Source organism: Variovorax sp. YR752 (assembly GCF_943372545.1).
The window spans coordinates 1-56,270 of sequence record NZ_CALRZC010000025.1 but is presented as its reverse complement, the minus strand read 5'-3'; the positions used below and the strand labels follow the sequence as shown (position 1 = coordinate 56,270).

The window sequence follows — 56,270 nt, the reverse complement described above, 5'->3', positions numbered from 1 at the left end:
TGTCGATGATGTGCAACGAGCATGCGTACTGCCTGGCGATCGAGAAGCTGATGGGCATCGCGGTGCCCGAGCGCGCGCAGTACATCCGCGTGATGTACAGCGAGATCACGCGGCTGCTGAACCACCTGATGTGGCTGGGCGCGCACGGCCTCGACTGCGGTGCGATGAACATCTTCATCTACTGCTTCCGCGAGCGCGAAGACCTGTTCGACATGTACGAGGCGGCCTCCGGCGCGCGCATGCACGCGGCCTACTTCCGCCCTGGCGGCGTCTACCGCGACCTGCCCGACACGATGCCGCAGTACAAGGCATCGAAGATCCGCAACGCCAAGGCGATCACGCGGCTGAACGACAACCGGCAAGGTTCGCTGCTCGACTTCATCGACGACTTCACGCAACGCTTCCCGACCTACGTCGACGAGTACGAGACGCTGCTGACCGACAACCGGATCTGGAAGCAGCGCACCGTGGGCATCGGCGTGGTCTCGCCGCAGCGGGCGCTGAACCTCGGCTTCACCGGCCCGATGCTGCGCGGCTCGGGCGTGGAGTGGGACCTGCGCAAGAACCAGCCCTACGACGTCTACGGCAAGCTCGACTTCGACATCCCGGTCGGCGTCAACGGCGACACCTACGACCGCTACCTCGTGCGCGTCGAGGAGATGCGCCAGAGCAATCGCATCATCAAGCAGTGCGTCGACTGGCTGAAGGCGAACCCGGGCCCGGTGATCACCGACAACCACAAGGTGGCGCCGCCGTCGCGGGTCGAGATGAAGTCGAGCATGGAGGAGCTGATCCACCACTTCAAGCTCTTCACCGAAGGCTTCCACGTGCCCGAGGGCGAGGCCTACGCGGCGGTGGAACACCCGAAGGGCGAGTTCGGCATCTACCTGGTCAGCGACGGCGCCAACAAGCCCTACCGGCTGAAGATCCGCCCGCCCGGCTTCGCGCACCTGGCTGCGCTCGACGAGCTGTCGCGCGGCCACATGATCGCCGACGCCGTCGCGATCATCGGCACCATGGACATCGTGTTTGGCGAGATCGATCGATGAGCTTCTCCGATACCACGCTGGCGCGCTTCGCGAAGGAAGTGGCCAAGTACCCCGCGGACCAGAAGCAGTCCGCCGTGATGGCCTGCCTGGCGATCGTGCAGCAGGAGCAGGGCTTCGTGTCGGCCGAGAGCGAGAAGGCGATCGCCGCCTACCTCGGCATGCCGCCGATTGCGGTGCACGAGGTCACGACCTTCTACAACATGTACAACCAGCAGCCGGTCGGCAAGTTCAAGCTGAACGTCTGCACCAACCTGCCGTGCCAGCTGCGCGACGGCCAGACGGCGCTGGACCACGTCTGCGGCAAGCTCGGCGTGGAGAAGGGCGGCACGACGGCCGACGGCCTGTTCACTGTGCAGGAGAGCGAGTGCCTCGGCGCCTGCGCCGATGCGCCGGTGCTGCTGGTCAACGACCGGCAGATGTGCAGCTTCATGAGCACCGCCCGGCTCGACGAGTTGATCGACACGCTGAAGAAGGCATGACGACCATGCTCGATCTGTCCAAGTTCCAAGCCAACGGCACCGAGACCTGCTTCCACGGCCGCCACCTCGGCGCGCAGATCTATGCTGACCTGAACGGCAGCAACTGGTCGCTGAAGGACTACGAGGCGCGCGGTGGCTACCAGGCGCTGCGCAAGATCCTCGGCCAGGACGGCGGCCCCGGCATGACGCCCGAGCAGGTCATCGCCGAGGTCAAGCTCTCCGGCCTGCGCGGCCGCGGCGGCGCGGGCTTCCCGACCGGTCTGAAGTGGAGCTTCATGCCGCGCGCCTTCCCGGGCCCGAAGTACCTCGTCTGCAATTCCGACGAAGGCGAGCCGGGCACCTGCAAGGACCGCGACATCCTGATGTTCAACCCGCACATCGTCATCGAAGGCATGGCGATCGCGGCGTATGCGATGGGCATCTCGACCGGCTACAACTACATCCACGGCGAGATCTTCGAGGTCTACGAGCGCTTCGAGGCGGCGCTGGAGCAAGCCCGTTCGGCCGGCTACCTCGGCGACGCCATCATGGGTTCGGGCTTCAACTTCCAGCTGCATGCCTCGCACGGCTTCGGCGCCTACATCTGCGGCGAAGAGACTGCGCTGCTCGAGTCGCTCGAAGGCAAGAAGGGCCAGCCGCGCTTCAAGCCGCCGTTCCCGGCCAGCTTCGGCCTGTACGGCAAGCCGACGACGATCAACAACACCGAGACCTTCGGCGCCGTGCCCTGGATCATCCGCAACGGCGGCCAGGCCTACCTCGAGGTCGGCAAGCCGAACAACGGCGGCACCAAGATCTACTCGGTGTCGGGCGACGTCGAGCGCCCCGGCAACTACGAGATCCCGATGGGGACGCCGTTCGCCAAGCTGCTCGAACTCGCCGGCGGCGTGCGCAAGGGACGCACGCTGAAGGCGGTGATTCCCGGCGGTTCGTCGGCGCCGGTGCTGCCGGCCTCCATCATGATGGAGTGCACGATGGATTACGACAGCATCGCCAAGGCCGGCTCGATGCTGGGCTCGGGCGCTGTCATCGTGATGGACGACTCGCGCTGCATGGTCAACTCGCTGCTGCGCTTGTCGTACTTCTACATGCACGAGAGCTGCGGCCAGTGCACGCCGTGCCGCGAGGGAACTGGCTGGATGTACCGCGTGATCGAGCGCATCGCGCACGGCCAGGGCCGCAAGGAAGACATCGAACTGCTGAACTCGGTGGCCGACAACATCCAGGGCCGCACCATCTGCGCACTCGGCGATGCCGCCGCGATGCCGGTGCGCGCGATGATCAAGCACTTCCGCGATGAGTTCGTCCACCTCATCGAGCACAAGACCCGCAAGGTCGCCGAGATCGCCTGAGCGACCGAGCCATCAACATGATCGAAATCGAACTCGACGGCAAGAAGGTGGAGGTGCTCGAAGGCAGCGTGATCATGCACGCCGCCGAGAAGGCCGGCACCTACATCCCGCACTTCTGCTACCACAAGAAGCTCTCGATCGCGGCCAACTGCCGCATGTGCCTGGTCGACGTGGAGAAGGCGCCCAAGCCGATGCCGGCCTGCGCCACGCCCGTCACGCAGGGCATGATCGTCCGCACCAAGAGCGACAAGGCGATCAAGGCCCAGCAGTCGGTGATGGAGTTCCTGCTCATCAACCACCCGCTGGACTGCCCGATCTGCGACCAGGGCGGCGAATGCCAGTTGCAGGACCTGGCCGTCGGCTACGGTGGCTCCTCGTCGCGCTACCAGGAAGAAAAGCGCGTCGTCTTCCACAAGAACGTCGGCCCGCTGATCTCGATGGAAGAGATGAGCCGCTGCATCCACTGCACGCGCTGCGTGCGCTTCGGCCAGGAAGTGGCCGGGGTGATGGAGCTCGGCATGATCCACCGCGGCGAGCATTCCGAGATCACCACCGTGCTCGGCGGGACGGTCGACTCCGAACTGTCGGGCAACATGATCGACCTGTGCCCGGTCGGTGCGCTGACCAGCAAGCCGTTCCGCTACAGCGCCCGCACCTGGGAGCTGTCGCGCCGCAAGAGCGTCAGCCCGCACGACAGCACCGGCGCGAACCTGATCGTGCAGGTGAAGAACGGCAAGGTGATGCGTGTCGTCCCGCTTGAGAACGAGGACGTCAACGAGTGCTGGATCGCCGACCGCGACCGCTTCTCCTACGAGGCCGTCAACAGCGACGAGCGCCTGACCACGCCGATGCTCAAGCAGGGCGGGCAGTGGAAGGCGGTCGACTGGACCACCGCGCTGGAGTACGTGGCGCGTGGCCTCACGCAGATCAAGGTTGACCACGGCCCGGCCGCGATCGGTGCGCTGGGTTCGGCCCATGCCACCATCGAGGAACTGCACCTGCTCGCGAAGCTGGTGCGTGGCCTGGGCAGCGAGAACATCGACCACCGCAGCCGCCACGCCGACTTCGCCAACGTGGCGCCTACGGCCAAGGCACGCTGGCTGGGCCTGCCCATCGCGGCGCTGTCGAACCTGCAGCGTGTGCTGGTGGTGGGCTCGTTCCTGCGCAAGGATCATCCGCTGTTCGCGGCGCGCCTGCGCCACGCCGCCCGCAAGGGCGCGCAGGTGCACAGCCTGCACGCGCTGGCCGATGACTGGCTGATGCCCATGGGCACGCAGCTGGTCGCTGCGCCCTCGGCGTGGCTGCAGTCGCTGGCAGACATCGCCGCGGCCGTGGCATCCACCAAGGGCATCAACGCGCCGATGGCTGGCAACGCCTCGACCGAGGCGAAGGCCATCGCCGACTCGCTGCTCTCCGGCGAGCGCAAGGCCGTGCTGCTCGGCAACGCTGCGGCCCAGCACCCGCAGGCCGGTGCGCTGCTCGCACTGGCGAACTGGATCGCAGCGCAGACCGGCGCCTCGGTCGGCTACCTCACCGAAGCCGCCAACAGCGTCGGTGCGCAGCTCGTCGGTGCCCAGCCGGGCGCGGGCGGCCTCGACGCTGGCCAGATGCTCGGCAGTGCCCAGCTCAAGGCGGCTCTGCTGCTCGATGTCGAGCCGACGTTCGACGCCGCCGACCCGAGCGCCGCCAAGGCCGCGCTGCAGGGTGCCGAAATGGTCGTCGCCCTCAGCGCCTTCAAGTCGGCCGCGCTCGACGTGGCCGACGTGCTGCTGCCGATCGCCCCGTTTACCGAGACCTCCGGCACCTTCGTCAACGCCGAAGGTCGCGTGCAGAGCTTCCACGGTGTCGTCAAGCCTGCTGGCGAGGCGCGGCCGGCGTGGAAGGTGCTGCGTGTGCTCGGCAACATGATGGGTGTCGCCGGCTTCGACTTCGAGACCTCCGAAGAGGTACGTGCGCAAGCGCTGGGTGATGTCGCCGCGATCGCTGCGCGCCTGGACAACGGCTCGAATGCTGCGCTGACGTCTGCTTCAGCGCCCGCCGGCCTGCAGCGCATCGCTGACGTGCCGATCTACTGTGCCGACTCGCTGGTCCGCCGCGCGCCCGCTCTGCAGGCCACCGCCGACGCGCGCACGCCGCAGGCCAGCCTGCCGGCGGCGCTGTGGTCGCAGCTCGGCCTGGCTGCCGGCGATCGGATTCGGATCACGCAGGGCGCTGCCAGCGCCGTGCTGAGCGCGCGCCTTGATGCGACGCTCGCCGCCGACACGGTTCGTGTGCCGGCCGGCCACTCTGATACCGCCACGCTTGGTGCGCAGTTCGGCGCCATCACGGTCGAGAAAGCCTGAGGCGAACGATGCTCGACACCGTCACCACCTACGGCAGTTCCTTCCTCGGCCCCGTCTGGCCGGTGGTCTGGACCCTCGTCAAGATCGTCGCGCTGGTGCTGCCGCTGATGATCTGCGTCGCCTACCTGACGCTCTGGGAGCGCAAGGCCATCGGCTGGAGCCAGATCCGCCCCGGCCCGAACCGCGTCGGCCCGAAGGGCCTGCTGCAGCCGATCGCCGATGCAGTCAAGCTGATCTTCAAGGAGATCATCCTGCCGACGGCGGCCAACAAGCCGCTGTTCCTGCTCGGCCCGGTGATGACCATCATGCCGGCGCTGGCCGCCTGGGCGGTCGTGCCCTTCGGCCCAGAGGTCGCGCTGGCCAACGTCAACGCCGGCCTGCTGTTCCTGATGGCGATCACCTCGATGGAGGTCTACGGCGTGATCATCGCCGGCTGGGCCTCCAACTCGAAGTACGCCTTCCTCGGCGCGCTGCGCGCCTCGGCGCAGATGGTTTCGTACGAGATCGCGATGGGCTTCGCGCTGGTGGTCGTGCTGATGGTCTCGGGCTCGCTGAACATGACCGAGATCGTGATGGGGCAGAACAAGGGCTACTTCGCCGACAAGACGCTGAACTTCCTGTCCTGGAACTGGTTGCCGCTGCTGCCGATCTTCGTCGTCTACGTGATCGCCGGCATCGCCGAGACCAACCGCCACCCGTTCGACGTGGTGGAAGGCGAGTCGGAGATCGTCGCCGGCCACATGGTCGAGTACTCGGGCATGTCCTTCGCGATGTTCTTCCTCGCCGAGTACGCCAACATCATCCTGATCTCGACGCTGGCCTCGCTGCTGTTCCTCGGCGGCTGGCTGCCGCCGATCGACAGCGCGCTGTTCAACTGGATCCCCGGCTGGATCTGGCTCGGCCTCAAGGTCTTCTGCATCTGCACGCTGTTCCTCTGGGTGCGCGCGAGCTTCCCGCGCTACCGCTACGACCAGATCATGCGCCTGGGCTGGAAGATCTTCATCCCGGTGACGCTGGTCTGGCTGGTCGTGGTCGGCCTGTGGATCCAGTCGCCCTGGAACATCTGGAAGTAAGGACCGCGCCATGGCATCGGCCTCCACCCTCAAGGACTTCGTCTCCAGCTTTTTCCTGCTGGAGCTGCTCAAGGGCTTCAAGCTCACCGGGCGGCATTTCTTCCAGCGCAAGATCACCATCCAGTTCCCGGAAGAGAAGACGCCGCTGAGCCCTCGCTTCCGCGGCCTGCACGCGCTGCGCCGCTACGAGAACGGCGAGGAGCGCTGCATCGCCTGCAAGCTGTGCGAGGCGGTGTGCCCGGCGATGGCGATCACCATCGAGTCCGACGTCCGTGACGACGGCTCGCGCCGCACCACGCGCTACGACATCGACCTGACCAAGTGCATCTTCTGCGGTTTCTGCGAGGAGAGCTGCCCGGTCGACTCGATCGTCGAGACGCACATCTTCGAGTACCACGGCGAGAAGCGCGGCGACCTGTACTTCACCAAGGACATGCTGCTCGCGGTGGGTGACCGCTACGAGCGCGAGATCGCGGCCACCAAGGAGGCGGACGCCAAGTACCGCTGACCGCCCCGGCGGCCGGCCTACGCGCCTGCAAGAACAACATGGACATGCAAACCGCGCTCTTCTACGTCTTCTCGGCCGTGCTTCTGTTCGCGGCCTTCCGCGTGATCACGGCGCGCACCCCGGTCTACGCGGCGCTCTACCTCGTGCTCGCCTTCTTCAACGCGGCCTGCGTGTGGATGCTGCTGCGCGCCGAGTTCCTCGCCATCTCGCTGGTGCTCGTCTACGTCGGCGCGGTGATGGTGCTGTTCCTCTTCGTCGTGATGATGCTCGACATGAACGTCGACTCGCTGCGCGAAGGCTTCTGGAAGCACTTCCCGCTGGCCGGCCTGATTGGCGTGGTCATCGCGCTGGAGATGGCGCTGGTGCTGATCCCCGGCTTCGATGTGCGCAGTGCGCCAGTGGCCGATGCGGCGGCGCTGAAGATGGGCAACACCAAGCTGCTCGGCATCGAGATGTATACGCGCTACCTGTACCCGCTGCAGATCGCCGCGGTCATCCTGCTGGTGGCGATCATTGCGGCCATCGCACTGACCCTGCGTCGCCGCAAGGACTCGAAGTACATCGACCCGGCCGAGCAGGTGCGGGCGAAGAAGGCGGACCGCGTCCGCCTGGTCAGCATGAAGGCGGAGGTGGAAGTCCCGGCACCGGCCGCGCCTGCAGCAGGAGAGAGCAAATGATCGGCCCGGTGATCGGCTCGGTGACTCTGGGCCACTACCTCACGCTTGGCGCGATCCTGTTCGCGCTGTCGGTGATCGGCATCTTCCTGAACCGCAAGAACCTGATCGTGCTGCTGATGGCCATCGAGCTGATGCTGCTGGCGGTCAACCTGAACTTCGTCGCCTTCTCGTACTACCTGGGCGACATGGCGGGGCAGGTGTTCGTGTTCTTCATCCTGACCGTCGCGGCGGCCGAGTCGGCCATCGGCCTGGCGATCCTGGTGGTGCTGTTCCGCAACCGCTCCACGATCAACGTCGACGAGCTCGACTCGCTGAAGGGTTGAGGCCGCCATGTCCGCATCTCTGAACCCCAACCTCCTGCTGGCCATCCCGCTGGCGCCGCTGGTCGGCGCGGTGGTCGCCGGCCTGTTCGGCAAGACCGTCGGCCGCCGCGGCGCGCACAGCATCACCATCCTCGGCGTGCTGGTGTCGTTCATCCTGTCGGCGATGGTGCTGAAGTCGGTCGCCGTCGACAGCGCCCGCTTCAACGCCACCGTCTACGAGTGGATGGTGCTCGGCGGCCTGAAGATGGAAGTCGGCTTCCTGATCGACGGCCTGTCGGCGATGATGATGTGCGTGGTGACCTTCGTGTCGCTGATGGTGCACATCTACACCATCGGCTACATGGAAGAGGATCCGGGCTACCAGCGCTTCTTCTCCTACATCTCGCTGTTCACCTTCTCGATGTTGATGCTCGTGATGAGCAACAACTTCCTGCAGCTGTTCTTCGGCTGGGAGGCGGTGGGTCTGGTGTCCTATCTGCTGATCGGCTTCTGGTACACCAAGCCGACGGCGATCTTCGCCAACATGAAGGCTTTCCTGGTCAACCGGGTCGGCGACTTCGGCTTCATCCTCGGCATCGGCCTGATCGTCACCTACGCCGGCACGCTGAACTACGGCGAAGCCTTCGCGCGCGGGCCCGAGATGGCCAAGCTGATGCTGCCCGGCACCGGCTGGATGCTGATCACCGTGACCTGCATCTGCCTGTTCATCGGCGCGATGGGCAAGAGCGCGCAGTTCCCGCTGCACGTTTGGCTGCCCGACTCGATGGAAGGCCCGACGCCGATCTCCGCGCTGATCCACGCCGCGACGATGGTGACGGCGGGCATCTTCATGGTGGCGCGCATGTCGCCGCTGTTCGAGCTGTCCGACACCGCGCTGAGCTTCATCCTGGTGATCGGCGCGATCACGGCGCTGTTCATGGGCTTCCTGGGCATCATCCAGAACGACATCAAGCGTGTCGTCGCCTACTCGACGCTGTCGCAGCTCGGCTACATGACGGTGGCGCTGGGTGCTTCGGCCTACTCGGTGGCGGTGTTCCACCTGATGACGCACGCCTTCTTCAAGGCGCTGCTCTTCCTCGCCGCCGGCTCGGTGATCATCGGCATGCACCACGACCAGGACATCCGCAACATGGGTGGCCTGCGCAAGTACATGCCCATCACCTGGATCACCTCGCTGCTGGGCTCGCTGGCGCTGATCGGCACGCCGCTGTTCGCCGGCTTCTACAGCAAGGACAGCATCATCGAGGCGGTGCATGCCTCGCACCTGTGGGGCGCGGGCTTCGCCTACTTCGCGGTGATCGCCGGCGTGTTCGTCACGGCGTTCTATTCGTTCCGCATGTACTTCCTTGTCTTCCACGGCAAGGAGCGCTTCCGCCACAAGCCGTTTCCGGGCGAGCACGATCACCACGACGACCATGGTGATGACCATGGCGAAGGCCACGGCCATGCCCACGAGCCGCACGAGTCGCCCTGGGTGGTCACGGCGCCGCTGCTGCTGCTGGCCGTGCCGTCGGTGGTGATCGGCTACCTGACCATCCAGCCGATGCTCTACGGCGAGCTGTTCTCCGATTCGATCTTCGTCAACCTCGACAAGCACCCCGCCATGGCGGAGCTGGCCCAGGGCTTCCACGGCGCGCTGGCGATGGCCGTCCACGGCCTGAGCACCTTGCCGTTCTGGCTGGCGCTGGCCGGCGTGGTGACGGCCTACGTGTTCTACATGCTCAAGCCGGAGATCCCGGCGGCGTTTGCGCGCATCTTCAGCCCGGTCGTGCGCGTGCTCGAGAACAAGTACTACATGGACTGGATCAACGAGAAGCTCATCGCGCCGGCGGCGCGTGGCATCGGCCGCGGGCTGTGGAAGGGCGGTGACGTGGGCCTGATCGACAACATCGTGATCGACGGTTCGGCGCGTGCGGTCGGCGGCCTCGCGGCGGTCACGCGGTACTTCCAGACCGGCTACCTGTACTGGTACGCGCTGGTCATGATCGTGGGTGTCATCGGCCTGATGACCTGGCAGTTGTGGCCCTACCTGGGCAGCCTGGGCGCGAAGTAGCGCACGGGACGGAGAACAAGAACATGGGTTTGCTCAGCTTGGCCATCTGGCTGCCGATCGCCTGCGGCGCATTGCTGCTCGCACTCGGCCGCGACTCTCATCCGAACGCCGCACGCTGGATGGCGCTGATCGGCTCGTTGATCAGCTTCATCGTCACGCTGCCGCTGATCGGCGGCTTCGACACCAGCACCGCGGCGATGCAGTTCACCGAGTCGCTGCCCTGGATCGAGCGCTTCAACGTGAACTACGCGCTCGGTGTCGACGGCCTGTCGATGTGGTTCGTGCCGCTGACCGCTTTCATCACCGTGATCGTGGTGATCTCGGCCTGGGAGGTGATTACTGACCGCGTCCACCAGTACATGGGCGCGTTCATGATCCTCTCCGGCCTGATGGTCGGCGTGTTCAGCGCGCTCGATGGCCTGCTGTTCTACGTGTTCTTCGAGGCCACGCTGATCCCGATGTACATCATCATCGGCATCTGGGGCGGCCCGCGGCGCGTCTACGCGGCCTTCAAGTTCTTCCTCTACACGCTGGCCGGCTCGCTGCTGATGCTGGTGGCGCTGGTCTACCTGTACTACAAGTCCGGCGGCAGCTTCGACATCCTGGCCTGGCACAAGCTGCCGCTGTCGGCGACGGCGCAGACCTTGCTCTTCTTCGCCTTCCTCGCCGCCTTCGCGGTGAAGGTGCCGATGTGGCCGGTGCACACCTGGCTGCCCGACGCCCACGTCGAGGCGCCGACCGGTGGCTCCGTCGTGCTGGCGGCGATCATGCTCAAGCTCGGCGCCTACGGCTTCCTGCGCTTCTCGCTGCCGATCGCGCCCGACGCCAGCCGCGAATGGGCGTGGTTCATCATTGCGCTGTCGCTCATCGCGGTGATCTACATCGGCCTGGTCGCGCTGGTGCAGCAGGACATGAAGAAGCTGGTGGCGTACTCCTCCATCGCGCACATGGGCTTCTGCACGCTGGGCTTCTTCATCTTCAGCGAACTGGGCGTGTCCGGCGGCATCGTGCAGATGGTCTCGCACGGCTTCATCTCCGGCGCGATGTTCCTGTGCATCGGCGTGCTCTACGACCGGGTGCATTCGCGCGAGATCGCGGCCTACGGCGGCGTGGTCAACACCATGCCCAAGTTTGCTGCCTTCGCAGTCTTCTTCGCGATGGCGAACAGCGGCCTGCCCGGCACCAGCGGCTTCATCGGCGAGTGGATGGTCATCCTCGGCACCGTCAAGGCCGGTTTCTGGCTCGCCTTCCTGGCCGCCACCGCGCTGGTGTTCGGCGCCGCCTACAACCTCTGGATGGTCAAGCGCGTCTACTTCGGCCCCGTCGCCAACGAACACGTCAAGGCGCTGACCGACCTGAACAGCCGCGAGTTCCTGATGATGGCGATCCTGGCGATCGCGGTGCTGTGGATGGGCGTGTACCCCAAGCCTTTCACCGACGTGATGCACGTCTCGGTGACCGAGCTGCTCAAGCACGTGGCGCAATCCAAGCTGGTGCCCTGACATGAACGAGATGAACTGGCTGGCGATCGCGCCCGAAGTCCTGCTGCTGGCCGCGGCCCTCGTGGTCGCGATGGTCGACCTGTGGGTCACGCACCCGCGCCGCACACCGACCTACCTGCTCGCGCAGGCCGCGCTCGCCGCGGTGGCGATCCTTCACCTGCTGCGCTTCGACGCCGGCGAAACCATCTACGCCGTGCAACGCATGGTGGTGGCCGATCCGATGGGCCACCTGCTGGCCTTCTTCGCGACCATCGCCACCATGGTCTCGCTGGCCTACGCGCGGCCCTACGCGGCCGAGCGCGAGATGCTCAAGGGCGAGCTGATCACGCTGGCGATGTTCTCGCTGCTGGGCATCAACGTGATGCTGTCGGCGAACAACTTCCTGGTCGTCTATCTCGGCCTGGAGCTGATGTCGCTGAGCCTGTACGCCCTGGTGGCGCTGCGCCGCGACCACGCCCCCGCCACCGAGGCGGCGATGAAGTACTTCGTGCTCGGCGCGCTGGCCAGCGGCTTCCTGCTCTACGGCCTGTCGATGATGTACGGCGCCACCGGCTCGCTGGACATCGGCGAGGTCTTCAAGGCCATCGCCACCGGCCAGATCAACAAGGCCGTGCTGGTGCTGGGCATCGTGTTCGTCGTCTCCGGCCTCGCATTCAAGCTCGGTGCCGTGCCGTTCCACATGTGGATTCCGGACGTGTACCAGGGCGCGCCGACGGCGATCACGCTGCTGGTGGCCGGCGCGCCGAAGCTGGCCGCGTTCGCGATCACCATCCGCTTGCTGGTCGAGGGCATGTCCGGCATCGCGCAGGACTGGCAGCAGATGCTGATCCTGTTGTCGGTCGCCTCAATGGCGCTGGGCAACCTCGCCGCGATCGCGCAGAGCAACCTCAAGCGCATGCTGGCCTATTCGACCATCGGCCAGATGGGCTTCATGCTGCTCGGCCTGACGCCGACGGTGGTGTCGGTCAACACGCTGTCGGCTGCCAACGGCTACAGCTCGTCGATGTTCTACGTGCTGACCTACGTGTTCACCACGCTGGGCACCTTCGGCATCGTGATGCTGCTCTCGCGCGCCGGCCACGAAGCCGAGCAGATCGACGACCTCAAGGGCCTGGCGCGGCGAAGCCCCTGGTACGCCGCGGTGATGGCGATCTTCATGTTCTCGCTGGCCGGCATTCCGCCGACAGTGGGCTTCTACGCCAAGCTGGCGGTGCTGCAGGCGCTGGTATCGACCAACGTCGCGCTGTACATCTGGCTGGCGGTGATCGCCGTGCTGCTGTCGCTGGTCGCAGCCTTCTACTACCTGCGCCTGGTCAAGGTGATGTACTTCGACGAGCCGGTGGATACGCACCCGATCGCCAGCACCGGTGAAGTGCGCACGCTGCTGTCGCTCAACGGCGCCGCGGTGCTGGTCTTCGGCATCCTGCCCGGCGGCCTGATGGCGCTGTGCGCGCAGGCCATCGTCAAGGCGCTCGGCTCCTGATCGGCCAGGCGTGAACGAAGCGCCGGCCAGAGCCGACGACGTGCACCTGCGCGAGGAGACCCTCGCCAGCGAGACGGTCTTCCAGGGCCGACTGCTCGAAGTGCGGCGCGACCGCATCCGCCTGCCGGACGGCGCCGAGGCGACGCGGGAGTTCATCGTGCATTCCGGTGCGGTGATGATCGTGCCCCTCCTCGACGACGGCCGCCTCGTGATGGAGCGCCAATGGCGCTATCCGCTCGCGCAGGTGATGCTGGAGTTCCCCGCCGGCAAGCTCGATGCCGGCGAGGCGACGCGCGACTGCGCTCAGCGCGAGCTGTTCGAGGAGACCGGCTACCGCGCCCGCGAATGGGCCCTCGCCGGCGTGCTGCACAACGCGATCGCCTACTCGAGCGAGCGCATCGAGATCTGGTTCGCGCGCGGCCTCACGGCCGGCGAGCGCCGTCTCGACGATGGCGAGTTCCTCGACCTGCAACTGTGCACGGTCGACGAACTCGACCGCCGCTGCGCGGCCGGCGAAGTGACCGACGCGAAGACGCTGATCGGCTTGCAGTGGTTGCAGAATTGGCGCGTCGGCCGCTGGGCCATCCCCGGCTTTTCACCGTGACGGACTGCCGCGGACCATAATCCGCGGCATGAAGGTCCTGAACCTGCGCTGTGCTCATGACCATCGTTTCGAAGGCTGGTTCGGCTCCGACGACGACTTCGAATCCCAGACCCGCCGCGGCCTGGTGAACTGCCCGACTTGCGGTGACGGCGCGATCAGCCGCCTGCCCACTGCGCCACGGCTGAACGTGTCGGCCACGAAGCAAGCCGAGGCTCCGGTCGACCCCGGCGTGGCCTTGCAGGCGGCCTGGACGCAGGCCGTACGCCGGGTGATGGCGCAGACCGAAGACGTCGGCGAGCGTTTCCCGGAAGAGGCGCGCCGCATCCACTATGGCGAGGTCGAGGCGCGCGGCATCCGTGGTCAGGCCAGCCGCGAGGATGCGCAGGCGCTGCGCGACGAAGGCATCGAGGTGATGGCGCTGCCTGTGCCCGCAGGTCCGAAAGGCCCGCTCCAGTAGTCCCCGATCGAAGGGCCTGAATCAGTAGCGCGGCGAGCCGCCGCTCAGAGCAGGCGGCCCGGATTCAGCAGGCCTTGCGGATCGAGCGCCTGCTTGATCGCCCGCATCATGCCCAGCGCCACCGGCGACTTTCGCTGTGCCAGTTCCTCGCGCTTGAGCGCACCGATGCCATGCTCGGCAGAGATCGAACCGCCGTGGGCCATCACCGCGTCGTAGACAATGCGGTTGACCTCGGACTCGCGCTCGGCGAGAAAGCGATCGGCCGGCATGTCCACCGGGGCCTGCACGTTGTAGTGCAGGTTGCCGTCGCCGAGGTGGCCGAAGTCGACCAGGCGCACACCCGGCACGGCGCGCTCGAGCAGTTCGTCGGTGTTGCGCACGAACGCCGGGATGCGCGAGATCGGCACCGAGATGTCGTGCTTGATGTTCAGCCCCTCGAGGCTCTGCGCGAGCGGGATCGATTCGCGCAGGTGCCACATGTTGCGCGACTGCTCGATGCTGGCGGCGACCGCCGCATCGCTGACCAGCCCGCGCTCGAAGGCCAGCGCGAGCAGGTCCTCGAAGCGCTGTGCGGCCTGTTCGGCATCGTCGCTGGCCGACTGCTCGAGCAGCACCGTCCAGGGCGAGCCAGGCAGGGGCTGCTGCAGTTGCGGGAAGTGCTGCCGCACCAGATCGAGCGAGAAGCGGTTCATGACCTCGAAGCCGGTCAGCCCGGCGCCGAGGCGCGCCTGCGCGAGGCCGAGGAAGTCGACCGCCGAGTCGAGCCACTCGACCGAGGCGAGGGCCGTGGTGACGGTGGTCGGCTGCGGGTAGAGCCTGAGCGTGGCTGCCGTGATGATGCCCAGCGTGCCTTCGCTGCCGATGAACAGGTCGCGCAGGTCGTAGCCGGTGTTGTCCTTGCGCAGGCCGGCCAGGCCGTCCCAGACCTCGCCGGTGGAGGTCACGACTTCCAGGCCGAGGCACAGCTCGCGCGCGTTGCCGTAGCGCAGCACCTGCGTGCCGCCGGCGTTGGTGGCCAGGTTGCCGCCGATCGTGCAACTGCCCTCGGCGGCCAGGCTGAGCGGGAACAGCAGATCCTTCGCGGCGGCCGCTTCCTGCACCGCCTGCAGCAGGCAGCCGGCCTCGACGGTCATCGTCAGGTTGGCCGCGTCGATGCTGCGCACGCGGTTGAGCCGGCCCAGGTGCAGCAGCACCTGCCTGCCGCTGCCGTCGGGCACCGAGCCGCCCACCAGACCGGTGTTGCCGCCCTGCACGACGATCGGCGCGCCGGCCTCCGCGCAGGCGCGCACCACCGCGGCCGTCTCGGCGGTCGAGGCCGGCCGCACGACCACGCGCGCCTGACCCCGGTAGCGCTTGCGCCAGTCGATCTCGTAGGCGGGCAGATTGCCGCCGCGCATCACGTAGGGCGAGCCGACGATGCCGCGCAGCGTGGCCTCGAGCGTCATGCCGTGCCTTCCGGATGGCGGCGCACTCGCCAGTGCACGTGCACCGTGCAGGCGGTGAAGAGGACAAGGCACAGCGCGATCTCGGCCAGTGCCAGCCGTGCCGACAGGCCGCCGTCGCCGCTGGCGCGCACCACGCCTTCGATGAAGTACAGCCAGATCACCAGGCTGACCCAGCGGTAGGTGTAGAGCCGGCGCTTGAGCAGCCCGGCCAGCGGAATCGTCAGCGGCAGCACCTTCAGCGCCAGCATGCCGCTGCCGGTCGGCGCGAGCCACAGCTCCCAGGCCAGGCCGAGCGCGATCAGGCCGAGCAGGGCGGCCACGGCCACGCGCTGCGACCAGGCCACGGCAGGAGAAAGTTCTGAGTGCATCGCTGGCTATGATGCCAGCAATGAATCTACCGTCGCATCTGAAGGCCCGCTTCGAGGAGAGCTGGCGCGAGCGCGCGGCGCAGCTGGTCGAGACGCTGCAGCACTGGCCCTGGCTCGAGACCGCGCGCACGCTGCGCCAGCGCTTTCGCGAAGACCATCTCGGCCTGACCGCCAGCAGCCTGACCTTCACCACGCTGATCTCGCTGGTGCCGCTGGTCACGGTGACGCTCGCGCTGTTCTCCGCCTTCCCGATGTTCGCCTCGTTCCAGGAGTCGCTGCAGAAGTACTTCCTGCAAAGCCTGGTGCCCGACAACATCGCCAAGCCGGTGATGACGGCGCTGACCCAGTTCGCCGCCAAGGCGAACCGGCTCGGCACCGTCGGCCTGGTGTTCCTGTTCTTCGCCGCGCTGGCGTTGATGCTGACCATCGACCGCACGCTCAATGCGATCTGGCGCGTGCGCACGCCGCGGCCGATCGCCCAGCGCGTGCTGGTCTACTGGGCGGCCGCGACGCTCGGGCCGCTGGTGCTGGGCGTCAGCCTGAGCCTGACCTCCTACGTCATCTCGGCCTCGCGAGGCCTCGTCTCCGAGCTGCCGGGCGGCGTCAGCCTGCTGCTCAACACCATCGAGTTCGTGCTGCTCGCCGCGGGCATGGCCGCACTGTTCCACTATGTGCCCAACACCCACGTGAGCTGGCGCCACGCGATCGCCGGCGGCGTGTTCGTCTCGGTCGGCTTCGAGGTGGCGAAGAAGGCCCTGGCCTGGTACATCGCCCAGGTGCCGACCTTCGCGGTCGTCTACGGCGCGTTCGCCACGCTGCCGATCCTGCTGGTGTGGATCTACCTCGGCTGGGTGATCGTGTTGCTCGGCGCGGTCATCGCCGCCTACGCGCCCAGCCTGCGCATGCGTGTGGCGCGCTGGCCGGACGGGCCTGGCTCGCGCTTCGCGCTCGCCCTGGCGCTGCTGACCGAACTCGATCGTGCGCGCGGCAGCGAAGCCCGTGGCCTGAGCCTGGCCGAACTGTCGGAGACGCTGCGCGTCGACCCGCTGCAGGCCGAGCCGATCGTCGACCTGCTGACCGAGATGGACTGGCTGGCGCGCCTGGACGAGCCCGGTGCGGCGCGCTACGTGCTGCTGGCAGACCCGCTGGTCACGCCGGCTGCGCCGCTGCTGTCGCGGCTGCTGCTGGAGCCGTCGCCGGCCTTGAGCGCCTTCCGCGATCGTGCCGGCTTCGACCGGCTCACGCTGGCCGAGCTGCTTCGGGCCTGACGCCGCCGCGGGCGGTGGCGTGCTGCACCTGGTCCTTGCCGAGGCGCTTGGCGGCGTACATCGCGTCGTCGGCCGCCTGCAGCAGCTTCAGCGGATGCTGAGCGTCCGAAGGGGCCAGCGCGTAGCCGATGCTCGCGCTGACGCCGCCGCCGCTGACCTCGGCGCCGACCTTGCGAACCGCCTCGAGCATGTGCAGCGCGAGCGCGCGCGCGCCGGCCGGGCCGCGCACCTGTGCGAGCACGAGGAACTCGTCGCCGCCGAAGCGGCCGACGGCGTCGTCGGCGCGCACGCTGGACTGCAGCGCCTGCCCGACCTTGATCAGCAGCGCATCGCCCTCGCGGTGGCCGAGCCGGTCGTTGACCGCCTTGAAGCCGTCGAGGTCGACGAAGAACAGCGCCACCGGCTCGTGCATCGCGGTGACCAGCGCGGCCTCGATGCGGTCCATCATCGTGCGGCGGCTGAGCACGTCGGTCAGCATGTCGCGCTCGACGCTGCGGCGCAGCTGTTCCTGCGCGACGGTGAGGTCGTGCACGTCGATCGTCACCGTGTACAGGCCGACGACCTCGCCGCCGGCGTCGAAATCCGGCACGTAGCTGGTGCGCAGCCAGCGCGGGCCACCTTCGGCGTTGTTGGCCAGGCCGTCGACCAGCCGGGTGTACTGCACCGTCTTGCCCTCCAGCGCACGGCGGAAGTGCGGCTCGTGCTCGGCCCAGCGGCGCTGGCCGCGAACCGCGCCGATATGGCGGCCGAGCAACTGCTCTGCCGGCTTGCCGATGATCTCGCAGTAGGCCTTGTTGACGAAGCGCAGCACGAACTCGCGGTCGACGTAGGTCAGCGGATAGGGGATGTTCTCGGTGAAGCGGTCGAGCCGCACGCGCGAGGCGATCAGCGCCTCGCGTGCCGTCACGTCCTCGTGGATGTCGGTGGCGATCGTCAGCACCGAGTGCACCTCGCCGTTCGCATCGGCATCTGGGAAGACCTGGATGCGCGCCCAGCGACCGGCCAGCGTGCCGTGGCGCAGCAGGCGCTCGTAGCTGGTCGTCGCGCCGCGGAAGGCCCGCTCGAAGGCCGGGCGCGCGCGGCCCCAGGCCTCGTCGCCATACAACTCGGCCAGCGTGCGGCCGAGCAGCTCGTCGCGTGTGCGGCCCGACCACATCAGGTAGGGCGAGTTGCAGAACACCAGCCGCGATTCGCGGTCCCAGCGGCCGATCGGCAGTGCGACGACGTTGACGAGCCGCTCGATCGTGCTCGGGCCGTGCTCGTCGCTCGTCGTGTCGTTCATCGCCATCAGCGGGATTCAGAACGGGATGCGGCCCGTCCAGATGTCCTTGTACATGACCCAGTCGCCCATGAAGCTGAACAGCGGCCGCTTGAACGAGGCCGGCTTGTTCTTCTCGAAGCCGAAGTGGCCGATCCAGGCGAAGCCGTAGCCGCACAGCAGGCCGTAGAGCAGGTACTGAGGCCGCCCCGTGGCGATCAGCATGGCCAGGCAGACCAGTGCCAGCGTCGAGCCGACGAAGTGCAGCCGCCGGCAGGTGCGGTTGCTGTGCTCGCTCAGGTAGAAGGGGTAGAAGTCGGCGAAGGTCTTCATCGACTTCGGATCGGCAGCGCTCGTGCTCATGCGGCCTCCACGGATCGGCCCAGGGCCATGATCGTCGCATTCAACACGGCGTCCGGCGCCTCGGTCATCAGGGAATGCCCGGCGCTGAGCGTGACGATCTGCGCACGCAACGCGGCGGCGAAGTCGCGCGTGCCCTTCGGCGACGTCATCTGATCGCGCTCGCCGAGCACGAACGTCACCGGGCAGCGCACCTGCGCGGCAGCCTGCAGGCCGTTTGCGTAGTTGTTGCACAGGTGGAAGTCGTGTTCGAACAGGTTCTGCCCCGCGCGCCCGCCGCCGGAGGCCAGCATGCGCCGCATCAGGGCGCGGTTGCTGCCGTGAAGCCACATGCCGGGGCCGGGGAACGACGGCTTGCTCGCGATGCCGCCGATCGAGAAGGCGTTGACCATGTCGATGGCCCGCAGCGGTTGCTCCCGGCCGGTCGACAGCAGCACGTCCGAAACCTTCATCGGGTAGGCCGTGGCGAGCATCACGAGAGCCGACACACGCTGCGGTGCGCGCGCGGCCATCTCCAGCCCGATCAGCGTGCCCATGCTGTGGCCCACCACCGCGGCGCGCTGCACACCGGCGGCATCGAGCAGCGCCAGCGTCCAGTCGGCCAGGGCCTCGACGCTGGGCAGCGGTGGCCCCTCGCTGCGGCCGTGGCCGGGGTGGTCGATCGCCAGCACCGCATGGCCGTGGTGCGCGAACCAGCGCGCCAGCAGGTTCCAGACGCTGTGGTCGTGGAGCGCACCATGCGCGAAGACGATGCAGGGCAGGGCGGCATCGAAAGGCTTGCCGCCGGTGTAGGCGTAGGCCTTGCGGCCGGACACGGTCAGTTCCATCAGGCCACCGCCTTCTCGGCGACCTTCAGCGCACGCTTCAGGTCGTCGATCAGGTCGTCGGCGTCCTCCAGCCCGATCGACAGGCGGATCGTGCCCGGCGCGATGCCGGCCTGGGCCAGCGCCGCGTCGTCCATGCGGAAGTGCGTGGTGGAGGCCGGATGGATGACCAGCGAGCGGCAGTCACCCACGTTGGCCAGGTGCGAGAAGATCTTCAGCGCCTCGATGAAGGCCTTGCCCTGGGCCCGCGAACCCTTGATGTCGAAGCTGAACACCGAGCCGCAGCCGCGCGGCAGCAGCTTCTTCGCCAGCGCGTGGCTGGGGTGGCCCTCCAGCTCCGGGTAGCCGACCCGCGCGACCATCGGGTGCGCCGCGAGGAACTGCACGAGCTTGCGCGTGTTCTCGACATGGCGCGCCATGCGCAGCGGCAGCGTCTCGATGCCCTGCAGGATCAGCCAGGCGGTGTGCGGGCTCATGCAGGCGCCGAAGTCGCGCAGGCCCTCGCGGCGTGCACGCAGCAGGAAGGCGCCGACCGTGCTCTCTTCGGTGAACACCATGCCGTGGAAGCCGGCATAGGGCTGCGCGAGTTCGGGGAAGCGCCCCGAACGTTCCCAGTCGAACTGCCCGCTGTCGACCAGCGCGCCACCGATCACCGTGCCGTGGCCGGAGAGGAACTTGGTGGCCGAGTGGAAGATCAGGTCTGCGCCGTGGTCGAAGGGCTTCATCAGCCACGGTGTCGTGAATGTCGAATCGACCAGCAGCGGAATGCCCTGCTCATGGGCGAGGGCCGAGACGGCCGGGACGTCGAGCACGTCCAGGCCCGGGTTGCCGAGCGTCTCGCCGAACAGCAGCTTCGTGTTCGGGCGGATCGCGGCGCGCCAGGCGTCGATGTCACCCGGCTTGACGAATGTCGTGGCTATGCCGAAACGTGCCAGCGTGTAGTGCAGCAGGTTGTGCGAGCCGCCGTACAGCGCGCTCGAACTCACGATGTGCGAGCCGGCGCCGGCCAGCGTCGCCACCGCGAGGTGCAGCGCGGCCTGGCCGCTGGCCGTGGCGATCGCGCCGACCCCGCCTTCGAGCGCCGCGACACGCTCTTCCAGCACCGCGTTGGTCGGGTTGGAGATGCGGCTGTAGACATGGCCCGAGCGCTCGAGGTTGAACAGCGACGCGGCGTGCTCGCTCGACTCGAACACGAACGAGGTGCTCAGGTGGATGGGCACCGCACGCGCGCCGGTGGCCGGGTCGGGCGCGGCGCCGGCGTGCAACGCGAGGGTGTCGAAGCCGGGGTCCGCGGCACCGGGCATGGGGTCTCCTCTGGGCTGTCTTCGCCCGGAATTGTGGGCTATATTGGGCCGCGACTTGCGACTAGGAGAGGATCATGAAGGTCAGCGACATCCTGCGCGTCAAGGGGGGCACACTTTTCACCGTCAGCCCGGAAGAGCAGCTGGCGGTCGGACTGAAGACCATGTCCGACCGGGACATCGGCTCGCTGGTGGTCATGGATCACGGTGAACTGGTGGGCATGCTCACCTTCCGCGAGGTGATCCAGGCGGTCGTCAAGAACGGCGGGTCGGTTGGCGCGACGACCATCCGCAGCGTGATGGACGACCACCCGCTGACCTGCACGCCCGAGACCGAGATCGACGAAGTGCGCCGCATGATGCTCGAGCGCCACGCACGCTACATGCCGGTGATGGACCAGCGCACGCTGATGGGTGTGATCTCCTTCTACGACGTGGCCAAGGCGGTGGTCGACAGCCAGGACTTCGAGAACCGCATGCTCAAGGCCTACATCCGCGACTGGCCGGTGGAAGAGGCCGGCACGCAGCCCACGCCGAACTGAGCCGGGCCTGTGGAGTGCGCCGACTAGAATCGGCGCATGTCAGGCAGCACCCTCGGCGAACTGTTCCGCGTCACCAACTTCGGCGAGTCGCACGGCCCGGCGATCGGCTGCGTGATCGATGGCTGCCCGCCGGGGATGGAACTGTCCGAAGCCGACATCCAGCCCGAACTCGACCGCCGCCGCCCGGGCACCAGCCGGCACGTGACCCAGCGCAACGAGCCCGATGCGGTGGAGATCCTCTCTGGCGTCTACGAAGGCAAGACCACCGGCACGCCGATCTGCCTGCTGATCCGCAACACCGACCAGCGCAGCAAGGACTACGGCAACATCGTCCAGACCTTCCGCCCCGGTCACGCCGACTACACCTACTTCCAGAAGTACGGCCTGCGCGATCCGCGCGGCGGCGGGCGATCCTCGGCGCGGCTGACGGCGCCGATGGTCGGTGCCGGGGCAGTGGCCCGCAAGTGGCTCAAGCAGCAGTTCGGCACCTCGTTCGTCGGCTACATGACGCAGCTCGGCGAGATCGAGATCCCGTTCGAGAGTGAAGCGCACATCCCGGACAACCCCTTCTTCGCCGCCAACGCCAGCGACATTTCGCGCCTGGAGTCGCACATGGACGAACTGCGCAAGGCTGGCGACAGCTGCGGCGCGCGCATCGCGGTGATCGCCCGCAACGTGCCGGCCGGCCTGGGCGAGCCGCTGTTCGACAAGCTCGATGCCGACATCGCCTACGCGATGATGGGCATCAACGCGGTCAAGGGCGTCGAGATCGGAGCCGGTTTCGCCAGCGTCGCCCAGCGCGGCACGACCCATGGTGACGAACTCACGCCGCAGGGCTTCGCCAGCAACAACGCCGGCGGTGTGCTCGGTGGCATCTCGACCGGGCAGGACATCACGGTCAGCATCGCGATCAAGCCGACCAGCTCGATCCGCAGCCCGCGCCACTCGATCGACCTGCACGGCCAGCCGGCCATGGTCGAGACCTTCGGTCGCCACGACCCCTGCGTCGGCATCCGCGCCACGCCGATTGCCGAGGCGATGCTGGCGCTGGTGCTGATGGACCACGCCTTGCGCCACCGCGCGCAGTGCGGGGACGTACACCCCGGGTTGGCGCCCATTCCCGCGCGAATCGCCTGATTCGCCAGAAATGACCCGGTCGCCGTCGAAGATGGCGGCTTAGTCCCTGTCAGTTCACCTCAAGAAGGCGGCGCCGGTTGCCGACAATGAGTTGGTGCATCAGAAGTGACTTTTGGCGTCGCTCGGGTGCGGACTCGTCAACTCCTTCAGGAATTCCATGAACAAGGCAGTAGCGACGGTGGGCGACGATCGCCGCGGCGGCTCCGGCGGCTTGATCGAGTTCTTCCGCCACCACGGTGCCTGGGCGCCGGGCGTCAAGCTGTTCCGGCGCATCCAGTTCCGCGCCAAGGCGATGATCATCCTGTCGGTTCTGGTCGTGCCGGTGCTGGTGCTGGGCTGGAACTACTTCGGCGACAAGGCGGCTGCCATCGACTTCACCAGCAAGGAACTGGAAGGCGTCGACTATGCACGCGAGGTGCTGCCGCTGCTGAAGCTGGTGCAGGAGCAGCGAGCACTGGCCGCGGCAGCGCAGTTGAAGGGTGGCGACAGCGCCGCCCCGGCGCGCGCCGACGACGTCTACGCAGCCCAGCTGCGCAAGGTCGAGCAGATCGATGCGCGGCTCGGTGCGTCGCTGGGCACGTCGAAGGCCCTGGCAGCACTCAAGGGCATGTCGCCCGCGGTTGCCGCTGGTGACTGGGCCAGGACCTACGCCAACTTCACCGGCCGGGTCGACGCCGCGACGGCGCTGCTCACCCAGGCTGCGGACGGTTCCAACCTGACGCTCGATCCCGATCTCGACAGCTACTACCTGATGGACGGCGTGACCGCTGCACTGCCGATGGTGGTCGAGGCCACGGTGCGTCTTCGCGACGCCGCGCAGGCCCTGGCGCGCGGCCTGCCGGCCTCCGACGACATGGTGCTGTGGATGACACGCGCCGAGGCACTGGGCGACCTCAACGACGAGCGTTGGGCCGCTGGCCTGCCCAAGGTCTACCAGTTGCAGCCCGCCTTCCGCCAGCTGCTGCGCGACGAGGAGATCCGCAAGCAGCTTCACGACTTCCACGCGCTGGCGGCCTCGCGCTCGGCCGACGATGCCCGGCTCGCGGCCGGCGCCGTGGTGATCGACGAACTGCACGGCGCGCAGAGCCGCACGCTCGACAAGCTCGAGCAACTGCTCGAGCTGCGCCGCTCCGGCCTGTCCGCCCAGCGTGCCTGGGTCACGGCGGTCGTGGTGCTGTCGCTGTTCACCGCCGCCTATCTCTTCTATTCGTTCTACCTGGTGACCCACGGCGGCCTGCGCGAGGTGCAGAAGCACCTCGAGGCGATGACCGCCGGCGACCTGACCACCCAGCCGCGCCCCTGGGGCAACGACGAGGCGGCCCGGCTGATGGGGTCTCTCGCCGACATGCAGGCCTCGCTGCGCGGCATCGTCGGCAAGGTGCGCGGCGCCTCCGACAACATCGTTCACTCGTCCTCCGAGATCTCCGACGGCTCGATGGACCTGTCCAGCCGCACCGAACAGGCAGCGGCCAACCTGCAGCAGTCGGCTGCAGCGATGGACCAGATTTCCTCCACCGTGAAGGCAACCTCCGAGCAGGCGCAGCAGGCGGCCGGCATCGCGCGCGGCAACGCCTCGCTGGCCGAGCGCGGCGGCGAGATCATCGGCACGATGGTGACGACGATGGAAGGCATCCACGCCTCCTCGAGCCGGATCGGCGACATCATCGGCGTGATCGACGGCATCGCGTTTCAAACCAACATCCTGGCGCTCAACGCGGCGGTCGAAGCGGCCCGTGCCGGCGAGGCCGGGCGCGGCTTCGCGGTGGTCGCCTCCGAGGTGCGCGCACTGGCGCAGCGCTCGGCCGAGGCGGCCCGGGAGATCAAGGGCCTGATCACCGAGAGCGTCGACCAGGTCGCCGGCGGCGCGAAGATCGTGCGCGACGCCGGTGCGACCATCGGCGAGATCGTCAGCAGCGCGAACGAGGTCAACCGGCTGCTCGCCGCGATCGCCAATGGTGCCGACGAGCAGGCCACCGGCGTCAGCCAGACCACCCAGGCCGTGCAGGACCTCGACGGCATGACGCAGCAGAACTCGGCGCTGGTCGAGGAGACCGCGGCCGCCGCGGCGTCACTCAAGGAGCAGGCGATTCGCCTGGCCGAGGAAGTCTCCCGCTTCAAGCTGCCGGCCTGAGCGGCCGGTACCGTCCATCCCTGCGCCGGCCCGTCCGTCGGCTGGCGGCGCAGTTCGTCACCCCGCCCCCGCGGCCTGTCGCATGCGGGATGGAGAAATCGCCCGGCGTTCCTAGACTGGCCCCGCTTCACGAGAGCGAACCAGGGAGGAACAAGAGATGCGCAAGGCGATCTGGCTGGGCGGGGCAGGCTTGTTGGTGGTGGCGGCGGCCCTGGGCGCCGCGAAGATGAGCGGTCTGGGCGGCGCAGGCAAGGACGCCAAGGCGCCCGACCCGACGCTCGAGTTCACCCCGCGCGAGGTGGTGCAGCCGCTGCCGGCGAGCCTGCCGCTGCGGCTGAGCTTCTCCGGCCCGCTGGTGGCGCCGCAGAGCGCCGTGCTGCGCGCCAAGGCCAGCGGCACGCTGCTGTCGCTGGCGGTGGGCGAGGGCAGCCGGGTGCGTGCCGGGCAGGTGATCGGCCAGATCGACCTGGCCGACCTGGGCAGCCGCGTCGCCGAACGGGCGGCCACGGTGGAATCGGCCCGCGCCCAGTTCGCCCAGGCCGAACGGGTCCATGCCTCCAACCAGCGCCTGGCCGACCAGCAGTTCATCTCCCCGACGGCGCTCGACGCTTCGCGTTCGTCGCTGGAGGCTGCCAAGGCCGGCCTCGAGGCGGCGCAGGCGCAACTGGCCATCGCAAGGCTGGGGCTGCGCGACGGCGCCCTGGTGGCGCCGATCGCCGGCCTGGTCGCCAAGCGGCATGCCCTGGCCGGCGAGAAGCTGGCGCTCGAACAGCCGGTGCTGACGATCGTCGACCTCGCCACGCTGGAGCTGGCCGGCAGCGTCGGCACGCACGAAGTGGCGCTGCTGGCGCCGGGCTTGCCGGTACAACTGCGCGTCGAGGGGGGCGACGGGCTGGTGGAAGGCCGGCTCGAGCGCATTGCACCGGCCGCCGAGGCGGGCACGCGGGCGATCGGCGTGACCGTCAGCGTGGCCAATCCGAAGGAGCGGCTGCGTGCCGGCCAGTACGCGGTCGCCTCGGCGACCCTTCCCGACCCGGAGCAGCGGCTCACGCTGCCGCTGCTCGCCGTGACGGGGGCGGCCGGCGCTGCACAGGTCTGGGTGATCGAGGGCGGCGTGCTGGCGCGTCGCGCGGTCACGCTGGGCCGGCGCGACGAGGCGCAGGGCCGGGTGGAGATCGTCTCCGGTCTGTCGCCGGGCGCGCAGGTGCTGGCCGCGCGCTTCGACAGCCTGCGCGAGGGCAGCAAGGCGACGGTCGTGGCACGTGCGGCGGCGGTGGCCTCGGCCGCCTCGACCTCTGCGTTGCGCTGAGGAGCCTGCCATGTGGATCACACGAGTGTCGATCGGAAACCCGGTGTTCGCGACCATGGTGATGGTCGCGCTGTGCGTGCTCGGCCTGTTCTCGTACGCGCGCCTGGGTGTCGAGCAGATGCCCGACGTGCAGCCACCGGTGGCCTTCATCGACGTCGCCTACCCCGGCGCCTCACCGGAGGCGGTGGAACGCGAGGTCACCAAGCTGGTCGAGGAGGGGCTGAACAGCATCGCCGGCATCAAGCAGATCACCTCGCGCAGCTTCGAGGGTCGCAGCCAGACCAGCGTCGAGTTCACGCTCAACGCCGACATGGCGCGTGCGATGCAGGACGTTCGCGACCGCATCGCGGTGGTCCAGGGCGCCTTCCCGGAGGACGCCAAGCCGCCGACGGTGGCGCGCTTCAACAACGACAACAGCAGCCCGGTGGTGGTCAGTGCATTGATCTCGCCGACGCGCAGCGCGCGCGAGCTGTCCATCCTCGCCGATCAGGTGGTGGCGCGGCGGCTGCAGCGGGTCGAGGGAGTGGCCACGGTGGAGGTGTCGGGCCTGGCCAGGCGCGAGGTGCGCATCGACCTCGACCCGGACCGCCTGCGCGCCTATGCGATCACGCCGGCCCAGGTGGCCGCCGGGCTGCGCGACGCCCATGCCGACCAGCCGGTCGGCCTGCTGTCGGATTCGACGCAGGATGCCATCCTGCGCGTCGAAGGCCGCGTCGCCGACCCGCGCCAGTTCGCCGACATGGTGGTCGCGCAGCGCGGCGGCCTGCCGCTGCGCCTGGCCGACCTCGGCCGCGTGGTCGAGCGTGAACGCGAGGCCGACACGGTGGCGCGCATCAACGGCCAGCGCGCCGTCAACTTCAACGTCTTCAAGCAGCAGGACGCCAACGTGGTGGCCACCGGCGAGGCGATCAAGACGGCCATGGACGAGGTGCGCAAGACGCTGCCGGCCGACGTCGAACTGCGCCTGGTCTATGCCAACAGCGACTTCGTCAAGGGCTCGCTCGAGGGCCTGCGCCACACGCTGATCGAGGGCGCGCTGCTGACGGTGGCGATCGTCTTCCTGTTCCTGCACTCCTGGCGCAGCACCATCATCACCGGGCTGACGCTGCCGATCGCGGTGATCTCCAGCTTCATCGCCGTGCATGCCTTCGGCTTCACGCTGAACTTCATGACGATGATGGCGCTGTCGCTGTGCATCGGCTTGCTGATCGACGACGCGATCGTGGTGCGCGAGAACATCGTGCGCCATGTCCACCTCGGCAAGGACCATTTCACCGCCGCGCGCGAGGGCACCGAGGAGATCGGCCTGGCCGTGATGGCCACCACCTTCGCGATCTGTGCGGTGTTCGTGCCGGTGGCCTTCATGGGCGGCATCGTCGGCAAGTTCTTCTACCCCTTCGGCATCACCGTCACCGTGGCCGTGCTGGTGTCGCTGTTCGTCAGCTTCACGCTCGACCCGATGCTGTCCAGCCGCTGGCCCGATCCACCGGGCGCGCATGCGCGCCGGATTCCCGGCGTCGCGCAGCTGATCGGCGTGGTCGATCGGGCGATGGATGGGCTGCATGCCGTCTACGAACGCCTGATCCGCTGGGTGTTCGAGCGGCCCGGGCGCAATCGCGCGATCGTGCTCGGCGTCGGTGCGGCCAGCTTCGTCGGCGCGCTGGCGCTGGCGCCGCTGGTGGGCAGCGAGTTCATCCCGCAGACCGACCAGGGCTTCACGCAGATCGCCATCCGCATGACGGTCGGCTCCAGCCTGGCGCGCAGCGACGAGAAGGTGCGCCAGGTCGAGGCCATCGTCGCCGCCTTCCCCGAGGTGAAGACCATCTCCACCAACGTCGGCGGGCAGGGCACGGGCCTCGCGGTCGGGCGCAACCAGGCCTCGCTGAACATCGGCCTGGTCGACCGCCGCGAGCGCAGGCGCACGCAGAAGCAGGTCGAGGATGCGATCCGCAGCGAGATCGCGCGCATCCCCGGCATCGAGGTCTCGGTCGGCTTCGACCGGCCGATCTACGTCGCCATCCTCGGCAGCGACCCGCAGGCGCTGGCCACGGCGGCGCGCGAGTTCGCGGAGAAGGTGAAGACGATTCCCGGCATCGCCGACGTCGAGCTGTCGGTCAAGCCCGGCCTGCCGGCCTACGCGGTGCGCCTGAAGCCCGGCGCGGTGCGCGAACTCGGGGTGACCGCGCCGCAGATTGCCGCCAGCCTGCGTGCCTACGTCAACGGCGAGGTCGGCACCTACTGGACCACGCCGGACGGCGAGCAGGTCGAGGTGCTGCTGCGCCTGCCCGAGGCGCAGCGCGAGCGGGTCGCGCAGATGGGGTCGCTGCCGGTGGCGTTCTCGAAGGAGGGCACGCCGATCACGCTCGACGCGGTGGCCACCATCGAGCCGGTGACCAACCCGGAGGTGATCCGCCGCCAGAACCTGCAGCGTCGCGAGGCGATCTTCGCCGGCGTGCAGGGCCGGCCTGCTGGTGACGTCGGCGCCGATGTGCAGAAACTGGTCGACGCCACCACGCTGCCGGCCGGGCTGCGCTTCGACGTCGGCGGCGCCACGCGCGAACAGCAGGAGGCCTTCGGCGCCATGCTCGGCGCCATGGCGCTGGCGGTGATCTTCATCTACATCGTGCTGGCCAGCCAGTTCGGCAGCTTCCTGCAGCCGATCGCCATCATGGCCTCGCTGCCGCTGTCGCTGATCGGCGTGATGCTGGCGCTGCTGCTGTGGCGCAGCACGCTCAACGTCTTCTCGATGATCGGCCTGGTGATGCTGATGGGCCTGGTGACGAAGAACGCGATCCTGCTGGTCGACTTCGCCAACCGCGCGCATCAGTCCGGCGCCACGGTGGCCGACGCCTTGCTGCAGGCCGGCCTGATCCGCCTGCGGCCGATCGTCATGACCACGGCGGCGATGGTCTTCGGCATGCTGCCGCTGGCACTGGCGCTGAACGACGGGGGCGAACTGCAGGCGCCGATGGGCCGCGCCATCATCGGCGGCGTGATCACCTCGACGCTGCTGACCCTGGTGGTGGTGCCTGTGCTGTGGAGCTATCTGGCGGGCACCAGGCGGCCCGCGCCCAGCGCGGCCGCCGGCGGCGCGACCGGCGCCTTCATGCCGGCCAGCCGCGACTGAGCTGGTGCCGCTGCGGCGGTGGTGGTGCGGTAGACGCCACAGCCGACCACCCGCTTCTCATCGAAGCGTTGCATGTACGAGGCCTTGGGCTGCACCACGCCGGTCTCGGCGTTGAGGATGTCGTACTCGATCCAGCCGCCGCCGCGTTCGGTGCGCTCCCAGGCGTCGACGACGAAACGATCACCGTCGATGCCCGGCACGTCGTGGATGCGCGAGCCTTCCTTCTCGGGCCGCGCGGCGTGCAGCAGGTAGCGGCCCTCGCGGTCGGCGACGAAGACGTACAGGTCGCGATCGACGAAGCCGTTGGCCCGGTCGCGCATCAGCCGGCACGCGGCTTCGTAGCCGTGCTCGTGCATGCAGCCGATGGCACGTTCGACCAGGTCGCGCGCCTCGTCGGCGCTGCCCTGGCGCAGGCGGATCGAGGCGACCGCGCTGGTCAGCAGGCCGGCGCGCTCGACCAGGTCCTGCGAGGCGCTGGCCGACTCCTCGACCATCGCGGCGTTCTGGCGCGTGATCTCGTCGAGGTTGCCGACGTTCTGGCTCATCTCGCGCAGGCCCTGGCTCTGCTCGGCGCTCGCCGACGCGATGTTGCGCAGCCGCTCCGAGACATCCTTGACGCCGGCGACGACGGCGTCCAGCGTCTGGCTGACGCCCTCGATGCGGCCCACCGATGCGCCGACCTGCCCGCTGGACGCGGCGATCAGCGTGCGGATCTCGCCCGCCGCCGCGCTGCTGCGCTGGGCGAGCTGGCGCACCTCGGCGGCCACCACCGCGAAGCCGCGACCGGCCTCGCCGGCACGCGCCGCCTCGATGGCGGCGTTCAGCGCGAGGATGTTGGTCTGGAACGAGATGCCGTCGATCACGCCGATGATCTCGCCGACGCGTTTCGAGCTGCCCTGCAGCGCGTCCATCGAGCCGACGGTCGCGCGCATCGCCTCGCCGCCGGCCTCGGCCTGCACGCGCAACGCGCCGGCAATGCGGTCGAGTTCCTGGGCGGCGTCGGCGCTCGAGGCCACCGCCGCGCTGAGCTGGCCGACCGTGGCCACCGTCTGGCGCAGGCTGGCGGCCTGTTCGTCGGTGCGCTGCGACAGCGCCTCGCTGCTGGCCGCCGCCTGCTGGCCGGCCTGGCCGACACGCACTGCGCTGCTGCGGATCTCGGCGACCATGCCCGACAGGCGTGCGTTCATGCCTTCGAGCAGGCCGCCGATGTCGGCCAGTTCGTCGGCACCGCGGATTTCGACGCGATGCTCGAGGTTGCCACCGGCCACGGCCTCGACGCCGCGCGACAGCGCCTTGAACGAGCCGGCGAAGCTCAGGTAGAACGAGATCGCGAAGTACAGCATCAGCGCCACGCCGACCAGCGTGACGCTCATCTGCACGGCCATCGTGCGCAGGCTGTGCTGCGCCCGTTGCGTGAGTGCGCCCTCCAGCTCTGCCAGCACCTGCTGGTCGAGCTTTGCGAGTGCCGCCAGCGCCTGGCTGCCGCGGTCGAAGAATGCCGCCGGGTCACCCTCGATCGCATCGGCCTCGAAGACGCTGCGCACATGCTGGCCGAAGGCGTCGGCGGCGGCGAATGCCGGCTCCCAGGCGCCAGGCGGCGGCGTCCCAGTGCGTTGCAGGGCCTCGATCTTGCCGCGCAGATCGGCCAGCTGACGTGACAGCAGGTCCATGCGGCCGAGGATCTGCACCCGCTCGGTGTTGCTTGCGTCGCCGCGCACCAGGATCGCGGCGCCCTGGCCGCGCGCCAGGCCGAGCGTCTCGGACAGCGGCACCATGCGCTCGACGGCGATGTCCATCAGGAAGAAGGTCTGCGCCTGCGGATCGAGCAGCAGGCCGGAGCGTTCGGCCACCAGCAGCATCAACTGCCGCAGCTGCTCGACGGCGGCGGTGTGCTGGGCGAAGGCCTCCTGGCGCCGGGTCTCGTGGCGGCCCTCGGCCAGCGCGGCCAACGGGGCACGACTCGCCGACCACAGGTCGGCGGCGTCGAAGCGCCCGGTGGCAGCGATGGCGGCGTCCAGCGTGCGCAATGCAAGGTCGAACTCGCCGCGTGCCTGCGGCAGCGCATCGCGCGCAGCGGCATCGCCCGACAGCGCCCGATTGGTCAGGCCGCGGTGCGTCTGCACCTGGCCGACCAGCGCATTGGCCGCCTGGACGACGCGGGTGCCTTCCAGTTCCGATAGCGCGAAGTTGCGGTCGGCCTGCCCGGTGCGGTAGGTGTCCAGCAGCAGCAGGAGCAACGGGACCAGCAGGAACAGCCCCATCACGATCATCTTGACGGGAATGCGCAGCCGGCGCATCAGCAGGATGCCGGGTCCGAACAGGGAAAGGCGTGCTGTCATGTGCCGTGGTCTCCGAGGTCCGGGCGCGCCTCGCCCGGACGCACCTCGATTCGCGGGATTTCGGCCGATCCGGCAGCGACTTGAGCGCCGCCTCGTGCGCTCAGCCGCTCACGTGGATGACGTCGCGCACCAGCGGGTAGATCTGGTTCTGCCAGCGCCGCCCGCTGAACACGCCGTAGTGGCCGACGCCCGGCTGCACGTAGTGCGTGCGCATGTAGGGGCGCAGCCTGCTGCACAGGTCCTGCGCAGCCAGCGTCTGGCCGACGGCGCAGATGTCGTCGCGCTCGCCCTCGATGGTGACCAGCGCGGTGCGGCGGATCGACGACGGGTCGACCCGCCGGCCGCGGAACATCAGTTCGCCGCGTGGCAGGTCGTAGGTCTGGAACACGCGCTCCACCGTCTCGAGGTAGAACTCGGCCGGCAGGTCGGCCACGGCCATGTATTCCTCGTAGAAGGTCCGCGTGGCTTCGGCCTTGTCGTGCTCCTGCTCGACCAGCGCGACGTAGTAGTCGCGGAAGGCGTTGACATGGCGCTCCTTGTTCATGCTCATGAACGCGCTGAGCTGCACGAAGCCGGGGTAGACACGCCGGCCGCCGCCGGCGAAGCGCCAGGGCACGAGGCTGATCAGGTTCTTCTCGAACCACTCGATCGGTTTCGTGGTGGCCAGCTGGTTGACCGCGGTCGGCTCGATCCGGCAGTCGATCGGGCCGGCCATCAGCGTCAGGCTCGCCGGCGTGGCCGGGTGCTCGTCTTCCGACATCAGCGCGGTGGCGGCGAGTGCCGCCACGCAGGGCTGGCAGATCGCCATCAGGTGCGTGCCGGGGCCGATGGCGGCGAGGAACTGCATCACGTGCTCGATGTACTCGTCCAGGCCGAAGCGACCCTCGGACAGCGGCACGTCGCGTGCGTTCAGCCAGTCGGTGATGTAGACGTCGTGGTCCTGCAGCACGGTGCGAACGGTGTCGCGCAGCAGCGTGGCGAAGTGGCCGGACATCGGCGCGACGATCAGCACACGCGGCTGCGCCGGTGCGCCGACCTTGGCGAAGCGGCGCAACGTGCCGAAGGGCGCGTGATGCACCTCCTCTTCGGCGATCGCCCAGTCACGGCCCTGGGCGTGCACGCTGGCGATGCCCCAGTCCGGCCGGCGGTGCGTCACTTCGGCCAGGCGCATCACCTCGCAGGCTGCGGCCACCTGGCGGTGCGGCGGGTGGCCGCCCATCCCGAGGCTGTCGTCCAGCAGCATCGGCACCGCGGCGCGGGCCATCGTGCGCAGCGGCCACATCACGTCGGCATGGGCCTGGTAGGCGTGGTACATCAATCAGGTCTCCCGAAGCGGTGATCACCCTGGAGCGAGCAACTAATGCGCCAAGGCAGCGCGCGTGGCATGTGGATTGCTCGTTGCACCGCCACCTCCCTGGACCAAGGCCTCCACCATGCCGCCCGTTGCCACGCCCACCCGCTCCAAGGCACCCGCGCGCAAGAAGGCCGCGCCGGCGAAGGCGCCACGACGCGCCGGAACGCGCGCCTCGTTGACGCTGTCGAGCAAGAATTACTCGTCGTGGTCGCTGCGCGGCTGGCTGCTGTGCCGCTTCGCCGGGCTGGACTTCGACGAAGTGATGGTCTCGCCGGACGACGCCGATGCGCGCAAGGAACTGCTGCTGCTGGCGCCCTCGATCCGCGTGCCCTGCCTGACGCACGACGGCGCGAAGCTGTGGAACACGCTGGCGATCGCGCAGTACCTGGCCGAGATCTGCCCCGATGCCGGCCTGATGCCGGCCGAGCGGATCGCGCGCGCGCACTGCCGCTCGGTCAGCGGCGAGATGAACTCCGGCTTCGCCAACCTGCGCGCGTCTCTGCCGATGAACCTCAAGGCGCGCCACCCGGGCTTCAAGATCTGGGCCGGCGCGCAGCCCGACATCGACCGCATCGTCGAGATCTGGACCGAATGCCTGGCCACCTACGGCGGCCCCTACCTGTTCGGCCGGCAGCGCACGATGGCCGACGCGATGTACGCGCCGGTCGCCACCCGCTTCCTCAGCTACGACGTCAAGCTGAACAAGCCCTGCACCGACTACTGCCGCACCATCATGGCGATGCCGGAGATGCAGGAGTGGGTCGCCGCGGCGCGCAGCGAACCCGAGGAGATCGAGGAACTCGACATGGAGTTCTGATCAGGCCCAGCCCTGCGGCGCCGGCACCTCCGCCGGCGCCGGCATCTCGACCGTCTTGAAGTCGGCCGGGCCGACGATCTCGATGTACTCCATGTCCGGCGAGTAGTCGAACAGGTAGTGCACGATGCCGGGGCGCTGGTGCACGCAGTCGCCGGCCGAGACCAGCGTCTCCTGGTCGCCGTACATGAACTTCGCCCAGCCCTTGGTCATGATGACGATGTGGAAGTCCGCTTCATGGCGGTGCCAGCCGGTGCCCTTTTCGGGTGCCATGTTGGCCTTGACCCGTTGCGCGATGACGCGCCCATGCGTGGCCGCCTCGACGCCCAGGTCCTTGTAGAGGAAGAAGTCGCGCAGGCCGTCGCTGCGCCAGGCGGTGTCTCCCGGCTTGACGTGGGAGAAGAGCGTGGTGGTGGTGTCGAGCATGGCAGGCCCTCCGCACAGGTTGATGTGCAGGTGCAGCATGCATCAACCGTTCCCGTTCAAGCCTGATTGATGCCCGATAAGGGAAGCCGAAGGTGTTTGCGGCATCATTCGGGGTTTCCAGCGTTTCGCGCCCCATTCCCGTGCCTTCTTCCCGCCCCGCGCTCGCGGCCAGCGACCTCGCCTGCCGCCGTGGCGACAGGCTGCTGTTCCGCGGCCTCGACTTCGAACTGAAGAGCGGCCAGATCGTCTGGCTGCGCGGGCCCAATGGCAGCGGCAAGACCAGCCTGCTGCGACTGCTGGCCGGCCTGTCCACCCCCGCCGAGGGGGCGGTGACCTGGGGCGGCGTGCCGCTGCGCCGTGCCGGTGCGGCCTGGTGCCGCTCGTTGTGCTACCTGGCCCACGCCAATGCGCTGAAAGACGATCTCAGCGTGCTGGAGGCCCTGCAGTTCCTCGCCCGGCTGCACGGCCATGCGGGCGACGAGGCCGGCTGCAGCGAGGCGCTCAAGCGTGTCGGACTGTTCAGTCGCCGCCGTGCCGCGGTGCGCACGCTGTCGCAGGGCCAGCGCCGACGCGTCGCGCTGGCGCGGCTGCAACTCGATGCCGCGGCGCCGGTCTGGATCCTCGATGAGCCCTACGATGCGCTCGACGCCGAGGGCACCGCGATGCTCGACGCAGCGCTGTCCGCGCACGCCGCGCGCGGCGGCGCCGCGGTGCTGACCAGCCACATCGACCTGACGCTGCGCGAGCCGGCGCCGGTCGTGCTGCAGCTCGATGCCTACCGTGTGCAATGAGCAGCGCCTTCGCCACCATCGTCGCGCGGGACCTGCGGCTGGCGGCGCGGCGGCGCGTCGAGGCGCTGCTGCCGATCGCCTTCTTCCTCGTCGCGGTCAGCCTGTTCCCGCTCGGCGTTGGCCCGGAGCCGCAGACGCTGCGCCAGATCGCCCCGGGCGTGGTCTGGGTCTGCGCGCTGCTCGCGGCGATGCTCTCGCTGACGCAGCTCTACGGGGGCGATCATGCCGACGGCTCGCTCGAGCAGATGCTGCTGTCGGGCGAGTCGCTGTGGCTGATCGCTGCGGCCAAGGCGCTGGCGCACTGGGTCGTCACCGGCGCACCGCTGGTGCTGGCGGCGCCGCTGTTCGGCATCCTGTTCGACCTCAGCGCGCCGGCCAACCTCACGCTGGCGCTGACGCTGCTGCTGGGCACGCCCATCCTCAGCCTGCTCGGCGGGTTGGGTGCGGCGCTGACACTGGGCCTGCGCAGCGGCGCGGTGCTGCTGATCCTGATCATCCTGCCGCTGTGCATTCCGGCGCTGATCTTCGGCGCCGGTGCGGTGTCGGCTGCCGAGGCCGGCATCTCGACACGCGGCCATTTTTCCCTGCTCGGCGCCTTGCTGATCGCCTCGGTGCTGCTGGCACCGCTGGCCACCGGCGCGGCGCTGCGCATCGCTACGGAGTGACATGCCCATGGAAGGCCGCCTGACCTTCTTCACCTTCTCCTCGCCGCCGCGCTTCTACGCGCTGACCGGCAGGATGATCCCTTGGCTGTGGGCAGTCTGCCTTGCGCTGACCGTCGCCGGGATGTACATCGGCTTCTTCGTCGCACCGACCGACGCGACGCAGGGCGAGGCCTACCGGGTCATCTTCGTCCACGTGCCGGCGGCCTGGATGTCCATGCTGCTGTACCTGGTGATGGCCTTCTGGGCGGCGATCGGCTGGGCCTTCAACGCCCGCCTGGCCTCGATGGTGGCGCGCGCGATCGCGCCCACCGGCGCCGTCTTCACCTTCCTGGCGCTGTGGACGGGCGCCTTCTGGGGCAAGCCGACCTGGGGCACCTGGTGGGTGTGGGACGCGCGGCTGACTTCGGAACTCATCCTGCTGTTTCTGTATCTGGGTTTCCTGGCCCTGGTCAACGCGATCGACGACACCCGTCGCGCCGACCAGGCCGGCGCGCTGCTGGCGATCGTCGGTGCGGTGAACGTGCCGATCATCTACTTCTCGGTGAAGTGGTGGAACACGCTGCACCAGGGCGCGACGATCAGCATGACGGCGGCGCCGAAGATGGCGCAGACCATGCTGACGGCGATGCTGCTGATGACCTTCGCGTTCTGGGCCTATGCCTTCGCGGTGGTCTTCATGCGAACGCGGGCCATCGTGGTCGAGCGCGAGCAGCACACGGAATGGGTGTCCGAGATGGTCCGCAAGCAGGGAACGGCAGCATGAACTGGGGCAGTGCGAGCGAATTCTTCGCAATGGGTGGTTACGGGCTCTACGTCTGGGGCTCGTACATTGCCACCGCGCTGCTGATGGTCTTGGAGCCGATCCTGGCCGCGCGCAGGCATGCTCAGGCACGCCGCGAGGCCGCCCACATGAATGAGGAGTCCTGAATGAAACCCCGCCACAAGCGCCTGGCCATTGCCGGAGGCGTCGTCGTCTCGGTGGCCGCCATCGCGGCGCTGGTGCTCAACGCCTTCCAGAGCAACCTGGTGTTCTTCTATTCGCCGACGCAGATCGACGCCAAGGAAGCGCCGTCCAACCGCACCTTCCGCGTCGGCGGCCTGGTGCAGGAAGGCAGCGTCAAGCGCGACGGCGTGAAGGTGAACTTCGTCGTCACCGACACCGCCAAGACCGTGCCGGTGATCTACGAAGGCATCCTTCCCGACCTGTTCAAGGAAGGCAAGGGCGTGGTCGCGCAAGGCCAGCTGAAGGATGGTGTCTTCGTCGCTCGCGAAGTGCTGGCCAAGCACGACGAGAACTACATGCCGCCTGAAGCGGCCGAGGCGCTCAAGCACGGCCAGCAGGTCAACGAGAAGGTCGGCAAGTCGGTGATCCAGGGGGGCAGCCAATGATTCCGGAGATCGGCCACTTCGCGCTCTGGCTTGCGCTCGGCATCGCGGCGCTGCTCGGCGTCGTGCCGATGATCGGGGCGCAGAAGGGCCGCGCCGACTGGATGGCGCTGGCGCGGCCGTTCACGGTCGCGCAGTTCGTGTTGGTCGCGATCGCCTACGCCTGCCTGACCGCGGCCTTCGTGCAGCACGACTTCTCGGTGCTCTACGTGGCCAGCAACTCCAACAGCGCGCTGCCGCTGCCCTACCGGATCGCCGCGGTGTGGGGCGGCCACGAAGGCTCGCTGCTGCTGTGGGTGATGATGCTGTGCGTCTGGCAACTCGCGGTGGCGAAGTTCAGCGCCCACCTGCCGATGCCGGTGCTGTCACGCATCCTCGCGGTGATGGGGCTGATCACCGTCGGCTTCCTTCTCTTCATGCTGATGACGTCGAATCCGTTCGACCGCCTGATCCCCGGCGCACCCGACGGCCGCGACCTCAATCCGCTGCTGCAGGACCCGGGCATGGTGATCCACCCGCCGATGCTCTACATGGGCTACGTCGGCTTCTCGGTGGCATTCGCCTTCGCCGTCGCCGCGCTGATCGGCGGCAACCTCGACACGCAGTGGGCACGGTGGACGCGACCGTGGACGACGGTCGCCTGGGTCTTCCTGACCATCGGCATCGCGCTGGGCAGCTGGTGGGCCTACTACGAGCTGGGCTGGGGCGGCTGGTGGTTCTGGGACCCGGTCGAGAACGCCTCCTTCATGCCCTGGCTGGTCGGCACCGCGCTGATCCATTCGCTGGCGGTGACCGAGAAGCGCGGCAGCTTCAAGAGCTGGACGGTGCTGCTGGCCATCATGGCCTTCTCGCTGTCGCTGCTCGGCACCTTCCTCGTGCGCTCCGGCGTGCTGAGCTCGGTGCACGCCTTCGCTACCGACCCGCGCCGCGGCCTGTTCATCCTCGCCTTCCTGGTGATCGTGATCGGCGCCTCGCTGACGCTTTACGCCTGGCGCGCGCCGAAGGTCGGCCTCGGCGCGCGCTTTGCGCTGCTGTCGCGCGAGACGCTGCTGCTGCTCAACAACGTGCTGCTGGTGGCCGCCACCGGTGCCGTGCTGCTGGGCACGCTCTACCCGCTGGTGCTGGACGCGCTCGGCCTGGGCAAGATCTCCGTCGGCCCGCCGTACTTCGACACGGTGTTCGTGCCGCTGATGGCGCCGCTGGTCTTCCTGATGGGCGTGGGCCCGATCGCGCGCTGGAAGCACACCGAGCTGCCCGACCTGTGGACGCGCCTGCGCTGGGCGCTGGGCGTGGCCATCGTCGCGGCGATCGCGGTCGAGTGGTCGACCGGCGAGATCGGCTTCCTGGCCACGCTGGGCCTGGCGATGGCCTTCTGGGTGATCGCCTCGGTGGCGACCGACCTCGCCGAACGCCTGCGCGGCGGCAACCCGTTCCAGCGCGCGAAGCTGATTCCGCGGGCGATGGTCGGAATGATGGTCGCCCACCTCGGCATCGCCGCGTTCATCATCGGCGTGACCATGGTGCGCGGCCACGAGGTCGAGCGCGACGTGAAGATGGAGGTCGGCGACAGCACCGAGGTGCGCGGCTTCACCTTCACCTTCCGCGGCGTGCGCGACGTCGACGGGCCGAACTACGTGGCTGCGCGCGGCACCATCGAGGTCAGCCGTGACGGCCGCAAGCTGCGCGACATGCACCCCGAGAAGCGCCTGTACCGCGTGCAGCAGAACCCGATGACCGAGGCCGACATCGACACCGGCCTGACCCGCGACCTCTACGTCTCGCTCGGTGAACCGGTCGAAGGCGGCAAGGGCGCGTGGATCGTGCGCATCTACGTCAAGCCCTTCGTCGACTGGATCTGGGGCGGCTGCGTGCTGATGGGCCTGGGCGGCCTGCTCGCCGCCACCGACCGCCGCTATCGCGCCAAGGTGAAGAGCGAGCAGCCGGCCACGGTCGCCGCGGGGGCGGCGGGAGCGGCCACTTGAAGAGCCTGAAGTTCCTCATCCCGCTGGCGCTGTTCCTGGTGCTGGCGGGCTTCCTCGCTGTCGGCCTCAACCTCAACCCGCGCGAGGTGCCGTCACCGCTGATCGGCAAGCCGGCGCCGGCCTTCGAGCTGACGAAGCTCGATGCGCCCGACCAGAAGCTCAAGCGCGACGACCTGCTCGGCAAGGTCTGGGTGCTCAATGTCTGGGCCTCGTGGTGCGCACCGTGCCGCGAGGAGCATCCGCTGCTGGTCGAGTTCGCCCGCCGCAAGATCGCGCCGGTCTACGGCCTGAACTACAAGGACACGCGGCCCGCCGGCATGGCCTTCCTGACCCAGCTCGGCAACCCGTACGAGGCCTCGCTGTTCGACGGTGACGGCCGCGTCGGCATCGACTACGGCGTCTACGGTGTGCCCGAGACCTTCGTGGTCGACAAGCAGGGCACGATCCGCTTCAAGCACGTCGGGCCGCTGACGCCCGAGGTCATCGCCAACAAGATCACGCCGCTGCTGAAGGAACTCAATGTCTAGCCGCTTCACGATGCGTGGCATGACCGGCTGGCTGCTCGCGCTGTGCCTCGCGCTGCCGCTGGTCGCCGCGGCGAAGGACGCGGCCCCGGCCTCCGACGACCCGGTGCTCGAAGCCAAGGTGATGCGCATCTCCGCCGAGCTGCGCTGCCTGGTCTGCCAGAACCAGACCATCGCCGACTCGCATGCCGACCTCGCGCAGGACCTGCGCGGCCAGGTGCGCGAGATGCTCAAGAAGGGCCAGAGCGAAGCGCAGATCATCGACTACATGACGCAGCGCTACGGCGACTTCGTGCTCTACCGGCCGCCGGTGAAGTCGACCACCGCGCTGCTGTGGTACGGGCCGGCGCTGCTGATGATCGGAGGGCTGGTGGTGCTGGTGGTGGTGCTACGCCGGCGCAGCAAGCTGCCCGACGACCAGTTCGAGCCGGACGAGGGCGAGGACGCCGGCACCGAGCCTGCCCAGCCGCTCAAGGGCTGAGCCGCCGACGCTGAGCTACAGCGTCAGCTTCCAGCCCTCGACCAGCGCGCCGGGTGTGCTCAGCGACCCGAGCTGCCGCTCGAGGTAGGTGCCGCTCTCGGCGATCAGCTCGGCACGGTCGCCCAGGCCGACCAGCCCCTCGCCGAACATGCGCAGGAACGAGTCGTCGAAGCGCATCACGCCGATCGGCTCGACCGGCCGGCCATCCTCCACCCACAGGCAGGCGAAACGCGTCAGCCCGGTCAGGCGGCAGGCCTGGCGGTCGGAATAGTTCAGGTACCAGAGGTTGCTGATCCACAGGCCGGTGCCCAGCTCGGCCACCGCCCGGGCATCCGAAAGCTGCCCCGGCAGCAGCGACAGCGCCTCCGGCGTCTCCGAGGGGTTCGCGCCGTTGGCGGTGACGCCGTACTCGCGTGCCGAGCGGGCATTGGCCAGCGTGTCGGTGGCCAGGCCGCGCTCGATCAGGCTGATGCGTTCGGGGCGGCCGAAGCCTTCGGCGGTGTAGGCCGGTGCGCTGCCGAGCGCCGGATGCTCGAACAGATTCACGTCCGGATGCAACACCGCGTCGCGGTGCGCCAGGCGCATCAGGCTGGAGGTGCCGGTGCGCCGCGCCTTCAGGCCGAAACCGCCCCAGCCGAGCGCGCCGAGCAGTTCGGCCATCGCCGCCGGTGCGAACCAGGCGCGGTAGGCGCCGGGTTTCAGCGCACGCGCCGGTTTCGCCAGCAGCGCGAGCTGCGCGGCGCCGTGACCGACCCGTCGGGCGAACTCTTCGTCGCTCCAGTGCGCGCCGGCATAGGCGGTCTTCACCGCCTTGTCGGCCGAGTGGTACAGGCACCAGTCGAAGTGGAACGTCTCCACGTGGTGCCAGTGCCGCGTGCCGGCGCTGTCGGCGAAGGCGCGCACCACCGGGCCGGCGGCATGGAAGCCGACGAAGTCCAGCCCGGCCGCCGCCTCGGCCACGCAGCGCACCAGGCGGCCGGCGTCGGGCAGGGTGCCGGTCTCGTGGCGCTCGCTGCGCACCGGCCTCTCCGGCAGCAGCAGCCAGGGGTCGTCGGCGAGGTCGGGCAGCATCGTGCGCAGCGTGTCGAGCTCGCTGCGCAGCGCTGCCACGTCGGCATCGAGGCGGCCGCTCAGCGTGACCCGGGCCTCGGCGCGGCGCTGCCCCTGCGTCAGCGCGACGGTGGCGACCGCCTGCTCGACGTGTGTGGCCTGGCGCACCGCGGCGTGGTTGAAGCGGATGAAGTCCGAGGACTCGGCCTTGAACAGCAGCGAGCTGCGCTCACCGTCGCGCGCTGCATCGCACACGGCCTGCGCGAGCCCGTCGAAGTAGCCCCGCGACACGACGCTCATGCGGATGCCCCGACCACCGCCACGCGATTGAAGCGGCACGCCGGCGATGCATGGCCGACGCGCGCCATCTGCGAGGGCTCGCCCTTGCCGCAGTAGGGCGTGCCCATGACCTCGAAGGTGTCGGCGTTGCCGACCATGGCCAGCGAGCGCCAGAAGGTCGCGCTGATGCCGCGGTAGGCCGGGTCGCGCACCACCTCGGCGAGACGGCCGCCGCGGATCATGCGGCCCCATTCGCAGCCGAACTGGAACTTGTTGCGCGAGTCGTCGATGCTCCACGAGACGTTGGTGCGCATCATCACGCCGAACTCGATGCTGGCGATCATCTGGTCCAGCGTCGACGTTCCCGGCTCGATGTTCAGGTTGCTCATGCGGTCGATCGGCGCGCGGTTCCAGCCGCTGGCGCGCGCCGTGGCCACGCCTTCCAGATCGGGCCGCATCGCGCGGGCGCGGGCCAGCGACACCGCGCCGCCCAGCGGCCGCTTCAGGATGCCGTTCTCGATCAGGTGCTGGCGCTGCGCCGGCTCGCCCTCGTCGTCGAAGCCGAAGCTGGCGATCTGCTCGGGGCGCGTCGGGTCGTAGGTGACGTTGAGCAGCGCGCTGCCGTACGCATAGTGGCCGAACATGTCCAGCGTGACGAAGCTGGTGCCGGCGAAGTTGCGCTCGTCGCCGAGGATGCGGTCGAGCTCGAGCGGATGGCCGATCGACTCGTGGATCTGCAGCATCATCTGGTCGGGCATCAGCAGCACGTCCATGGTGCCGCTCGGGCAGGGCGGGGCCATCGCCAGCTCGATCGCCTCGGCCGCCACGCGTTTGCCCTCGCCGGCGAAGCGCGCGCGCTCCAGCACCTCGAGGCCGCCCTGCTGGCACCAGCCGTTGTACTGGCCGGCCGAGGAGCGTGTCTGCGTGATGCCATCGACATGCGCCGTGGCCTGCACGTGCGGCATGGTCTGGCTCCAGTGCTGCTCGCTGCGCCCGCCTTCGCTGGTCAGCAGCAGCTGCGAGACCTCGGTCGAGAACAAGCTGGCCGACCAGTCGACGATGCGCGCATCCGGGTGTGCGCCGGCGCAGACCTCGGCGAGCAACTGCGCCCGTTCGCGCAAGCTGGTCGTGCCGACAGGTCGCTGCACGACACCGTCGTAGCGGCCACGCGCCGAGGCGGCGGGCAGGTCAGCGGGGTCGAAGGCCATGCGCGAGCCCGCCGCCCGCGCCAGGCGCCGCGCGCGGGCGAAGGCCTCCGCGAGGCCGGCTTCGCTGAGGTCGCTGGTGCCGGCATGGCCGAGACCACCACCGGCTGCTACGCTGACCATCACGCCGGCATCGCGCATGCGCTGCGGAGCCTCGGCCACGTCCTGGCGCACGGTGAGCGTCTCGGAGACCTCCTGCACGCCACGCACGGTCCAGCGCGCGTCCGTCGGGGCGACGCGCTGCGTCAGGATGTCGAGGGAGTCGAGCATGGCGGCGCGCGGTACTGCTGCTGGTATGGCGCAGTGTAAGCGCCGCCCGGCCGCCGCCAAGCCCGGTACGACTCCTGCGGCTTCGCATTCACGCAGTTCAATCGGCCGTTTGGCGACGGCCGCTCCGATCAATCGATCGCTGAATCGCGTCAGGACACCCGCTGCTCTGTCTTTGCGTCGAACAGGTGGGCATCCTGCGCCGACCAGTGCAGATGCACGTTCTGCCCGACCTGCTGGTGCACCTTGCCGGGCACGCGCGCCATCATCTTGCCGATCGGCGTGTCGACCAGCACGTAGGTCTCCGGCCCCGTCGGCTCGATCAGGCTGATGGTGCCGGGCAGGCCAGCATCACCGAGCAGCATCGCCTCGGGGCGCAGGCCGTAGAGGATGCCGTCGGCGTGGCCGTTCCCGATGGTCGCGCGCTGCTGCTCGTTCAGGCTCAGCTCGATGCCGTGCGAGGCGAAGCCGTTGGCAGCGCGCTGGCCGTCGATGATGTTCATCGCCGGCGAGCCGATGAACTCGGCGACGAAGCGGGTCGCCGGGCGGCTGTAGATGTCGTCGGGCGAGCCGAGCTGCTCGATCACGCCGCCCTTCATCACCGCGATGTGGTCGCCCAGCGTCATCGCCTCGACCTGATCGTGCGTCACGTACACCGTCGTCACCTGCGCCTTGTTGTGCAGGTGCTTGATCTCGGCACGCATCTCGACGCGCAGCTTGGCGTCGAGGTTGGACAGCGGCTCGTCGAACAGGAACAGCGTCGGGTTGCGTGCCAGCGCGCGGCCCATCGCCACCCGCTGGCGCTGGCCGCCCGACAGTTGCCCCGGCTTGCGGTCGAGCAGGTGCTCGATCTGCAGCATCTTCGAGACGCGCTGGATGGCAGCGTCGCGCTCCGCCTTGGGCACGTTGCGCATCTCCAGCCCGAAGCTGATGTTCTGCGCCACGTTCATGTTCGGGTACAGCGCGTAGCTCTGGAACACCATCGCGATGTCGCGGTCCTTGGGCAGCGCGTTCGTCACGTCGCGCCCGCCGATGTGGATCTCGCCCTCGGTGGGCTTGTCCAGCCCGGCGATGATGTTCAGCAGCGTGCTCTTGCCGCAGCCGGACGGCCCGACCAGGATCAGGAAGTCGCCCGATTCGACCTCGATGTCGATGCCCTTGAGGATGTCGACCTTGCCGTAGCTGCGGCGGACATTGCGGATGGAAAGTGCGCCCATGATTACCCCTTGACCGCGCCGGCCGTCAGCCCGCGCACGAAATACTTGCCTGCGACGATGTAGACGAACAGCGTGGGCAGGCCGGCGATCATCGCCGCGGCCATGTCCACGTTGTATTCCTTGACCGAGCTCGTGGTGTTGGCCAGGTTGTTCAGGCCGACGGTGATGGGCTTGCTCTCGGCCCCCGAGAACACGATGCCGTAGAGGAAGTCGTTCCAGATGTTGGTGAACTGCCAGATCAGCGTGACCACGGTGATCGGCGTCGACAGCGGAAGGATGATCCGCCAGAAGATGCGCCAGAAGCCGGCACCGTCGAGCATCGCCGCCTTGACCAGCTCGTCGGGCAGGCCGACGTAGTAGTTGCGGAAGAACAGCGTGGTCGACGGCAGCCCCGCGATGATGTGCACCAGCACCAGGCCCCACACCGAGCTCGCGATGCCCAGCCAGCCGAGGATCTGGCTCATCGGCAGCAGCACCACCTGCATCGGCATGAACACGCCGAACAGCATCAGCGCGAACATCAGCTCGCTGCCCTTGAAGCGCCACTTGCTCAGCACGTAGCCGTTGATGGCGCCCAGCAACGTCGAGATCAGCACCGCCGGCACCACCATGATCACCGAGTTCATGAAGAAGGGCCGCAGGCCACCGCAGTCGATGCCGGTGCAGGCGTGGCTCCAGGCCTTGCTCCAGGCGTCGAAGCTGGGCGCGGTGGGCAGCGACAGCAGGTTGCCGTCGCGGATCTGCGCCATGTCCTTCAGCGAGGTCGTGAGCATCACGTACATCGGCAGCAGGAACACGGCGGCGAACAGCAGCAGCACCGACCACAGGGCGAGCCGGTGCCAGTCGAGCCGATTGGGTTGCACGGCGGTGCTCATTTGCGCGCCCTCAGTTCGGAGTAGAGGTAGGGCACGACGATCGCCGCCACGGTGGCCAGCATGATCGTCGCCGAGGCCGCGCCCAGGCCGATCTGCCCGCGCGAGAAGGCCATCGTGTACATGAAGGTCGCCGGCATGTCGGTGGCGTAGCCGGGGCCGCCGGCGGTCAGTGCCATCACCAGGTCGAAGCTCTTGATCGCCAGGTGCGACAGCACCATCAGCGTCGAGAAGAACACCGGCCGCAGGCTCGGGATGATGATGCGCCAGTAGATGCGCGGCAGGCTGGCGCCGTCGATCTGCGCCGCCTTCAGGATCGAGTCGTCGATGCCGCGCAGGCCGGCCAGGAACAGCGCCATCACGAAGCCGGCGCTCTGCCAGACACCGGCGATCACCACCGTGTAGATGGCGCGGTCGGGGTTGACGAGCCAGTCGAAGCCGAAGCTCGTCCAGCCCCATTCGTGCATCACCTTCTCCAGGCCCAGGCCGGGGTTGAGGATCCACTTCCAGGCCGTGCCGGTGACGATGAAGGACAGCGCCATCGGGTACAGGTAGACGGTGCGCAGCACGCCCTCGGCGCGGATCTTCTGGTCGAGCAGGATGGCCAGCAGCAGCCCGATGGCCATGCCGAAGAACAGGAACAGTCCGCCGTAGATGGCCAGGTTCTTCAGCGCCACCCACCAGCGGTCGCTCTCCCACAGCGTGGCGTACTGCGCGAGGCCGACGAACTCGTAGTTCGGCAGCAGCCGCGAGGCCGACAGCGACAGGTAGCCGTTCCAGGCCATCAGCCCGTAGATGAAGAAGAAGGCGAGCAGGAAGGAGGGTGCCAGCACGAGCTTGGGCATCCATTCCGACAGGCGCGTGGCCATCGAGACGGGCACGGGTGTGCTCGCCGCGCGCGTGGGCGTGGCAGTCGTCGTGTTCATGGTGCGGACCCCGGGAGGAGAGCGCGGCGCCTGGGCGGCGCCGCGCCGGGGAGAATGACACGGAACGCAGCCGGCGTGAACCGGCCGCGCCCCGGAGGGCTTACTTGGTCTTGGCGGCGGCGACGAGCTTGTCCATGGCCGAGGCCGAGCTCATCTTGTCGTCGTTCCAGAACTGCGAGACCACGTCCTTGATCGCGCCTTCGGCGGCCGAGGGGACGGCCATGCCATGGGCGATCGAGGGCACCAGCGAGCCGGCCTTGGCGGTCGACACGAAGTCGGCGGCCGAAGTCTTGGCGCAGTCGTCGAACTTGTCCAGCTTCATGTTCAGGCGAACCGGGATCGAGCCCTTGTTCAGGTTGAACACCTCCTGGAACTCGGTCGACATGATCGCGGCGGCGAGGTCCTGCTGAGCCTTCTGGTTGGCGCTGTCCTTCAGCTTGAACAGCGCGAAGCTGTCGACGTTGTAGGTGTAGCTCTTGGCGGTGCCGGGGGCGGCCACGCAGGCGAAGTCCTTGCCCGGCACCTTGCCGGCGGCGAGGAACTCGCCCTTGGCCCAGTCGCCCATGATCTGCATGCCGGCCTCGCCCTTGATGACCATCGCGGTGGCCAGGTTCCAGTCACGGCCCGGGGCGTTCTTGTCGGTGTAGGTCTTGACCTTCTTGAAGGTGGCGAGCACCTTGTCCATCGTCGGGCTCTTCAGCGACCCGGCGTCGAGCTGCACCAGCGCCTTCTTGTAGAACTCCGCGCCGCCGACGCCGAGCGCGACCGCCTCGAAGGTGGTGAAGTCCTGCCAGTTCTGGCCACCATGGGCGATCGGGATGATGCCGGCCTTCTTCAGCGCCTCGGCGGCGACGAAGAACTCGTCCCAGCTGGTCGGCAGCTTGGCGCCGGCCTTCTTGAAGGCTTCCGGGTTGGCCCACAGCCAGTTCACGCGGTGCACGTTGACCGGCGCGGCGACGTAGTTGCCCTTGTACTTGAGGCCGTCGGCGATCGCCTTGGGCAGCAGTTCGTCCCACTTCTCGGCCTTGGCGACGTCGTCCATGTTGGCCAGCACACCTTCGCGCGCCCATTCCTGGATCGACGGGCCCTTGATCTGTGCGGCAGCCGGGGCGTTGCCCGAGACCACGCGCGACTTCAGCACCGTCATCGCCGAATCGCCACCACCACCGGCAACGGCGAAGTCCTTCCAGGTGTGGCCCTTCTTCTGCATCGAGGCCTTCAGCTCGGCAGCGGCCTTGGCCTCGCCGCCGGACGTCCACCAGTGCAGCACCTCGACTTCGCCGGCAACGGCCGACAGCGGGGCCAGCGTGGCGCTCAGCAGGCCGGCCGCGGCCAGCGACAGGGAAATGCGGGTCATCGCCATTCTTGTCTCCTCAGGAATCCGGTTTAGGAAATGTTCAGCTTGTTGAATCAAGCGAGCCGGATGTTAAAGAGGCGTTAAGGTTACGACAACGGTACGTTCATGCGGACTTTCCCTAGTTCGATGCGGCTCCGGTTGCGCTGCCTCAACCAAGTGCGAAGTCGCTGCTGTTCAGCGTGGTCACGCCGGTCAAGGTGGCCATCAGCACGGCCTCGTGGCCGTTGCCGGCACCATCGGCATCGAACCAGAGCCGGCCGCTGCCGGTCTCGAAGAGGAACTGCGGTCCGCTGCCGCTGGCCACCGGCGCCGCGCCGACCACCAGCGACAGCGCATCGTCGGCATCCATGCCGAAGGCCGCGCGGTCGATGCCGATCTTGTCCTGCCCGCGCGTGAAGTCCGCGATCAGGTCGCCAGAGCCCACCGCATCGGCGCCGAAGATGAAGTGGTCCTTGCCGGCGCCGCCGACCAGCACGTCGCCGCCGCCGCCGCCGACCAGGTTGTCGTCGCCGGCGCGGCCCTCGAGCCGGTCGTCGCCCTTGCCGCCCCAGAAGGTGTCGGCGCCGGTGCTGCCGCGCAGGTCGTCGTCGAGGTCGGTGCCGACCACGCGCTCGATGCCGCGGAGCGTGAGCCCGCGTGCCAGGCCGCCGTTGAGCGTGCTGTCGGCGAGGTCGACCTTGGCCGACAGGCCGGAGACGATGTTGAAGAACAGCGTGTCGATGCCGCTGCCGCCGTCGAAGCGGTCGACGCCATCGGCGTCGGCGTCGCTGCGCACGAAGTCGTCGTTGCCGGCGTCGCCGTACAGCGCATCGTTGCCGTCGCCGTCGTAGAGCAGGTCGTTGCCGGCGCCGCCTCGCAGCTGGTCGTTGCCGGCGCGGCCGTCGAGCACATCGGCCAGAGCGCCGCCGCTGACCTTGTCGGCGCCCCAGGTACCGTTCAGGTCGATGCTCTCCATGCCGTCGAAGCGCGTCGTCGCGTTGACCGTCGTCGTCGCCGTTGAGAACACGAAGTTCACGCCGGTGGTCAGCTCCGACAGGTCGAGCATCGCGCGGTCGGTGCCGGCGCTGCCCGAGGCGAAGTCGCCGGCGTTGAAGTGCAGCGTGTCATTGCCGTCGCCGCCGATCAGCCGGTCGGCGTCGTCGTCGGCGATGCCACCGGTGGCCCACAGGGTGTCGTTGCCGCTGCCACCTTCGAGGCGGTCGGCGCCGTACCAGCCGATGATCTCGTCGTGGCCGCCGCCGCCCTTGATGAGGTCATTGCCGTTGTTGCCGTTGAACCAGTCGTCGAGTGCGCCGCCGCTCAGCGTGTCGGCACCGTAGCCGGCGTGCAGGTGAACGCGCTCGACGCCGGTCAGCGTGACGCCACCGTTGACCAGCGTCGCACTGGCGCCGACCGTGAAGCTCATCGCCTGCTGCACGTTGAAGCGGTTGATCCAGGCGAGGTCGGTGCCGGCGCCGCCGTCGACGCTGTAGACGCCGCCGGTCGAGCCGCTGGCGTTGTTCAGGTAGACGACGTCGTCGCCGTCGCCGAGCAGCACGCTGGTGCGCTCGGTGGAGGCGGCCACCTCGTTGTCGACCTGCACGCTGTCGCTGCCGCTGCCGGCGTCGATGCGGTTGGCGCCGCCGCCGTCGAGGATGCGGTCGTTGCCCGCACCGCCCTTGATGGTGTCGTTGCCGCGCCCGCCGTCGAGCACGTCGGCGCCGCTGCCACCGGTCAGCTGGTCGTTGCCGGAGCCGGCCTCGAAGGTCACGTGCGTCGCCCCGCCGGCGCTCAGCGTGTCGTTGCCCCAGCTGGTGGTGATCCGGAACTGCTCGACGTCGCCGATCGTCGTGCCGTCCGACAGCGTTGCCGTGCTGCCCGACACCGTGAAGCGCAGCGCCGTGTCGAAGGCATCGCTGCGGTCGAGGATGGCCATGTCCGTGCCGGTGCCGCCCTTGAGCGTGTCGGCGCCACCGCCGCCGGCGATCAAGGTGTCGTTGCCGCTGCCGCCATCGAGCGAGTCGCGGCCGCTGCCGCCATCGAGCTGGTCGGCGCCGCCGTAGCCGCGCAGCAGGTCGTTGCCGCCGTAGGCGCTGAGCACGTCGTTGCCGTCGTGGGCGTTGAAAACGTCGCGCCCGCTCGATCCGGTGATCGTGTACGCCTCGACGTTGATCAGCGTGCTGCCGTCGGTGAGCGTGTTCGCCACGTTGGCCGCGCGTGCCGTGAAGCTGCCGGACAGGCCGTTGATCTCGATGCGGTCGATGCCCGCACCGCCGTCGACCACATCGGCGCCGTTGCCGATCGACAAGGTGATCGTGTCGTTGCCGTCGCCGCCAGAGATCGTGTCGAGGCCGGCGCCGCCACGCAGTACGTCGTTGCCAGTCTCACCGCGCAGCACGTCGTTGCCGTCGTTGCCGTCGACCACGTCGTTGCCACTGCCGGCGTAGACCGAATCGTTGCCCGCACCCGTCTGGAGGGTGTCGTTGCCGGCGTCGCCGTAGAGCCTGTCGTTGCCGTCCTCGCCGGACAGGTAGTCGTCGCCGTAGCCGCCCCTGAGCAGGTCGGCGCCGCTGCCGCCGAACAGCATGTCGGTGCCGTGGCCGCCGTCCAGCGTGTCGTTGCCGGCATCGCCGCCCAGGGAGTCGCGTCCGCCGCCGCCGCGCAGCGAGTCGTTGCCGCCGTTGCCGTTGAAGGAGTCGTTCCAGCGCCCGCCGGTCATCGTGTCGGCTCCGCTGCCGCCGGCGATGCTGTACGACTCGACGCCGGTGACCGTCACCTTGCCCAGCAGCGTGGTCTTTGCCAGAGGGTCGGCGGCGGTGAAGGCGAGGGCGGCCGTGGTGTCGGTCAGCTCGATCTGCAGCGTGTCGAAGCCGACGCCGCCGTCGATGCTGTCGCCGGCGCGTTCGGCCGCGTCGCCAAGCAGGATGCGGTCGTCGCCGCTGCCGCCGCGGATCGTGTCCAGGCCCAGGCCGCCGTGCAGCAGGTCACTGCCCGAGCCGCCGTCGAGCAGGTCGTTGCCGTCGCCGCCGAACAGCCAGTCGTCCTGGAACTCGCCATACAGGCGGTCGTTGCCGGTGCCGCCTTCGAGGTGGTCGCGTTCGAAGCCGGCGCGCAGCAGATCGTTGCCGGCCAGGCCGAACAGGTCGTCGCCCGCATCGCCGCCGAGCAGCGTGTCGTTGGCCGGGGAGCCGGGGAGGTATGCCATCGTCGTTCTCCGAGGGTCTGGAAGAGTGGCCTCCAGTGTCGGAAACGACGGCGCGGCGAACATCGCCCGAAGGAGCCACCGCGCGGGCCATGGCGGGCCAGCGGGCTGCCGCTCGCTCAGCCGCCCAGGCGAGGCAGTTGCATCACCACGCGCAGGCCGCGCGGCACGGCACCTTCCAGCGCCACGTGGCCGCCGTGGCGCTCTGCGATCTCCTTGACGATCGCCAGGCCCAGGCCGCAGCCGTCGCCCTGCAGCGTGGCGCGTGCGAAGCGCTCGAACACGCGCTCGCGGTCGGCCGGGGCGATGCCGGGGCCGTTGTCCTCGACCTCGAGCAGCACGTCGTGGCCGAGGGGGCGCGCCCGCACCGTCACCGTGCTGCCGCGGCCGGCGTAGCGCAGCGCGTTGTCGACCAGGTTGGCGATCGCCTCGCGCAGCAGCAGCGCGTTGCCGGTCACCGCCAGGCTGGCGCCAGCCTCGCCGTCGAGGCCCTCGATGCCGAGGTCGATGCCGGCCTGGCGCGCGCGCGGGACCCACTCCGCCGTCACCTCGCCGGCCAGCCGGGCCAGGTCGACGCGGCCGCGCCCCTGCGCCGAGGCCGACTCCGGCTCGGCACGCGCCAGCGTGAGCAACTGGTTGACCAGGTGGGCACTGCGCGTCGCGCTCTCGTGCACACGTTGCAGGCGCGCCTGCAGCGCCGGGTCGACGGTCTCGTTGAGCGCCAGCTCGGTCTGGCTCTTCAGCCCGGCCAGGGGGGTGCGCAACTGGTGCGCGGCGTCGCTGATGAAGCGGCGCTGGCCGCTGACGCTCTCATGCACCGCGGCCAGCAGGGTGTTGATCGCCTTGGCCAGCGCATGCACCTCGCGCGGCGCGGCCTCCAGCTTCAGCGGCGCGAGGTCGTTCGGCCCGCGGTTCTCGACCAGCGCGCGCATGCGCGCCAGCGGCGCCAGCCCGGCACGGATGCCGGCCCAGACGATCATCGACATCAGCGCGATCAGCACCGACAGCGGCAGTGCGGTGTCGAGCAGGATGCGGCCGGCGAGCTGCTCGCGGCTGGCGCGGCTGCGCGCCACCTGCACCAGCATGCTCTGCGGCGTGTCGGCCTCGCCGTAGGAGAGGTACAGCGCCGCGACGCGCACGTCCACGCGCTTGCTGCCTTCGCCCATGCTGCCGTCGTAGAAGTAGGGCTGGCCCAGGCGCAGCGGCGCGATCGCCGGCGGCGTCGGCAGGTGGTTGTTGCCGAGGATGAACTGCCCCGGCGGCGTGCTGACCATGTAGTAGACGCGGTCGTCCGGGTCGGCCTCGATGATGTCCTGCGCCGCCTTGGGAAAGTCGATGAACAGGCCGTTGCCGATCGGCTTGACCTGCCGCGCCAGCGCCTTCGAGGCGGTCGAGAGCGAGGCATCGATCGCCTGGTTGGCGTAACGTGCGGTCAGGTTGTAGGTGAAGAAGGCGCCGGCCAGCCACAGCACCAGCTGCGGCAGCAGCAGCCACAGCAGCAGGTGGCGGTGCAGCGAACTGCCGCTGGGCGTCACGCCGGGCAGCTGGTGCAGCGCCCGTTTCAGCGAGTCGAGCATGCGCCGCTCAGCTTTCGCCTTCTTCGAGCAGGTAGCCCAGGCCGCGCACCGTGCGGATCGCCAGGCCGGAACCCTCGAGCTTGCGGCGCAGGCGGTGGATGTAGACCTCGATCGAGCCCGCCCCGGAGCCCGACTCGGCGCTGCGCTCGACCGCCCAGCTCTCGGCGATCTGGTCCTTGGTGACGACGCGGTCGCGCTGCGTCAGCAGCAGGTCCAGCAGCATCCACTCGCGCGGCGACAGGTCGAGCAGCGTGCCTTCGATGGTGGCGCGACGTGCGTCGCGGTCGAAGGCAAGCCGGCCGAACTGCTGCGCCGAGGCGCCCGCGCCGCGCGTGCGCCGCAGCAGGGCGCGGATGCGCGCCTCCAGTTCGGGGAAGTCGAAGGGCTTGGTGAGGTAGTCGTCGGCACCGGCGTTCAGGCCAGCGACGCGGTGCTCCAGCCCGTCCAGCGCGGTCAGCACGAGCATCGGCAGCGCCGGCTTGGCGGCGCGCACCCGCTTGAGCACGGTCAAGCCGTCGACCATCGGCAGGCCGAGATCGAGCACGCCGACATCGAAGTGCTGGCGCAGCAGCAGGAACTCGGCGACAGCGCCGTTGGGCGCCACCTCCACCTCGAAGCCGGCCTTGGACAGGCTGGCACCGAGCGCATCGGCGAGGATCGCGTCGTCTTCGGCGAGCAAAAGCTTCATGCGGCGAAGCTTAACGGATTAACGAAGCTTTAACTCTCCATGAATCCACCGAGATGCGACACTGCCGGCCCCACAAGAACAGGAGGGACCCCCGATGCACCCGAACGCCCAGCTGATCGAACGCTTCTACGCCGCCTTTGCCCGTCGCGACTGGGCGACCATGGCGACCTGCTACCACCCCGAGGTGCACTTCAGCGACGAGGCCTTCGACCTGCACGGTGCCGACGCCGGATTGATGTGGCGCATGCTGCTGACCACGGGCAAGGACCTGACGCTCGAGTACAGCGGCATTGCCGCCGACGACCGCACCGGGCGCGCCCACTGGGATGCGCGCTACACCTTCAGCGCCACCGGCCGCAAGGTGCTCAACCGCATCGACGCCAGCTTCGAGTTCCGCGACGGGCTGATCGTGCGCCACGTCGACCGCTTCCCGTTCTGGACCTGGGCCCGCCAGGCGCTGGGCACACCGGGGCTGCTGCTGGGCTGGTCGGGGTTCCTGCAGGCCAAGGTACGCGCCAAGGCGGCGGCCGGGCTGGCCGCGTTCAAGCAGAAGGTTCAGGTGAGCTGATCACGACCAAGCGGCCGCAGCGGAACCGGCTTCGCCGGGCCGCCTGCGGCGCCCCCTTGAGGGGGAGCGCCGCAGGCGCTCCGGGGGTGGGTCATCAACACTCGACGATGTTGACGGCGAGGCCGCCGCGCGCCGTCTCCTTGTACTTGGTCATCATGTCGGCGCCGGTCTCGCGCATGGTCTTGATGACCTTGTCGAGGCTCACGTGGTGGTTGCCGTCGCCGCGCAGGGCCATGCGCGCTGCGTTGATCGCCTTCACCGAGGCGATGGCGTTGCGCTCGATGCAGGGGATCTGCACCAGCCCCCCGACCGGATCGCAGGTCAGGCCGAGGTGGTGCTCCATGCCGATCTCGGCGGCATTCTCCACCTGCGCCGGCGTGCCGCCGAGCACGGCGCAGAGCGCGCCGGCCGCCATCGAGCAGGCCACGCCGACCTCGCCCTGGCAGCCGACCTCGGCGCCGGAGATCGAGGCGTTCTCCTTGTAGAGGATGCCGATTGCCGCGGCGGTGAGCAGGAAGTCGATCACGCCCGGCTCGGTCGAACCCGGAACGAAGCGCGCGTAGTAGTGCAGCACCGCCGGCACGATGCCGGCGGCGCCGTTGGTCGGCGCGGTGACGACACGCCCGCCGGCGGCGTTCTCCTCGTTGACGGCCAGCGCGTACAGATTCACCCAGTCGAGCACCTGCAGCGGGTCACGCAGCGCGGCCTCGGGGTTGGCACAGAGCTGCCGGTGCAGGTCCTGCGCACGCCGCCGCACCTGGAAGCCGCCGGGCAGGGTGCCGCCGGTCTCGCAGCCGCGCTTCACGCAGGCCTGCATCACACCCCAGATGCGCAGCAGGCCGGTGTCGATCTCGGCATCGCTGCGCCAGTGGCGCTCGTTGCGGCGCATCAGTTCGGCGATGCTGCAGGTCTCCCTGTCGGCGAGCGCCAGCAACTCGGCGCCGCTGCGGAACGGGAAGGGCAGCACCGTGGCATCGGGCGCGATCAGCTTCTGCTTCGAGCCGTCGGCCGCGACTTCCTCGCTGACGACGAAACCGCCGCCCACCGAGTAGTAGGTGCGTTCGGCAAGCCTGGCGCCTGCGGCGTCGAAGGCCTCGAAGCGCATGCCGTTGGCATGGAAGGGCAGCGTCTCGCGGCGGTGGAAGACCAGGTCGGTCTTCTCGATGAAGCCGATCGGATGCGAGCCGAGCAGGCTCAGCGCGCTGCCGCCGCGCGCCGCCTGCAGCAGCGCGGGAACGGCGTCCACGTCCACCGAATCCGGCTCGTGGCCCATCAGCCCAAGCAGCACCGCCTTGTCGCTGCCGTGGCCACGGCCGGTCGCGCCGAGCGAGCCGTACAGCCGCGTGACGATGCGCGCTGTCGCATCGAGCTGGCCCTCGTGCTGAAGCCGCAGGGCGAACAGCCGCGCGGCGCGCATCGGCCCGACGGTGTGCGAACTCGACGGCCCGATGCCGATCTTGAACAGGTCGAACACCGAGACTGCCATCGGGCCTCCGGCTCAGGCCGCGTAGTCGGACATCGGCACGCAGGAACAGAACAGGTTGCGGTCGCCCCAGACGTTGTCGACGCGGCCGACCGGCACCCAGTACTTCTGCCGCTTCAGCGAGGCCACCGGGTAGGCGGCCTGCTCGCGCGTGTAGGCATGCGGCCAGTCGGCCTTCATCAGCGCCTCGGCCGTGTGCGGCGCATGCTTGAGCGGATTGTCCTCGCGCGGCCAGGCACCGGACTCGACCTGCGCGATCTCGGCGCGGATGGCGATCATTGCGTCGCAGAAACGATCGAGCTCGGCGCGCGACTCGCTCTCGGTCGGCTCGACCATCAGCGTGCCGGCGACCGGGAAACTCAGCGTCGGCGCGTGGAAACCGTAGTCGATCAGGCGCTTGGCGACGTCTTCGGCGCTGACGCCGCTGCTGTCCTTCAGCGGGCGCAGGTCGAGGATGCACTCGTGCGCCACGCCGCCGCCCTTCAGGCCGGCGATCTCGCCGCTGAAGTGGATGTCGTAGTGGTCGGCCAGGCGCGCGGCGACGTAGTTCGCGGCCAGGATGGCTGCCTCGGTGGCCTGCTGCAGGCCCTCGGCGCCCATCATGCGCACGTACATCCAGGAGATCGGCAACACGGCCGCATTGCCCAGCGGCGCGGCGCTGACGGCACCCACCTGCGTGCCGTTGCCGATCCCCGCGCTGCGATGGGCGGGCAGGAAGGGCACCAGGTCCTCGACCACGCACACCGGGCCGACGCCGGGGCCGCCGCCGCCGTGCGGAATGCAGAAAGTCTTGTGCAGGTTGAGGTGGCTGACGTCACCGCCGAACTCGCCCGGCGCCGCCACGCCGACCAGCGCGTTCATGTTCGCGCCGTCGACGTAGACACGCCCGCCGAACGAATGGACCAGCGCGCACAGATCCTTCACGCGCGCCTCGAACACGCCGTAGGTCGAGGGGTAGGTGATCATCACGCAGGCCAGGCGGTCCTGGTGCTGCTCGCACCTGGCGCGCAGGTCGGTCAGGTCGACATTGCCCAGCGCATCGCACTTCACCCCCACCACCTGCATGCCGGCCATCTGCGCGCTGGCCGGGTTGGTGCCGTGGGCGGACTCGGGGATCACGCAGATGTCGCGCTGCATGTCGCCGCGCGACTCGTGCCAGGCCTTGATGACCAGCAGCCCGGCGTACTCGCCCTGGGAGCCGGCGTTGGGCTGCAGGCTGATGCCGGCGTAGCCGGTCGCCTGGCACAGCCAGCCGCGCAGTTGCGCGTCGAGCAGTTCGTAGCCGGCCAGCTGATCCTGCGGCGCGAACGGGTGCACGTTGGCGAACTCCGGCCAGGTGATCGGAATCATCTCGCTGGTCGCGTTCAGCTTCATCGTGCAGGAGCCGAGCGGGATCATCGTGCGGTCGAGCGCCAGGTCCTTGTCGGCCAGGCTGCGCAGGTAGCGCAGCATCTCGGTCTCGCTGTGGTAGCGGTTGAAGACCGGGTGCGTCAGGAAGGCGCTGCTGCGCGCCATCGACAGCGGGATCAGCGGTGGCAGGCCCTTCTCGAACGCCGCGAAGTCCGGCAGCGCCCTGCCGTTGCCGAACAGCGACCACAACAGCGTGATGTCCTCGCGCGTGGTGGTTTCGTCGAGCGTGATGCCGACGCTCGCATCCGAGGCGCGGCGCAGGTTGATGCCGGCGTCGCGCGCACCCTGCAGCGTGGCGTCGGTGGTCGAGCCGGTGTTCACGCAGATGGTGTCGAAGGCGGCGCCGTCGATCACCGCGGCGCCGAGCTGCTTCAGACCGGCGGCGAGCACGGCGGTGTAGCTCGCCACGCGGCGGGCGATGCGCTTCAGGCCTTCGGGCCCGTGGTAGACGGCGTACAT

49 protein-coding genes (1 of these 49 running past the window's edge) are annotated in these 56,270 nt (G+C 68.9%); 29 read left to right on the top strand and 20 right to left on the bottom strand.

The window, feature by feature from the left end; all coding sequences use genetic code 11:
- The 13 genes in view from AAG801_RS08760 to AAG801_RS08700 are tightly spaced (at most 38 nt apart) and all read left to right on the top strand, a layout consistent with a single transcriptional unit that may run on beyond the window.
- Positions 1-1,049, top strand: the 3' portion of a protein-coding gene (locus AAG801_RS08760) for an NADH-quinone oxidoreductase subunit D (protein ID WP_341888063.1). Its footprint begins 205 nt before the window's first position; only the last 1,049 of its 1,254 coding nucleotides appear in the window; its start codon lies off the left edge, out of view; the stop codon is at positions 1,047-1,049.
- The gene (nuoE, locus tag AAG801_RS08755; RefSeq protein ID WP_341888062.1) at positions 1,046-1,528 is read left to right on the top strand and encodes an NADH-quinone oxidoreductase subunit NuoE; all 483 of its coding nucleotides are present in this window, start codon (positions 1,046-1,048) and stop codon (positions 1,526-1,528) included. The genes AAG801_RS08760 and nuoE overlap by 4 nt, the downstream gene beginning before the upstream one ends.
- Positions 1,529-1,533: 5 nt before the next feature.
- On the top strand, positions 1,534-2,877 hold the full coding sequence (gene nuoF, locus AAG801_RS08750) for an NADH-quinone oxidoreductase subunit NuoF (RefSeq protein ID WP_341888069.1): 1,344 nt from the start codon (positions 1,534-1,536) through the stop codon (positions 2,875-2,877).
- Between the two features lie 17 nt (positions 2,878-2,894).
- Positions 2,895-5,219, top strand: coding sequence for an NADH-quinone oxidoreductase subunit NuoG (nuoG, locus tag AAG801_RS08745; protein ID WP_341888061.1), 2,325 nt, complete (start codon positions 2,895-2,897; stop codon positions 5,217-5,219).
- Positions 5,220-5,227: 8 nt separating this feature from the next.
- Complete coding sequence (nuoH, locus tag AAG801_RS08740; RefSeq protein WP_341888060.1) at positions 5,228-6,292, top strand: NADH-quinone oxidoreductase subunit NuoH; 1,065 nt, start codon at positions 5,228-5,230, stop codon at positions 6,290-6,292.
- Between the two features lie 10 nt (positions 6,293-6,302).
- Positions 6,303-6,800 (top strand): NADH-quinone oxidoreductase subunit NuoI, encoded by a 498-nt coding sequence (gene nuoI, locus AAG801_RS08735; protein ID WP_341888059.1) that lies wholly within the window; start codon positions 6,303-6,305, stop codon positions 6,798-6,800.
- Between the two features lie 38 nt (positions 6,801-6,838).
- On the top strand, positions 6,839-7,477 hold the full coding sequence (locus AAG801_RS08730; RefSeq protein ID WP_341888058.1) for an NADH-quinone oxidoreductase subunit J: 639 nt from the start codon (positions 6,839-6,841) through the stop codon (positions 7,475-7,477).
- Positions 7,474-7,800 carry an NADH-quinone oxidoreductase subunit NuoK gene (gene nuoK / locus AAG801_RS08725; protein WP_341888057.1) on the top strand — a complete coding sequence of 109 codons (327 nt, stop codon included), beginning with the start codon at positions 7,474-7,476 and terminating at the stop codon, positions 7,798-7,800. The genes AAG801_RS08730 and nuoK overlap by 4 nt, the downstream gene beginning before the upstream one ends.
- 7 nt (positions 7,801-7,807) lie before the next feature.
- On the top strand, positions 7,808-9,853 hold the full coding sequence (gene nuoL, locus AAG801_RS08720) for an NADH-quinone oxidoreductase subunit L (protein WP_341888056.1): 2,046 nt from the start codon (positions 7,808-7,810) through the stop codon (positions 9,851-9,853).
- 23 nt (positions 9,854-9,876) lie between these two features.
- Positions 9,877-11,355, top strand: a complete 1,479-nt coding sequence (locus AAG801_RS08715) for an NADH-quinone oxidoreductase subunit M (protein WP_341888055.1) — start codon at positions 9,877-9,879, stop codon at positions 11,353-11,355.
- A gap of 1 nt (position 11,356) precedes the next feature.
- Complete coding sequence (gene nuoN, locus AAG801_RS08710) at positions 11,357-12,838, top strand: NADH-quinone oxidoreductase subunit NuoN (RefSeq protein ID WP_341888054.1); 1,482 nt, start codon at positions 11,357-11,359, stop codon at positions 12,836-12,838.
- A 10-nt stretch (positions 12,839-12,848) separates the two neighbouring features.
- On the top strand, positions 12,849-13,442 hold the full coding sequence (locus AAG801_RS08705; RefSeq protein ID WP_341888053.1) for an NUDIX hydrolase: 594 nt from the start codon (positions 12,849-12,851) through the stop codon (positions 13,440-13,442).
- Positions 13,443-13,470: 28 nt separating this feature from the next.
- Positions 13,471-13,899, top strand: a complete 429-nt coding sequence (locus tag AAG801_RS08700; RefSeq protein ID WP_341888052.1) for a DUF1178 family protein — start codon at positions 13,471-13,473, stop codon at positions 13,897-13,899.
- A 44-nt stretch (positions 13,900-13,943) separates the two neighbouring features.
- On the opposite strand, the gene AAG801_RS08695 is transcribed toward AAG801_RS08700, so the two are convergent.
- Positions 13,944-15,344: an FAD-binding oxidoreductase gene (locus AAG801_RS08695; protein WP_341888051.1), complete on the bottom strand. Its 1,401-nt coding sequence runs from the start codon at positions 15,342-15,344 to the stop codon at positions 13,944-13,946.
- Positions 15,341-15,712 (bottom strand): DUF2069 domain-containing protein, encoded by a 372-nt coding sequence (locus AAG801_RS08690; RefSeq protein ID WP_341888050.1) that lies wholly within the window; start codon positions 15,710-15,712, stop codon positions 15,341-15,343. The genes AAG801_RS08695 and AAG801_RS08690 overlap by 4 nt, the downstream gene beginning before the upstream one ends.
- A gap of 20 nt (positions 15,713-15,732) precedes the next feature.
- Between AAG801_RS08690 and AAG801_RS08685 the strand changes: the two genes are divergently transcribed.
- Positions 15,733-16,980 carry a YihY family inner membrane protein gene (locus AAG801_RS08685; RefSeq protein ID WP_341888049.1) on the top strand — a complete coding sequence of 416 codons (1,248 nt, stop codon included), beginning with the start codon at positions 15,733-15,735 and terminating at the stop codon, positions 16,978-16,980.
- Here AAG801_RS08685 and AAG801_RS08680 read toward each other — a convergent pair.
- Genes AAG801_RS08680 through AAG801_RS08665 form a run of 4 tightly spaced genes read right to left on the bottom strand, consistent with a single transcriptional unit; the run spans position 16,952 to position 20,726 of the window.
- On the bottom strand, positions 16,952-18,268 hold the full coding sequence (locus AAG801_RS08680) for a diguanylate cyclase (RefSeq protein ID WP_341888048.1): 1,317 nt from the start codon (positions 18,266-18,268) through the stop codon (positions 16,952-16,954). The two genes, AAG801_RS08685 and AAG801_RS08680, sit on opposite strands and share 29 nt — an antisense overlap.
- Positions 18,269-18,277: 9 nt before the next feature.
- Positions 18,278-18,601 (bottom strand): DUF962 domain-containing protein, encoded by a 324-nt coding sequence (locus tag AAG801_RS08675; RefSeq protein WP_341888047.1) that lies wholly within the window; start codon positions 18,599-18,601, stop codon positions 18,278-18,280.
- A complete protein-coding gene (locus AAG801_RS08670; protein WP_341888046.1) occupies positions 18,598-19,425 on the bottom strand; it encodes an alpha/beta hydrolase in 828 nt (275 codons plus the stop codon). The genes AAG801_RS08675 and AAG801_RS08670 overlap by 4 nt, the downstream gene beginning before the upstream one ends.
- Positions 19,425-20,726, bottom strand: coding sequence for an O-acetylhomoserine aminocarboxypropyltransferase (locus AAG801_RS08665; protein WP_341888045.1), 1,302 nt, complete (start codon positions 20,724-20,726; stop codon positions 19,425-19,427). Before AAG801_RS08665 ends, AAG801_RS08670 begins: the two co-directional genes overlap by 1 nt.
- A gap of 74 nt (positions 20,727-20,800) precedes the next feature.
- Between AAG801_RS08665 and AAG801_RS08660 the strand changes: the two genes are divergently transcribed.
- The 5 genes from AAG801_RS08660 (at position 20,801) to AAG801_RS08640 (ending at position 28,969) form a co-directional block, all read left to right on the top strand.
- The gene (locus AAG801_RS08660; protein ID WP_341888044.1) at positions 20,801-21,265 is read left to right on the top strand and encodes a CBS domain-containing protein; all 465 of its coding nucleotides are present in this window, start codon (positions 20,801-20,803) and stop codon (positions 21,263-21,265) included.
- 36 nt (positions 21,266-21,301) lie between these two features.
- Positions 21,302-22,402, top strand: coding sequence for a chorismate synthase (gene aroC, locus AAG801_RS08655; protein WP_341888043.1), 1,101 nt, complete (start codon positions 21,302-21,304; stop codon positions 22,400-22,402).
- Between the two features lie 157 nt (positions 22,403-22,559).
- Positions 22,560-24,533, top strand: coding sequence for a methyl-accepting chemotaxis protein (locus AAG801_RS08650; protein WP_341888042.1), 1,974 nt, complete (start codon positions 22,560-22,562; stop codon positions 24,531-24,533).
- Between the two features lie 157 nt (positions 24,534-24,690).
- Entirely contained in the window at positions 24,691-25,842 is a 1,152-nt protein-coding gene (locus AAG801_RS08645; protein WP_341888041.1) for an efflux RND transporter periplasmic adaptor subunit, read from the top strand.
- A 10-nt stretch (positions 25,843-25,852) separates the two neighbouring features.
- A complete protein-coding gene (locus AAG801_RS08640; RefSeq protein WP_341888040.1) occupies positions 25,853-28,969 on the top strand; it encodes an efflux RND transporter permease subunit in 3,117 nt (1,038 codons plus the stop codon).
- Here the strand turns inward: AAG801_RS08640 and AAG801_RS08635 are convergent.
- Both AAG801_RS08635 and phaZ read right to left on the bottom strand, forming a co-directional pair.
- A complete protein-coding gene (locus AAG801_RS08635; RefSeq protein WP_341888039.1) occupies positions 28,885-31,308 on the bottom strand; it encodes a methyl-accepting chemotaxis protein in 2,424 nt (807 codons plus the stop codon). The genes AAG801_RS08640 and AAG801_RS08635 overlap by 85 nt on opposite strands.
- A gap of 100 nt (positions 31,309-31,408) precedes the next feature.
- Positions 31,409-32,626, bottom strand: a complete 1,218-nt coding sequence (phaZ, locus tag AAG801_RS08630; RefSeq protein WP_341888038.1) for a polyhydroxyalkanoate depolymerase — start codon at positions 32,624-32,626, stop codon at positions 31,409-31,411.
- A 115-nt stretch (positions 32,627-32,741) separates the two neighbouring features.
- Here phaZ and AAG801_RS08625 point away from each other — a divergent pair, with 115 nt between their 5' ends.
- The gene (locus AAG801_RS08625) at positions 32,742-33,479 is read left to right on the top strand and encodes a glutathione S-transferase family protein (protein WP_341888037.1); all 738 of its coding nucleotides are present in this window, start codon (positions 32,742-32,744) and stop codon (positions 33,477-33,479) included.
- On the opposite strand, the gene AAG801_RS08620 is transcribed toward AAG801_RS08625, so the two are convergent.
- Complete coding sequence (locus AAG801_RS08620; RefSeq protein ID WP_341888036.1) at positions 33,480-33,902, bottom strand: cupin domain-containing protein; 423 nt, start codon at positions 33,900-33,902, stop codon at positions 33,480-33,482.
- 140 nt (positions 33,903-34,042) lie between these two features.
- Between AAG801_RS08620 and ccmA the strand changes: the two genes are divergently transcribed.
- The 8 genes from ccmA to AAG801_RS08580 are packed head-to-tail and all read left to right on the top strand — an operon-like array spanning position 34,043 to position 39,731.
- Positions 34,043-34,693 (top strand): cytochrome c biogenesis heme-transporting ATPase CcmA, encoded by a 651-nt coding sequence (ccmA, locus tag AAG801_RS08615; protein ID WP_341888035.1) that lies wholly within the window; start codon positions 34,043-34,045, stop codon positions 34,691-34,693.
- Positions 34,690-35,358 (top strand): heme exporter protein CcmB, encoded by a 669-nt coding sequence (ccmB, locus tag AAG801_RS08610; protein WP_341888034.1) that lies wholly within the window; start codon positions 34,690-34,692, stop codon positions 35,356-35,358. Before ccmA ends, ccmB begins: the two co-directional genes overlap by 4 nt.
- A gap of 7 nt (positions 35,359-35,365) precedes the next feature.
- The gene (ccmC, locus tag AAG801_RS08605; protein WP_341888033.1) at positions 35,366-36,121 is read left to right on the top strand and encodes a heme ABC transporter permease CcmC; all 756 of its coding nucleotides are present in this window, start codon (positions 35,366-35,368) and stop codon (positions 36,119-36,121) included.
- Positions 36,118-36,285: a heme exporter protein CcmD gene (gene ccmD / locus AAG801_RS08600; RefSeq protein WP_341888032.1), complete on the top strand. Its 168-nt coding sequence runs from the start codon at positions 36,118-36,120 to the stop codon at positions 36,283-36,285. The genes ccmC and ccmD overlap by 4 nt, the downstream gene beginning before the upstream one ends.
- A complete protein-coding gene (gene ccmE / locus AAG801_RS08595) occupies positions 36,286-36,747 on the top strand; it encodes a cytochrome c maturation protein CcmE (protein WP_341888031.1) in 462 nt (153 codons plus the stop codon).
- Positions 36,744-38,726: a heme lyase CcmF/NrfE family subunit gene (locus AAG801_RS08590; protein ID WP_341888030.1), complete on the top strand. Its 1,983-nt coding sequence runs from the start codon at positions 36,744-36,746 to the stop codon at positions 38,724-38,726. Before ccmE ends, AAG801_RS08590 begins: the two co-directional genes overlap by 4 nt.
- Positions 38,723-39,253, top strand: coding sequence for a DsbE family thiol:disulfide interchange protein (locus tag AAG801_RS08585; protein WP_341888029.1), 531 nt, complete (start codon positions 38,723-38,725; stop codon positions 39,251-39,253). Before AAG801_RS08590 ends, AAG801_RS08585 begins: the two co-directional genes overlap by 4 nt.
- Positions 39,246-39,731 carry a cytochrome c-type biogenesis protein gene (locus AAG801_RS08580; RefSeq protein WP_341888028.1) on the top strand — a complete coding sequence of 162 codons (486 nt, stop codon included), beginning with the start codon at positions 39,246-39,248 and terminating at the stop codon, positions 39,729-39,731. Before AAG801_RS08585 ends, AAG801_RS08580 begins: the two co-directional genes overlap by 8 nt.
- 15 nt (positions 39,732-39,746) lie before the next feature.
- Here AAG801_RS08580 and AAG801_RS08575 read toward each other — a convergent pair whose 3' ends face one another.
- The 9 genes from AAG801_RS08575 to AAG801_RS08535 all read right to left on the bottom strand — a co-directional run bounded on the left by AAG801_RS08575 (position 39,747) and on the right by AAG801_RS08535 (position 52,350).
- Entirely contained in the window at positions 39,747-41,081 is a 1,335-nt protein-coding gene (locus tag AAG801_RS08575; RefSeq protein WP_341888027.1) for a metallopeptidase TldD-related protein, read from the bottom strand.
- Positions 41,078-42,535: a TldD/PmbA family protein gene (locus AAG801_RS08570; RefSeq protein WP_341888026.1), complete on the bottom strand. Its 1,458-nt coding sequence runs from the start codon at positions 42,533-42,535 to the stop codon at positions 41,078-41,080. Before AAG801_RS08570 ends, AAG801_RS08575 begins: the two co-directional genes overlap by 4 nt.
- Positions 42,536-42,684: 149 nt before the next feature.
- Positions 42,685-43,749 carry a sn-glycerol-3-phosphate ABC transporter ATP-binding protein UgpC gene (gene ugpC, locus AAG801_RS08565; protein ID WP_341888025.1) on the bottom strand — a complete coding sequence of 355 codons (1,065 nt, stop codon included), beginning with the start codon at positions 43,747-43,749 and terminating at the stop codon, positions 42,685-42,687.
- Between the two features lie 2 nt (positions 43,750-43,751).
- A complete protein-coding gene (locus AAG801_RS08560) occupies positions 43,752-44,624 on the bottom strand; it encodes a carbohydrate ABC transporter permease (RefSeq protein WP_341888024.1) in 873 nt (290 codons plus the stop codon).
- A complete protein-coding gene (locus AAG801_RS08555) occupies positions 44,621-45,490 on the bottom strand; it encodes a sugar ABC transporter permease (protein WP_341888068.1) in 870 nt (289 codons plus the stop codon). Before AAG801_RS08555 ends, AAG801_RS08560 begins: the two co-directional genes overlap by 4 nt.
- A gap of 157 nt (positions 45,491-45,647) precedes the next feature.
- Positions 45,648-46,904, bottom strand: a complete 1,257-nt coding sequence (locus AAG801_RS08550) for an ABC transporter substrate-binding protein (RefSeq protein WP_341888023.1) — start codon at positions 46,902-46,904, stop codon at positions 45,648-45,650.
- 148 nt (positions 46,905-47,052) lie between these two features.
- Positions 47,053-50,088 carry a calcium-binding protein gene (locus tag AAG801_RS08545; protein WP_341888022.1) on the bottom strand — a complete coding sequence of 1,012 codons (3,036 nt, stop codon included), beginning with the start codon at positions 50,086-50,088 and terminating at the stop codon, positions 47,053-47,055.
- A gap of 116 nt (positions 50,089-50,204) precedes the next feature.
- Positions 50,205-51,662: a sensor histidine kinase gene (locus tag AAG801_RS08540; RefSeq protein WP_341888021.1), complete on the bottom strand. Its 1,458-nt coding sequence runs from the start codon at positions 51,660-51,662 to the stop codon at positions 50,205-50,207.
- Positions 51,663-51,669: 7 nt separating this feature from the next.
- Positions 51,670-52,350, bottom strand: a complete 681-nt coding sequence (locus AAG801_RS08535) for a response regulator transcription factor (RefSeq protein WP_341888020.1) — start codon at positions 52,348-52,350, stop codon at positions 51,670-51,672.
- Positions 52,351-52,444: 94 nt separating this feature from the next.
- Between AAG801_RS08535 and AAG801_RS08530 the strand changes: the two genes are divergently transcribed.
- A complete protein-coding gene (locus AAG801_RS08530) occupies positions 52,445-52,918 on the top strand; it encodes a nuclear transport factor 2 family protein (RefSeq protein ID WP_341888019.1) in 474 nt (157 codons plus the stop codon).
- Positions 52,919-53,012: 94 nt separating this feature from the next.
- Here AAG801_RS08530 and AAG801_RS08525 read toward each other — a convergent pair whose 3' ends face one another.
- The gene (locus AAG801_RS08525) at positions 53,013-54,404 is read right to left on the bottom strand and encodes an L-serine ammonia-lyase (RefSeq protein ID WP_341888018.1); all 1,392 of its coding nucleotides are present in this window, start codon (positions 54,402-54,404) and stop codon (positions 53,013-53,015) included.
- Between the two features lie 12 nt (positions 54,405-54,416).
- Positions 54,417-56,270: aminomethyl-transferring glycine dehydrogenase (gcvP, locus tag AAG801_RS08520; protein WP_341888017.1), on the bottom strand; the 1,854-nt coding region annotated here is incomplete at its 5' end.

Excerpts from the sequence above, each read along its gene's own strand:
- nuoE (WP_341888062.1), top strand. The coding sequence starts at position 1,046 with ATGAGCTTCTCCGATACCACGCTGGCGCGCTTCGCGAAGGAAGTGGCC.
- nuoF (WP_341888069.1), top strand. The coding sequence starts at position 1,534 with ATGCTCGATCTGTCCAAGTTCCAAGCCAACGGCACCGAGACCTGCTTC.
- nuoG (WP_341888061.1), top strand. The coding sequence starts at position 2,895 with ATGATCGAAATCGAACTCGACGGCAAGAAGGTGGAGGTGCTCGAAGGC.
- nuoH (WP_341888060.1), top strand. The coding sequence starts at position 5,228 with ATGCTCGACACCGTCACCACCTACGGCAGTTCCTTCCTCGGCCCCGTC.
- nuoI (WP_341888059.1), top strand. The coding sequence starts at position 6,303 with ATGGCATCGGCCTCCACCCTCAAGGACTTCGTCTCCAGCTTTTTCCTG.
- AAG801_RS08730 (WP_341888058.1), top strand. The coding sequence starts at position 6,839 with ATGGACATGCAAACCGCGCTCTTCTACGTCTTCTCGGCCGTGCTTCTG.
- nuoK (WP_341888057.1), top strand. The coding sequence starts at position 7,474 with ATGATCGGCCCGGTGATCGGCTCGGTGACTCTGGGCCACTACCTCACG.
- nuoL (WP_341888056.1), top strand. The coding sequence starts at position 7,808 with ATGTCCGCATCTCTGAACCCCAACCTCCTGCTGGCCATCCCGCTGGCG.
- AAG801_RS08715 (WP_341888055.1), top strand. The coding sequence starts at position 9,877 with ATGGGTTTGCTCAGCTTGGCCATCTGGCTGCCGATCGCCTGCGGCGCA.
- nuoN (WP_341888054.1), top strand. The coding sequence starts at position 11,357 with ATGAACGAGATGAACTGGCTGGCGATCGCGCCCGAAGTCCTGCTGCTG.
- AAG801_RS08700 (WP_341888052.1), top strand. The coding sequence starts at position 13,471 with ATGAAGGTCCTGAACCTGCGCTGTGCTCATGACCATCGTTTCGAAGGC.
- AAG801_RS08695 (WP_341888051.1), bottom strand. The coding sequence starts at position 15,344 with ATGACGCTCGAGGCCACGCTGCGCGGCATCGTCGGCTCGCCCTACGTG.
- AAG801_RS08690 (WP_341888050.1), bottom strand. The coding sequence starts at position 15,712 with ATGCACTCAGAACTTTCTCCTGCCGTGGCCTGGTCGCAGCGCGTGGCC.
- AAG801_RS08685 (WP_341888049.1), top strand. The coding sequence starts at position 15,733 with ATGAATCTACCGTCGCATCTGAAGGCCCGCTTCGAGGAGAGCTGGCGC.
- AAG801_RS08680 (WP_341888048.1), bottom strand. The coding sequence starts at position 18,268 with ATGGCGATGAACGACACGACGAGCGACGAGCACGGCCCGAGCACGATC.
- AAG801_RS08675 (WP_341888047.1), bottom strand. The coding sequence starts at position 18,601 with ATGAGCACGAGCGCTGCCGATCCGAAGTCGATGAAGACCTTCGCCGAC.
- AAG801_RS08670 (WP_341888046.1), bottom strand. The coding sequence starts at position 19,425 with ATGGAACTGACCGTGTCCGGCCGCAAGGCCTACGCCTACACCGGCGGC.
- AAG801_RS08665 (WP_341888045.1), bottom strand. The coding sequence starts at position 20,726 with ATGCCCGGTGCCGCGGACCCCGGCTTCGACACCCTCGCGTTGCACGCC.
- AAG801_RS08660 (WP_341888044.1), top strand. The coding sequence starts at position 20,801 with ATGAAGGTCAGCGACATCCTGCGCGTCAAGGGGGGCACACTTTTCACC.
- aroC (WP_341888043.1), top strand. The coding sequence starts at position 21,302 with ATGTCAGGCAGCACCCTCGGCGAACTGTTCCGCGTCACCAACTTCGGC.
- AAG801_RS08650 (WP_341888042.1), top strand. The coding sequence starts at position 22,560 with ATGAACAAGGCAGTAGCGACGGTGGGCGACGATCGCCGCGGCGGCTCC.
- AAG801_RS08645 (WP_341888041.1), top strand. The coding sequence starts at position 24,691 with ATGCGCAAGGCGATCTGGCTGGGCGGGGCAGGCTTGTTGGTGGTGGCG.
- AAG801_RS08640 (WP_341888040.1), top strand. The coding sequence starts at position 25,853 with ATGTGGATCACACGAGTGTCGATCGGAAACCCGGTGTTCGCGACCATG.
- AAG801_RS08635 (WP_341888039.1), bottom strand. The coding sequence starts at position 31,308 with ATGACAGCACGCCTTTCCCTGTTCGGACCCGGCATCCTGCTGATGCGC.
- AAG801_RS08625 (WP_341888037.1), top strand. The coding sequence starts at position 32,742 with ATGCCGCCCGTTGCCACGCCCACCCGCTCCAAGGCACCCGCGCGCAAG.
- AAG801_RS08620 (WP_341888036.1), bottom strand. The coding sequence starts at position 33,902 with ATGCTCGACACCACCACCACGCTCTTCTCCCACGTCAAGCCGGGAGAC.
- ccmB (WP_341888034.1), top strand. The coding sequence starts at position 34,690 with ATGAGCAGCGCCTTCGCCACCATCGTCGCGCGGGACCTGCGGCTGGCG.
- ccmC (WP_341888033.1), top strand. The coding sequence starts at position 35,366 with ATGGAAGGCCGCCTGACCTTCTTCACCTTCTCCTCGCCGCCGCGCTTC.
- ccmD (WP_341888032.1), top strand. The coding sequence starts at position 36,118 with ATGAACTGGGGCAGTGCGAGCGAATTCTTCGCAATGGGTGGTTACGGG.
- ccmE (WP_341888031.1), top strand. The coding sequence starts at position 36,286 with ATGAAACCCCGCCACAAGCGCCTGGCCATTGCCGGAGGCGTCGTCGTC.
- AAG801_RS08590 (WP_341888030.1), top strand. The coding sequence starts at position 36,744 with ATGATTCCGGAGATCGGCCACTTCGCGCTCTGGCTTGCGCTCGGCATC.
- AAG801_RS08580 (WP_341888028.1), top strand. The coding sequence starts at position 39,246 with ATGTCTAGCCGCTTCACGATGCGTGGCATGACCGGCTGGCTGCTCGCG.
- AAG801_RS08575 (WP_341888027.1), bottom strand. The coding sequence starts at position 41,081 with ATGAGCGTCGTGTCGCGGGGCTACTTCGACGGGCTCGCGCAGGCCGTG.
- AAG801_RS08570 (WP_341888026.1), bottom strand. The coding sequence starts at position 42,535 with ATGCTCGACTCCCTCGACATCCTGACGCAGCGCGTCGCCCCGACGGAC.
- ugpC (WP_341888025.1), bottom strand. The coding sequence starts at position 43,749 with ATGGGCGCACTTTCCATCCGCAATGTCCGCCGCAGCTACGGCAAGGTC.
- AAG801_RS08560 (WP_341888024.1), bottom strand. The coding sequence starts at position 44,624 with ATGAGCACCGCCGTGCAACCCAATCGGCTCGACTGGCACCGGCTCGCC.
- AAG801_RS08555 (WP_341888068.1), bottom strand. The coding sequence starts at position 45,490 with ATGGCCACGCGCCTGTCGGAATGGATGCCCAAGCTCGTGCTGGCACCC.
- AAG801_RS08550 (WP_341888023.1), bottom strand. The coding sequence starts at position 46,904 with ATGACCCGCATTTCCCTGTCGCTGGCCGCGGCCGGCCTGCTGAGCGCC.
- AAG801_RS08545 (WP_341888022.1), bottom strand. The coding sequence starts at position 50,088 with ATGGCATACCTCCCCGGCTCCCCGGCCAACGACACGCTGCTCGGCGGC.
- AAG801_RS08540 (WP_341888021.1), bottom strand. The coding sequence starts at position 51,662 with ATGCTCGACTCGCTGAAACGGGCGCTGCACCAGCTGCCCGGCGTGACG.
- AAG801_RS08535 (WP_341888020.1), bottom strand. The coding sequence starts at position 52,350 with ATGAAGCTTTTGCTCGCCGAAGACGACGCGATCCTCGCCGATGCGCTC.
- AAG801_RS08530 (WP_341888019.1), top strand. The coding sequence starts at position 52,445 with ATGCACCCGAACGCCCAGCTGATCGAACGCTTCTACGCCGCCTTTGCC.
- AAG801_RS08525 (WP_341888018.1), bottom strand. The coding sequence starts at position 54,404 with ATGGCAGTCTCGGTGTTCGACCTGTTCAAGATCGGCATCGGGCCGTCG.